This is a genomic window from Sphingopyxis sp. (genome assembly GCF_025869345.1).
Taxonomy (GTDB): domain Bacteria; phylum Pseudomonadota; class Alphaproteobacteria; order Sphingomonadales; family Sphingomonadaceae; genus Sphingopyxis.
Genome location: NZ_JAOZVW010000138.1, coordinates 1 through 57,671, shown reverse-complemented (window position 1 = coordinate 57,671; position 57,671 = coordinate 1). Strand labels below are relative to the sequence as shown.

General features: G+C 65.3%; 48 protein-coding genes and 1 tRNA gene. 28 read left to right on the top strand and 21 right to left on the bottom strand.

Features of this window, described 5'->3' with window-relative positions; all coding sequences use genetic code 11:
- Window positions 1-245: 245 nt before the first annotated feature.
- The gene (locus OJI97_RS14925; RefSeq protein ID WP_297664755.1) at window positions 246-1,295 is read right to left on the bottom strand and encodes a prolyl oligopeptidase family serine peptidase; all 1,050 of its coding nucleotides are present in this window, start codon (window positions 1,293-1,295) and stop codon (window positions 246-248) included.
- 81 nt (window positions 1,296-1,376) lie between these two features.
- Window positions 1,377-2,075, bottom strand: coding sequence for a Crp/Fnr family transcriptional regulator (locus OJI97_RS14920; RefSeq protein WP_297664752.1), 699 nt, complete (start codon window positions 2,073-2,075; stop codon window positions 1,377-1,379).
- 112 nt (window positions 2,076-2,187) lie between these two features.
- Between OJI97_RS14920 and OJI97_RS14915 the strand changes: the two genes are divergently transcribed.
- The 3 genes from OJI97_RS14915 to OJI97_RS14905 are packed head-to-tail and all read left to right on the top strand — an operon-like array spanning window position 2,188 to window position 7,081.
- Window positions 2,188-5,136 carry a TonB-dependent receptor gene (locus tag OJI97_RS14915; RefSeq protein ID WP_297664750.1) on the top strand — a complete coding sequence of 983 codons (2,949 nt, stop codon included), beginning with the start codon at window positions 2,188-2,190 and terminating at the stop codon, window positions 5,134-5,136.
- The gene (locus OJI97_RS14910) at window positions 5,136-6,098 is read left to right on the top strand and encodes an alpha/beta hydrolase (RefSeq protein WP_297664748.1); all 963 of its coding nucleotides are present in this window, start codon (window positions 5,136-5,138) and stop codon (window positions 6,096-6,098) included. The genes OJI97_RS14915 and OJI97_RS14910 overlap by 1 nt, the downstream gene beginning before the upstream one ends.
- Complete coding sequence (locus OJI97_RS14905; RefSeq protein WP_297664746.1) at window positions 6,095-7,081, top strand: hypothetical protein; 987 nt, start codon at window positions 6,095-6,097, stop codon at window positions 7,079-7,081. The genes OJI97_RS14910 and OJI97_RS14905 overlap by 4 nt, the downstream gene beginning before the upstream one ends.
- A gap of 66 nt (window positions 7,082-7,147) precedes the next feature.
- On the opposite strand, the gene OJI97_RS14900 is transcribed toward OJI97_RS14905, so the two are convergent.
- Window positions 7,148-9,463: a TonB-dependent receptor gene (locus OJI97_RS14900; RefSeq protein WP_297664744.1), complete on the bottom strand. Its 2,316-nt coding sequence runs from the start codon at window positions 9,461-9,463 to the stop codon at window positions 7,148-7,150.
- 337 nt (window positions 9,464-9,800) lie between these two features.
- Between OJI97_RS14900 and OJI97_RS14895 the strand changes: the two genes are divergently transcribed.
- From OJI97_RS14895 to OJI97_RS14855, 9 genes are all read left to right on the top strand, one after another.
- Window positions 9,801-10,340 carry a TetR/AcrR family transcriptional regulator gene (locus OJI97_RS14895; RefSeq protein WP_297664742.1) on the top strand — a complete coding sequence of 180 codons (540 nt, stop codon included), beginning with the start codon at window positions 9,801-9,803 and terminating at the stop codon, window positions 10,338-10,340.
- Between the two features lie 118 nt (window positions 10,341-10,458).
- Window positions 10,459-11,253 carry an enoyl-CoA hydratase/isomerase family protein gene (locus tag OJI97_RS14890; protein WP_297664740.1) on the top strand — a complete coding sequence of 265 codons (795 nt, stop codon included), beginning with the start codon at window positions 10,459-10,461 and terminating at the stop codon, window positions 11,251-11,253.
- On the top strand, window positions 11,250-12,413 hold the full coding sequence (locus OJI97_RS14885; protein WP_297664738.1) for an acyl-CoA dehydrogenase family protein: 1,164 nt from the start codon (window positions 11,250-11,252) through the stop codon (window positions 12,411-12,413). Before OJI97_RS14890 ends, OJI97_RS14885 begins: the two co-directional genes overlap by 4 nt.
- 30 nt (window positions 12,414-12,443) lie before the next feature.
- Window positions 12,444-13,211: an enoyl-CoA hydratase/isomerase family protein gene (locus tag OJI97_RS14880; RefSeq protein ID WP_297664735.1), complete on the top strand. Its 768-nt coding sequence runs from the start codon at window positions 12,444-12,446 to the stop codon at window positions 13,209-13,211.
- Window positions 13,212-13,221: 10 nt separating this feature from the next.
- Window positions 13,222-14,079 carry an SDR family NAD(P)-dependent oxidoreductase gene (locus OJI97_RS14875; RefSeq protein ID WP_297664733.1) on the top strand — a complete coding sequence of 286 codons (858 nt, stop codon included), beginning with the start codon at window positions 13,222-13,224 and terminating at the stop codon, window positions 14,077-14,079.
- Window positions 14,080-15,894, top strand: a complete 1,815-nt coding sequence (locus OJI97_RS14870; RefSeq protein ID WP_297664731.1) for an AMP-binding protein — start codon at window positions 14,080-14,082, stop codon at window positions 15,892-15,894.
- A complete protein-coding gene (locus OJI97_RS14865) occupies window positions 15,894-16,328 on the top strand; it encodes a PaaI family thioesterase (protein ID WP_297664729.1) in 435 nt (144 codons plus the stop codon). The genes OJI97_RS14870 and OJI97_RS14865 overlap by 1 nt, the downstream gene beginning before the upstream one ends.
- Before the next feature lie 19 nt (window positions 16,329-16,347).
- Complete coding sequence (locus OJI97_RS14860) at window positions 16,348-16,896, top strand: nuclear transport factor 2 family protein (RefSeq protein WP_297664727.1); 549 nt, start codon at window positions 16,348-16,350, stop codon at window positions 16,894-16,896.
- Window positions 16,897-16,957: 61 nt separating this feature from the next.
- Entirely contained in the window at window positions 16,958-17,932 is a 975-nt protein-coding gene (locus OJI97_RS14855) for a nitronate monooxygenase family protein (RefSeq protein WP_297664725.1), read from the top strand.
- A gap of 233 nt (window positions 17,933-18,165) precedes the next feature.
- Here OJI97_RS14855 and OJI97_RS14850 read toward each other — a convergent pair whose 3' ends face one another.
- Window positions 18,166-20,505: a TonB-dependent receptor gene (locus OJI97_RS14850; RefSeq protein ID WP_297664723.1), complete on the bottom strand. Its 2,340-nt coding sequence runs from the start codon at window positions 20,503-20,505 to the stop codon at window positions 18,166-18,168.
- A 108-nt stretch (window positions 20,506-20,613) separates the two neighbouring features.
- Window positions 20,614-21,087 carry a MarR family winged helix-turn-helix transcriptional regulator gene (locus OJI97_RS14845; protein ID WP_297664721.1) on the bottom strand — a complete coding sequence of 158 codons (474 nt, stop codon included), beginning with the start codon at window positions 21,085-21,087 and terminating at the stop codon, window positions 20,614-20,616.
- 103 nt (window positions 21,088-21,190) lie between these two features.
- Here OJI97_RS14845 and OJI97_RS14840 point away from each other — a divergent pair, with 103 nt between their 5' ends.
- Together OJI97_RS14840 and OJI97_RS14835 are read left to right on the top strand one after the other, a co-directional pair.
- Window positions 21,191-22,690, top strand: coding sequence for a carotenoid oxygenase family protein (locus OJI97_RS14840; protein WP_297664719.1), 1,500 nt, complete (start codon window positions 21,191-21,193; stop codon window positions 22,688-22,690).
- Window positions 22,687-23,376 carry an alpha/beta fold hydrolase gene (locus OJI97_RS14835; RefSeq protein ID WP_297664718.1) on the top strand — a complete coding sequence of 230 codons (690 nt, stop codon included), beginning with the start codon at window positions 22,687-22,689 and terminating at the stop codon, window positions 23,374-23,376. Before OJI97_RS14840 ends, OJI97_RS14835 begins: the two co-directional genes overlap by 4 nt.
- A 45-nt stretch (window positions 23,377-23,421) precedes the next feature.
- Here the strand turns inward: OJI97_RS14835 and OJI97_RS14830 are convergent, their stop codons facing one another.
- Complete coding sequence (locus tag OJI97_RS14830; RefSeq protein ID WP_297664717.1) at window positions 23,422-24,456, bottom strand: nitronate monooxygenase; 1,035 nt, start codon at window positions 24,454-24,456, stop codon at window positions 23,422-23,424.
- An 86-nt stretch (window positions 24,457-24,542) separates the two neighbouring features.
- Between OJI97_RS14830 and OJI97_RS14825 the strand changes: the two genes are divergently transcribed.
- Genes OJI97_RS14825 through OJI97_RS14815 form a run of 3 tightly spaced genes read left to right on the top strand, consistent with a single transcriptional unit; the run spans window position 24,543 to window position 27,861 of the window.
- On the top strand, window positions 24,543-25,727 hold the full coding sequence (locus OJI97_RS14825) for a CaiB/BaiF CoA-transferase family protein (RefSeq protein WP_297664716.1): 1,185 nt from the start codon (window positions 24,543-24,545) through the stop codon (window positions 25,725-25,727).
- The gene (locus tag OJI97_RS14820) at window positions 25,724-27,076 is read left to right on the top strand and encodes an MFS transporter (protein ID WP_297664715.1); all 1,353 of its coding nucleotides are present in this window, start codon (window positions 25,724-25,726) and stop codon (window positions 27,074-27,076) included. Before OJI97_RS14825 ends, OJI97_RS14820 begins: the two co-directional genes overlap by 4 nt.
- Window positions 27,073-27,861 (top strand): alpha/beta fold hydrolase, encoded by a 789-nt coding sequence (locus OJI97_RS14815; protein WP_297664714.1) that lies wholly within the window; start codon window positions 27,073-27,075, stop codon window positions 27,859-27,861. The genes OJI97_RS14820 and OJI97_RS14815 overlap by 4 nt, the downstream gene beginning before the upstream one ends.
- Before the next feature lie 108 nt (window positions 27,862-27,969).
- On the opposite strand, the gene OJI97_RS14810 is transcribed toward OJI97_RS14815, so the two are convergent.
- A complete protein-coding gene (locus OJI97_RS14810) occupies window positions 27,970-28,449 on the bottom strand; it encodes a helix-turn-helix domain-containing protein (RefSeq protein WP_297664712.1) in 480 nt (159 codons plus the stop codon).
- Window positions 28,450-28,716: 267 nt separating this feature from the next.
- Between OJI97_RS14810 and ectA the strand changes: the two genes are divergently transcribed.
- The 7 genes from ectA to OJI97_RS14775 are packed head-to-tail and all read left to right on the top strand — an operon-like array spanning window position 28,717 to window position 35,971.
- Complete coding sequence (ectA, locus tag OJI97_RS14805) at window positions 28,717-29,220, top strand: diaminobutyrate acetyltransferase (protein ID WP_297664710.1); 504 nt, start codon at window positions 28,717-28,719, stop codon at window positions 29,218-29,220.
- A gap of 3 nt (window positions 29,221-29,223) precedes the next feature.
- A complete protein-coding gene (ectB, locus tag OJI97_RS14800; protein WP_297664708.1) occupies window positions 29,224-30,528 on the top strand; it encodes a diaminobutyrate--2-oxoglutarate transaminase in 1,305 nt (434 codons plus the stop codon).
- A gap of 14 nt (window positions 30,529-30,542) precedes the next feature.
- Window positions 30,543-30,956: an ectoine synthase gene (locus OJI97_RS14795; protein ID WP_297664706.1), complete on the top strand. Its 414-nt coding sequence runs from the start codon at window positions 30,543-30,545 to the stop codon at window positions 30,954-30,956.
- A gap of 32 nt (window positions 30,957-30,988) precedes the next feature.
- Window positions 30,989-31,909 (top strand): ectoine hydroxylase, encoded by a 921-nt coding sequence (gene thpD, locus OJI97_RS14790; protein ID WP_297664704.1) that lies wholly within the window; start codon window positions 30,989-30,991, stop codon window positions 31,907-31,909.
- A complete protein-coding gene (locus OJI97_RS14785; RefSeq protein WP_297664702.1) occupies window positions 31,906-33,366 on the top strand; it encodes an aspartate kinase in 1,461 nt (486 codons plus the stop codon). Before thpD ends, OJI97_RS14785 begins: the two co-directional genes overlap by 4 nt.
- Before the next feature lie 11 nt (window positions 33,367-33,377).
- Window positions 33,378-34,628 (top strand): MFS transporter, encoded by a 1,251-nt coding sequence (locus OJI97_RS14780; RefSeq protein WP_297664700.1) that lies wholly within the window; start codon window positions 33,378-33,380, stop codon window positions 34,626-34,628.
- Window positions 34,625-35,971 carry an MFS transporter gene (locus OJI97_RS14775; RefSeq protein ID WP_297664698.1) on the top strand — a complete coding sequence of 449 codons (1,347 nt, stop codon included), beginning with the start codon at window positions 34,625-34,627 and terminating at the stop codon, window positions 35,969-35,971. The genes OJI97_RS14780 and OJI97_RS14775 overlap by 4 nt, the downstream gene beginning before the upstream one ends.
- Before the next feature lie 132 nt (window positions 35,972-36,103).
- On the opposite strand, the gene OJI97_RS14770 is transcribed toward OJI97_RS14775, so the two are convergent.
- On the bottom strand, window positions 36,104-36,796 hold the full coding sequence (locus OJI97_RS14770; RefSeq protein ID WP_297664696.1) for a response regulator transcription factor: 693 nt from the start codon (window positions 36,794-36,796) through the stop codon (window positions 36,104-36,106).
- Entirely contained in the window at window positions 36,793-38,238 is a 1,446-nt protein-coding gene (locus OJI97_RS14765) for a HAMP domain-containing sensor histidine kinase (protein WP_297664694.1), read from the bottom strand. The genes OJI97_RS14770 and OJI97_RS14765 overlap by 4 nt, the downstream gene beginning before the upstream one ends.
- Window positions 38,239-38,423: 185 nt before the next feature.
- On the opposite strand from OJI97_RS14765, the gene OJI97_RS14760 reads away from it, so the two are divergent.
- Window positions 38,424-41,162, top strand: coding sequence for a YadA family autotransporter adhesin (locus tag OJI97_RS14760; protein WP_297664692.1), 2,739 nt, complete (start codon window positions 38,424-38,426; stop codon window positions 41,160-41,162).
- A gap of 759 nt (window positions 41,163-41,921) precedes the next feature.
- Here the strand turns inward: OJI97_RS14760 and OJI97_RS14755 are convergent.
- From OJI97_RS14755 to OJI97_RS14745, 3 genes are all read right to left on the bottom strand, one after another.
- Window positions 41,922-41,997, bottom strand: a tRNA-Ile gene (locus OJI97_RS14755).
- A 70-nt stretch (window positions 41,998-42,067) separates the two neighbouring features.
- On the bottom strand, window positions 42,068-43,093 hold the full coding sequence (locus OJI97_RS14750; RefSeq protein ID WP_297664691.1) for a polysaccharide deacetylase family protein: 1,026 nt from the start codon (window positions 43,091-43,093) through the stop codon (window positions 42,068-42,070).
- Between the two features lie 57 nt (window positions 43,094-43,150).
- A complete protein-coding gene (locus OJI97_RS14745) occupies window positions 43,151-44,776 on the bottom strand; it encodes a histidine kinase dimerization/phospho-acceptor domain-containing protein (protein ID WP_297664690.1) in 1,626 nt (541 codons plus the stop codon).
- A 168-nt stretch (window positions 44,777-44,944) separates the two neighbouring features.
- Here OJI97_RS14745 and OJI97_RS14740 point away from each other — a divergent pair, with 168 nt between their 5' ends.
- A complete protein-coding gene (locus OJI97_RS14740; protein WP_297664689.1) occupies window positions 44,945-45,418 on the top strand; it encodes an Lrp/AsnC family transcriptional regulator in 474 nt (157 codons plus the stop codon).
- A gap of 74 nt (window positions 45,419-45,492) precedes the next feature.
- Here OJI97_RS14740 and OJI97_RS14735 read toward each other — a convergent pair whose 3' ends face one another.
- Window positions 45,493-46,776: a tetratricopeptide repeat protein gene (locus tag OJI97_RS14735; protein ID WP_297664687.1), complete on the bottom strand. Its 1,284-nt coding sequence runs from the start codon at window positions 46,774-46,776 to the stop codon at window positions 45,493-45,495.
- 168 nt (window positions 46,777-46,944) lie between these two features.
- Window positions 46,945-47,241, bottom strand: coding sequence for an Hpt domain-containing protein (locus OJI97_RS14730; protein ID WP_297664685.1), 297 nt, complete (start codon window positions 47,239-47,241; stop codon window positions 46,945-46,947).
- Between the two features lie 68 nt (window positions 47,242-47,309).
- On the opposite strand from OJI97_RS14730, the gene OJI97_RS14725 reads away from it, so the two are divergent.
- Entirely contained in the window at window positions 47,310-49,685 is a 2,376-nt protein-coding gene (locus tag OJI97_RS14725; protein ID WP_297664683.1) for a hypothetical protein, read from the top strand.
- 19 nt (window positions 49,686-49,704) lie between these two features.
- Complete coding sequence (locus OJI97_RS14720; RefSeq protein WP_297664881.1) at window positions 49,705-50,133, top strand: GNAT family N-acetyltransferase; 429 nt, start codon at window positions 49,705-49,707, stop codon at window positions 50,131-50,133.
- 137 nt (window positions 50,134-50,270) lie between these two features.
- Here the strand turns inward: OJI97_RS14720 and OJI97_RS14715 are convergent, their stop codons facing one another.
- The 7 genes from OJI97_RS14715 to OJI97_RS14685 all read right to left on the bottom strand — a co-directional run.
- Window positions 50,271-50,531 carry a DUF1467 family protein gene (locus OJI97_RS14715; RefSeq protein WP_297664681.1) on the bottom strand — a complete coding sequence of 87 codons (261 nt, stop codon included), beginning with the start codon at window positions 50,529-50,531 and terminating at the stop codon, window positions 50,271-50,273.
- A gap of 3 nt (window positions 50,532-50,534) precedes the next feature.
- On the bottom strand, window positions 50,535-52,169 hold the full coding sequence (locus OJI97_RS14710; protein ID WP_297664679.1) for a ribonuclease J: 1,635 nt from the start codon (window positions 52,167-52,169) through the stop codon (window positions 50,535-50,537).
- Window positions 52,166-52,951: a type III pantothenate kinase gene (locus OJI97_RS14705; protein ID WP_297664677.1), complete on the bottom strand. Its 786-nt coding sequence runs from the start codon at window positions 52,949-52,951 to the stop codon at window positions 52,166-52,168. Before OJI97_RS14705 ends, OJI97_RS14710 begins: the two co-directional genes overlap by 4 nt.
- A gap of 1 nt (window position 52,952) precedes the next feature.
- Window positions 52,953-53,753, bottom strand: a complete 801-nt coding sequence (locus OJI97_RS14700; RefSeq protein WP_297664675.1) for a biotin--[acetyl-CoA-carboxylase] ligase — start codon at window positions 53,751-53,753, stop codon at window positions 52,953-52,955.
- Entirely contained in the window at window positions 53,675-55,114 is a 1,440-nt protein-coding gene (nuoN, locus tag OJI97_RS14695; RefSeq protein ID WP_297664674.1) for an NADH-quinone oxidoreductase subunit NuoN, read from the bottom strand. Before nuoN ends, OJI97_RS14700 begins: the two co-directional genes overlap by 79 nt.
- Entirely contained in the window at window positions 55,111-56,667 is a 1,557-nt protein-coding gene (locus OJI97_RS14690) for an NADH-quinone oxidoreductase subunit M (RefSeq protein ID WP_297664673.1), read from the bottom strand. Before OJI97_RS14690 ends, nuoN begins: the two co-directional genes overlap by 4 nt.
- A partial coding sequence (locus OJI97_RS14685) for a proton-conducting transporter membrane subunit (RefSeq protein WP_297664671.1) occupies window positions 56,664-57,671 on the bottom strand: 1,008 nt, incomplete at its 5' end. The genes OJI97_RS14690 and OJI97_RS14685, both read right to left, overlap by 4 nt.

Sequence of the window (57,671 nt, the reverse complement as noted above, 5' to 3'; positions counted from 1 at the left end):
CCGCGATTGGCGGGGCTGGATTTGAGCACCATTGTCCGTCCGCCATTGACCCGCACGATCGCCCCCTCTCCGACATAGTCGACCTACAATCGCGTTCCCCGATTGCATTCATAGCTTGTACCAGTGTTACGCGGTACCGAGGAGCAAGCAGCCAGAGAGAGAGCCCCGGTTCCCGTAATGAAAATCGCATATGCTGTTTTCATGTCGTTCTCCTTTCACTATTCTTGCCGACCCTGGACATCCGGTCAGTCGAGCGCCGTCGCAAGAAAATCGGTCATATCCTTCACAAACCGGTCGGCGTCGCCCGGCCGGCTGCCGATCGTCACGCCCTTGCGGAGGAAGCCACCCGACACGACGTAGCCGGTGAAATCCTCGGGCCGCAGCGCCGGGTTCGGCTGGCCGGTGGCGAGGTCGAAATAGACCCCTGCATCATCCATGTAGACGGTGGGAAAGATCGTCGACGTCACCGCATCCGGAATGCGCGTCGGCGATGGCACGTCGGCGCGGTCGAACGCGTGGCCGGCGCCGGCGACGATCCGCATCGTTGCGTCCTGCCCTGCCACGATCATCGCATGTATGGCATCCTGACATTGCTGAACCGACACCCAGTCGTCGCGGTCGCCTTGCAGCAGGAGCAGCGACGCACCCTCGGCCAGCCGCGCGCTGCGGAATTGCGTTCCGCACCAGGGATAACCCGCGACGACGGCGCGAAGGCCCTTGCCCTTGCCGAGGATCGCATCCGAAAAGGGCGCCGCCGCCGCCATCATCACTGCCGTCCCGCCGCGGCTGCCGCCCAGCGCGCCGATCCGCGCGGGATCGACATCGGCGCGGGTGCGCAGATATCGGGCGGCCGCCAGCACGTCATAGGCGCTCGCCGGCCAGGTGAGCCGCCCCTGGTCCGCGATCGTGTCGGTGATGCCCCGCCCGCGAAACGGGTCGATCAGCAGCACCGCGAGACCCTTTGAGACCAGCGCCGACGCCTCCGCCAGATGATGGGTGCCGAGGTTTCCGCTGCCCGGCGTCATGATCACGGCCGCGACGCGTCCCTTTTTTGCGGCCGGCCGGAAAAATTGGGCGTTGAGACGCACCGCCGGGCCGGCGTCGCCGTGCATCGCGGGCCCCCAGTCGGCGGGCGAGCGACTCTCGAACGTCACCAGCTCGCCGCGCGCGCCGTTGGCGAGGACGGTCGGTGTGGCAGCGAAATCGGCGCTGCTGACGGCTGGCAATGGCGCCGCGGGGCTTGCCGTGGCGGGCGTCGCGAGCAGGATTGTTGCAAGGACGGCTGCTTTGATCATGGCGTGGGACTCCTCTCATCCGATCGCGCATCGATAGCAGCGAAGCCCGGCCGATCCTGTCCTCCGGGGAACAATTGCCGCTCAGCCGTCGCGCGCGAAGCGGTCGAGCGCGACGGGGTCGATCACGGTGATCCGGCCATAGCCGAGCTCGATCAGGCCTTTGGCCGCGAAGTCGCGCAATATTTCGTTGATCCGGGGACGGGTCGCGGCGACCGACATCGCCAGTTCCTCCTGGCTGATGTTGCGGAGCGGCGCGATCGGCCCCACCGGATAATCATAGGGCGAGCGGCCGAGATCGCCGAGCCGCGCGGCGACGCGCTGCGCCAGCGGCAGCACGACATCGTCGACGATATAGCGCCCGAGCTTGCGCCGGATCGCGAGGTCGGGCGCGATCAGCAGGCGAAAGGTCGGAACGTTGCGTTCGAAGATCCGGATCACGTCGCGCGGACGGATCGAAAGGACGCGCGTCTCCTCGCGCGCGATCCCCGAATAGGCGTGCGGCAGGCCGTCGATGCAGCCGAGAAAGCCCGTCCAGTCGCCGGGCCGGATAATCCCCAGCGTGACCGCATTGCCGTCGGGTGACAGGCCGATCACGTGCAGGCTGCCGGAAATGACGCCGTGAAGGCCGCTCGGCTCCTCCTCTTCTTCGTAGAGATATTGGCCGGCTGCGATGGTGCGGAGGGTGCCGGCGGCGAGCATGTCTGCGCGGATATCGGCCGGAAGCGCGCCGAACCAGGCTCCATTCTCCAGCACTGCTTCGAGGTCCCGATGCACGCTCATTCCCAAATGTCTCCCCGAGAACAGTCACCCGGTGACCGCCATGCCAGAGCGCACCATGGAAAATCAACGAAGCCGGCACAAGCGAACCGCCGGCGCATGGGAGGGAAGACATATGCGTCCATTCGGCCGATTCGCCCTGATTCTGGCGACCGGAGCCTCATCGCTCGCCATCACGCACGCAGCGCACGCGCAGCAGGGCGAAGCGCCCGCCGCTGAGGACGCCACGACCGGCGACATCGTGGTGACCGCGCAGCGCCGGTCCGAAAGTCTTCAGAATGTCCCGATCGCGATCACCGCCTTCGACGCCGACTCGCTCGAAAAGCAGCAGATCCGGTCGACGTCCGATCTGCAACTCTCGATTCCCAGCGTCACCTTCACCAAGAGCAATTTCGCGAGCTCCAATTTCACGATCCGCGGCGTCGGCGACGCAGCGGTCGCGACGAGCGGCGATACCTCGATAGGCATCGCGGTCAACGAAATGCCGCTGGTGACGACGCGCCTGTTCGAAACCGACTATTTCGACCTCGAACGCGTCGAGGTGCTGCGCGGGCCGCAGGGCACGCTGTTCGGCCGCAACGCGACCGGCGGCGTGATCAACTTCGTCACCGCCAAGCCAAACCTGTCGGATTTCGGCGCCTCGGCGACGCTGCAATATGGCAATTACGATACGCGCCGCGCTGAAGGGATGGTCAACGTGCCGCTGACCGACACGCTCGGCATCCGCGTCGCGGGCACGTGGCTCAAGCGCGATGGCTATACGCGCAACCTCTATACCGGCAACCGGATCGACGGGCGCGACCAATATGCGATGCGCGGCTCGCTGCGCTGGCAGCCCACCGACGCCACGACGCTCGACCTGATGGGCTATTATTTCCGCGAGAATTCGAACCGCTCGCGCATCCAGAAACAGCTTTGCCACCGCGACCCGACCGGCGTACTCGGCTGCCTGCCCGACCGTCTCGCCAACGAGACGGTGAACAATAATGCGACGCTCGGCACCACGCTCTCGTCGAGCGAGTTCTTCCGCATCATCAGCGGCAGCGCGGCGGTCGCCTCGGTTGGTCTTGGCAGCGTCTATGGCACCGACAGCTTCTCGGGCGCGGTCAATCCCGCCGATCTGCGCACCGTCAACAGCGATTATGAGCCGACCTATCGCGCCGACGAGCTGCAACTGATGGGCAAGCTCGCGCATGAGTTCGGGGCGGTGACGCTGAACCTGACCGGCGGCTATACGCGCAACAAGGTCACCTCGCGCACCGACTATAATCTGGCGGTCCAGAACCCGCTCGCGACCGGGCCGGGTTCGGGCATTTTCGCGATGCGCAATTTCCCGACCCCGCTGTTCGCCAACGCCGTGTCGCATCTGTTTCAGGGCGACAATCTCTGTGTGTCGGAGGTGGGTCGCAACTACACCGGCTATATCGACGGCAACATCAACCGCTGCTCGCCGCAGGGCGCCGAATATGACGAATCACGCGCCAAGAACCGCCAATATTCGATCGAGGCGCATCTCGATTCCGACTTCGACGGTCCGTTCAATTTCCTGCTCGGCGGCATCTATGTCGACAACAAGGCCGACGGCGATTATTTCGTCGCCTCGTCGGGGCTCGACTATGGCACTGCGGTGGTCGGCGCGATCCAGACTGGCGGCGCGGGGGCGACGGCATCGCCCTTCGCCAATGTCGAAACCAATCTCTACCGTCTGAAATCCTGGGGCGCGTTCGGCGAAGCCTATTTCGATCTTTCCGACACGCTGAAGCTGACCGGCGGGCTGCGCTATTCGCACGACAGGAAATTCGTCCGCGACCGGTCGATGCTGTTCAACTTCACCATCCCATATGGAACGGAGGATGCGTTCGCGGCGCCGAATGCCGCGAATTTCGACGCCGATTCGAGCCTCGCCGGAAATCAGCCCTATCGCGAGAGCGAAGCGACCTTCGGCAAGCTTACCGGCCGCGTCGTGCTCGACTGGAATCCGGTGCTGAGCTTCACCGACAAGACGCTCGTCTACGCCTCCTTCTCGCGCGGTTATAAATCGGGCGGGATCAATCCGGCGTTCAACCCCAGCATCGTCTCGGCGCCCGCAGTCTATCACCCCGAGGTGCTGAACGCGTTCGAAATCGGCACCAAGAACAGCTTCCTTGGCGGCCATTTCCGCGCCAATCTTTCGGCCTTCTACTACGACTATAAGGGCCTGCAGATCAGCCGGATCATCGCGCGGACCGCCTTCAACGACAATGTCGATGCCAAGGTCTATGGCGTCGAGGGCGAGTTCGTGCTCGCGCCGACGCGCTCGCTGCAATTCAACCTCAACGCCAGCTATCTGCACACCAAGGTTGGCAGGCTGCAATTGATCGATCCGCGCGATCCCAGCGGCGGGCGGTCCGACGCGGTGATCGTCAAGGATCTGGCGGGCGGCGCCAATTGCGTCGTTGCCCCGGCCGCGGCGGGCAATGGCGCGCTTGCCAACGCCTTCGTCACGGCGGTCAACGCCGGGCTCGGGCTGAAGGCGCCGGTGGTGGTCCCCGGCACCGCGGCGACGGGCGCCTTCTCGATGTGCAGCGCGCTCGCTGCGGCGGCGGCCAACCCGTCGGCGGGACTCAGCGCGCTGCTCGGAGTGGGGCCGGGGCCGCTGCCGATCCAGCTCGATCCCAATGTCGCGACGGCGAAGCTGATCGACGGCATTCCCGTCGATGTCAGCGGCAACCAGCTTCCCAACTCGCCCAAATACAAGGTCTCGCTCGGCGCGCAGTACACGGCCGACATCGGCAGCAGCGGGATGAACGCGGTGTTCCGCGTCGATTATTCGTTGACCGGCGACGCCTATTCGCGCGTCTTCAACCGCCCGATCGACCGGGTGCGGAGCTATGATGTCCTCAACGCGCAGGTGCAGCTCAACGGCCCCGACGATCGCTGGTTCGCCCGCGCCTTCGTCCAGAACCTGCTCGATAATGACGCGATCACCGGCCAATATGTGACCGACGCCTCGTCGGGATTGTTCACCAACATCTTCACGCTCGAACCGCGTCGGTACGGCATCGCTCTGGGGTTCCGTTATTGATGATTGGGCCGCCCAATACGGTGTCGGCGTCGTGGCAGGTCTATTATGCCGCGGCGCCCGACCCGGCGCGGACGCCCGAAACACCCGCGCCGGACGACCTCGCCGGCTGGGCGCAGCGGCAGCAGCTGGTCGATGCGCCGATGCTGCAAGCCACGGCCGACGCGCTCCGGGATTTTCCCGGGCGCGTCTTCGAAGGCATGATTGCGGGGGTGCCGGTGATCGAGGTGCATCCGGCAACCGCGAGGCCGGCGCGCGGCGCGATCGTCTATGTGCATGGCGGCGCCTATACGCTCTATAGCGCGAAGGCGCGGCTGACGTCGGTGCTGCCGATCGTCCGGCGCACCAATATGCCGGCGATCGCGATCGATTATGCGCTGGCCCCGGCGGCGCGCTGGCCGGTTGCGCTCGATCAGGTGGTCGCGGTGCTGCGCGACTTGGGGGAAACCGGGCGCGGACCGGTCGCGCTTTATGGCGATTCGGCGGGCGGCGCGCTCGCCGTCGCCGCGACGCTCAAACTGCGCTACCTCGGGCTGGCCTTGCCCGAAGCGCTCGTCCTCTGGTCCCCCTGGTCGGACATCGGCGCCGTGGGAGACAGCTATGCGACGCTGGCGGCGGCCGATGTCAGCTTCCGCTACGACCGGCACCTCACCAACGCCGCGCTCGCCTATGCCGACGCCGCCGAGCATCGCAATCCGCTCGTCTCGCCCGTCTATGCCGATTTCGCGCGCGGCTTTCCGCCGACGCTGATCCAGGGCGGCACGCGCGAGATTTTCCTCAGCAATTTCGTGCGCCTCCACCGCGCGCTCGCCGATGCGGGGCAGCACGCGATCCTCGACCTTTACGAAGGGATGCCGCACGCCTTTCAAGCCTATCCGGCGCAGATGGCCAGCCCCGAAAGCCGCACGGCACTCGACACGACGGCGGCGTTTCTTTTGCGCCATCTCGAAAGGAACCGCCCATGACTGCCTCACCGCCATCTCCCTTCCCCGAAACCGCGATCTCGGAGGGGGAAAGCCTCAGCGGGCCGTGGCGCGCGCCGCGCCAGATGCTCGCCGACCAATCCTATGATCATCACAGCTCGATCCACGATGACGCGACCGCGCAGAGGCTGGGCTTCAAGGGCGGCACGATCGAAGGGCCGACCCATTTCAGCCAATTCGCGCCGCTCGCGGTCGCCGCATGGGGGCCACGGTGGCTCGATGTGGGCTGCATCTCGGCCCATTATCGCGCCCCGGTCTATGAAGGCGAAGAGGTGCGCGCGCATATGGCGCGAGTCGTTCCCGGTCAGAGGATCGCCGAAATCTGGATGGAGAAGGCGGACGGCACCGAAGTGCTGCGCGGCACCTGTTCGGTCGGACCGGACCATCCCGAAAGCGCGCTCGACCGGCGGCTTGCAGAGCTTCCCGCGCTTGAGCAGCCGGTGATCCTCGAAGACGTCGTGATCGGCACGAAAACGCCGCGCCGCCGGGTCGCGGTGGGCTTCGACCAGCATATGGGCGACCTCTATCCCTTCACACTGCGCCAGAAACTCGGCGTCATAACCGAAGCCTCGCCTTATTATGCCGAGGAAAGCGCAGGCGCGTCGCCGCACAGCCGAGCGATCATCCCGGTAGAGATGATCAGCGTCCTCCTCAACCACGCCTGGGGCGGCGAATCCTTCTATCGTCGCGGGCCGGTCGTCGGCCTGTTCGCCGATCAGGAGATACGACTCCACGACGGCCCTCTGTTCGTTGGCGAATCCTATGAGATCGAGCGCGAGGCGATTGCGCTGACCGGTAGCCGTCGGACTGAAAGCCTGTGGATCAGAACCCGCGTCTATCGCCCTGGCGAGGACCGGCTGCTGGCGACGATGCTGCTCAACCAGGCGATCATGAAGGACAGCTTCGCAGGTTATGAGGAAGAACATGCGCGATTGTACCGCGTTGACGGACGGGATGCACTTTAGGCAATTCTGGCCGAAAGCGGATAGTCCGCTCTCGGCCACCATTTAGCGAAAGTTGCCGTACGAGGCCTATCTGAACTTGAAAGCCACGTTCAGGCCATAGGTTACCGGCATGCCGGTGAAGCGGATCACCGCATCGCCGCGCCGCGCCGCGGTGTTCCAGTAATATTCGTTGGTGACGTTCTGCGCATAGAGGCTCGCTGTCCACTTCCCGTCAACATGCCCAATGCCCGCGCGCAGGTCGAGCAGACCATAGTCGTCGATGGCGAGACGCGTATCGGGCTTGAAATCGCCATAGGTCGAACTGCGGTACGTATAGTTCGCGCCGACGAAGGCTTCCTTCGACCCGCCGACATCCCAGCGATATTCCAGATCTGCGTTGAGCTGCCATTTCGGCGTGTAGGGGAAGCGGAAACCGTTGAAGTCGGTGACTGCCCCGAACGCCGTATAGTTGGAGAAGGAGCGCGTTACCTTGCTATCGATATAGGTCGCGCCGAGGTTGGCACGCAGCCCGTCGACCGGCGTGACGATAAGCTGCAGCTCGGCGCCCTTGATCCGCGATTTGGGCACATTGACCAGCGCCTCGAGCGGACCGAAGACCGGAACGATCGTGCGCCCCTTCAACTGCTTGTCGAGATAGTCGTAATAGAATAGCGCACCGTTGAGCTGCACCCGGCGATCGAGCAGCGCCGACTTGAAGCCGATTTCATAGGCCGTGACCTGTTCCTGCCGGACGGGCTTGTACTGAGCGAAGCGATTGCCCGCGAGCGTCGCGAACGAGCCGCTCTTGTAGCCCCGGCTGACGCTGGCATAGACGAGCTGGCCGTTCGCCGGTTTCCACTGCAGCACGCCGCGCCACGACACATTGTCCTCCGGCAGGCTTCCCGTGAATTTGCCCGGACGTCCGGCGTCGTCGAAGGTGACGCAGCCGCCCAGCGGAATCGTCCCCGACGGCAAACCGAAGATCAGCTCGAAACCGCGCGCGTAGGTGCCATTTCCGGCGCTCAGCGTGCATCCCCCGAAATCGACCTTGGTGTCGGTGTAGCGGATGCCGCCGATGAGCGTCAGCGTGTCGACGATCGGCACGCTGACGTCGGCAAAGGCCGCATAGCTGCGATATTTCGTGTCGCCGAGCTGCGGCACCAGGTCGATCGACGGAAAGCCGAAGCGGTCGAACACATGCGCCGAAGACTGGTCGTTGAGCCGCTGAGTCAGAAGCTCGTGCGTCTTGCCCCATTCATAATTGCCGCCGACGATCCATGTGCCGTCGCCCAGCAGCGAGCCGGCCAGTCGCAGTTCCTGGCTGAACGACTTGATGTCGCCTTCGAGGAACACGTCGGTCAGCCGCAGCGTCGTGCCGTCGGACTCCTGGCCATAGGCTTCCTTGAAGCGCGTATAGGCCGAAATCGAGGTGAGCGTGATGTCGTCGCTGAGGTCGACTTCGCCGCGCAGCGCCGCCTGCACCTGCCAATTGTCCTTTTTCAGCGGATAGCTGGTGCCCCAGTCGGCGGCACGATTGTCCTCCGGCGCGACCGGATAGGTCGGCAGGCGCGGGTCGAAGAAGCCTGCCGATTGCTGGAAGGGTGCAATGAACTGCGGCGCCTGCGTGTCGCCATGGTCCTGATAGGCATTGACCATCAGGTTCAGGCGCACCGTATCGACGGGCCGGAAGGCGAGCTGGACGCGCCCCTGCGTGAAGGCCCGCTGGCCGAGGCTCGCGTCGCGGGTATAGCTTTTCTGCCAGTCGCCGCCGCCTTCGTGGCGCAGCGAGATGCGCGCGGCGAGCGTCTCCGACAGCGGCCCGCTGGCATAGCCTTCGGCACTGAAGCGGTTGAAGCGGCCAAAGGAGAGCGCCAGCCCCGCCTCCGGCGACCAGGTCGGCTTGGCGGCGATATAGTTGATCGCGCCGCCGGTGGCGTTCGACCCGAACAAGGTGCCCTGTGGCCCCTTCAGCACCTCGACGCGTTCCAAATCGAAAGAGGCGCCCGCGGTCATCACCGAATAGGGGATCGGCACTTCGTCGGTGTAGACGGTCACTGTGGGCTTCGCAGCAAGGCTGCTGTCGAAGAAGCCGATGCCGCGCAGGAAATAGACGGGCGTGCCGAAACCGCTGTTGATCGCGTTGAAGCCGGGAGTCACTTTCGCCAGCCCTGCGACGTCGGTCACGCCCTGCGCCTGCAGGTCGTCGCCCGACACCGCGGTGATCGACAGCGGCACGCTGTTGATGCCTTCGCTGCGCTTCTGCGCGGTGACGATGATCTCGTTCGTGCCGGCGGCTTCGCCCTCCTCCGCCGAGACCGCATCCTGCGCCGCCGCCTGATTCGCAACCAGCGCGAACAGCAGGGCCGCGACCGACGACGAGCTACGCATCTTTGAAAGCGCCATAATTTCCCTCCCGATGACCATCTGTAACGCCCGGTTCAGATCCGGAAAGAGCGTTCAAATCTTTTGTTACCGTCCGGTCGGTAATATTGCTTCCGATCATTGTCAAATCGGCAATGATGGCGGCAACTATTGACCAGTGGGTCGCGACGGACCTATGCCTCGCGTTCAGGGGCAGCCGGAAGCACCGCAGCAAGCGGATATCCGGCGCATGGTGAAAGCAATGGCGGAAGCATCGAGAAAGACACGGGCATCGGCGACGCCCGCCCAAACACGAACAGGCCCCGCCGCGGCGGCAAGGCCAGGTCGCAAGCGCGGCAGCGTCAACAAGGAGGTGATCATGGCGATCGCTTCGACGATGTTCCGCGAGCGCGGCTATGATCGCACCAGCCTCGACGACATCGCCGCAGGCCTGTCGATCACCAAGCCCAGCCTCTATTATCATTTCGCGAGCAAGGAGGAAATCCTGCTCGAATGCATCGCGCGCGGCTACATCCTGTTCCAGCAAAAAATAGCCGATCGCGACGATATCCGCCTGCCCGGCCGCGAACGCGTCCGCATCTTCATCGAATGCTATGTCGACCTGTTGCAGGATAATGTCCTGTCGATGATCGTCGCCGACGAGCGTGTGATGAGCGATGCCGGCAAGGCCAAGTCACGCAACTACAAGCGGATGCTGAACCGCGACCTGCTCGACCGGCTCGAGGTCGGGCGCAAGGACGGATCACTCGCCTTCGACGACGCGCGCATCATTTCCTTCGGCATCTTCGGCATGGTCAACTGGATGACGCACTGGCAGTCGGGCGCACTGCAGATCGCGCCGGGCGCGGTATCCGACCAGTTCGTCGCGATGATTCTCGACGGCATCGGCAAGCCCTGACCTGATCCCGGACATCGCGATCCCGCACGCCTCGCGGCCTTTCCCGCCGCGAGTTGACAGCCCCTGTCGCCGCGCATATGACAATGTTACCGACCAGTAGGTAATAATAGGATTAGCGATGACCGACTTCCGTTATCTGAACACCAGCGTCGAGGACGGCGTCGGCATTCTTCAGCTCGACCACCCCGAGGTGCGCAACGCGCTCGGCTGGGAATTGCACGAGGACATCATCGCCGCGCTGCGCGCCTGGGAAGACGATGACGCCGTGTCGTGCGTGCTATTCATCGGCAACGAGGACTATTTCTGCGCCGGCTGGCGCGTCGACATCCTCAATACGGCGGGCGACGACGACCGCCGCCGCTTCAACGACCTCGCGCTCGCGCTGATGAAGGCGATCTATGATTTCGGCAAACCGTCGGTCGCGGCGGTCGCGGGGGTCGCCCCCGGTTACGGCATGGATGTCGCCAATATGTGCGACATCACCGTCGCGTCGGAAAACGCGCTCTTCGGATCGACGCAGGTCAAATATGCGATGAACGGCTTTTATCACGGCATCATGTCGCGCGTCGGCAAGCAGCATGCCCGCCGCCTCTATTATACCGGCGACCCGATTGACGCGCAGGAAGCTCTGCGGATCGGCCTCGTCAGCGAAGTGACGCCGGTCGGTGAACTTCGGTCGCGGTCGCTGACGCTCGCAAAGCAGATTGCCGAAATGGGCCCCGAACTGGCCAAGATCTTCAAAGGCGTCGCGCTGCGCGCCTCGAACATGGATCATCTCGGTGCGCTGCAATATGAGCTGACGGTCACGCACGACCTGCTCCAGCGCGGCATCTTCCGCGAGCGCATTTCACGCGGCTTCAACCGGTTGAAGTCCGGTGACCCGGTTGCAATCGAACGCGCCGGAAAGCCATGACCCTCGACGTCGTCGCCTCCGACATTTTCGTAGCCGAGGAGTGCGAGCAGTTCGCGCGTTCGGTCGACGGCTTCCTTGCCGCGCACGCCGCGCCCGAGGCGATCGACCGGTGGCGCGACGCCAAATGCGTCGACCGCGCCACATGGACCGCGGCAGCCGAAGCTGGCCTGCTCGGCATCTCGGTTGGCGAAGCCTATGGCGGCGCGGGTGCCGATTTCCGGTTCGAAGCGATCATCACCAAGGCGATCGGGCATCGCGGCGCCGACGCGCTGACAATCAGCCTGCACAACGCGGTGATCCTCCCCTATTTCTCCAGCTTCGGCACTGAGGTGCAGAAGCGCCGCTGGCTGCCGAAATTCTGCTCGGGGGAATGCCTCACCGCGATCGCGATGACCGAGCCGGCCGCCGGGTCGGACCTGCAGGGCATGAAGATGACCGCGCGCAAATGCGACGGCGGCTGGCGCCTCAGCGGGCAAAAGACCTTCATCTCGAACGGCCAGATCGCCGATGTCATCCTTGTCGCGGCCAAGACCGATCCTGCGGGGGGCAGCCGGTCGATCTCGCTGTTCATCGTCGATGCCCGCGGCGATCCGCAGGGTTTCCGCCGCGGGCGCAATCTCGACAAAGTCGGTCAGGAGGGACAGGACACGTCCGAGCTCTTCTTCGACGATCTGTTCGTTCCCGACGGTGCGCTGCTCGGCGGCACCGTGGGCCGCGGGCTGCCGCAGCTCATGGAAAAACTGCCGCAGGAACGGCTGATCATCGCCTGGCAGGCGATGGCAATGATCGAGCGCGCGCTCGACGAGACGATCCGCTACACGCGCGAACGCCCGATGTTCGGCCAGACGCTCGCCGATTTCCAGAACACCCAGTTCAAGCTCGCCGAATACAAGACGCAGGCGGTTGTCTGCCGCGTCTTCGTCGATCATTGCACTGACCTGCTCGTGCGCGGCGAACTCACCGCCGAGCTCGCCTCGATGGCCAAATATTGGGCATCGGAGGAGCTGACGAAGATCGTCGACGGCTGCCTCCAGCTCTTCGGCGGCTATGGTTATATGCTCGAATATCCGATCGCGCGCATGTTCCGCGATAGCCGCATCCACCGCATCTACGGCGGCGCGAGCGAGGTGATGAAATTGCTCATCGCCCGAAATCTCTGATCCGAAATCCCGAAACCCAGGAGTGAATATATGGCAAAGCACGGCACGATGCGCAGCGAGGTAAAGGGCGGCGTCGCCACCATCTTCCTCGACCGCCCCGACAAGAAGAATGCACTCAGCACCGAATTGTTCGAAGACCTCGTCGAAACGCTCCAGCAATGGCGGCGTGACGACAGCGTCGCGGCGGTCGTCATCACCGGAACCGAGGAATATTTCTCCGCCGGGCTCGATCTCGACACCATGAACTGGAAAAGCGAAGATGAGCGGCTGCGCTGGTATGATGCGACCTATTACGGCTATCTCGAACTGCTCGAATATCCCAAGCCGACGATCGCCGCGGTCGCGGGGCCGACCTTCGGCGGCGGCTGCGACATCGCGGTCTTCTGCGACATCCGCATTTCGAGCCCCAACGCCAAATTCGGCTTTCCGCAGATCCGCTTCGGCCTGACCCCCTTCGTCGATCCGCTGCAGCGCATCGTCGGGCAGAGCCAGGCGAAGCTGCTCGTGCTCACCGGGCGTCGTATCGATGCGCAGGAAGCGCTGCGCATCGGCCTGATCGACGAGATCGCGCCCGAAGGCAAACTGCTCGCGACGGCGCAAGCGATGGCCGGCGAGATCGCCTCGACGACCGTGCCGACCGTCGTACGCACAACCGAAATGCTGCGCCGTAGCTGGGCGATGGATCCGATGGCGGCCTATGTCTACGGCCACGTCCAGTATCGCGACGTCCACTGGAATCCGGAAATTTCGGACCGCATGCTGGCCGCACGCGCCAAGGTCGGATCGGGAACACGCTGATACGCGACCGATGACGGGCTCTCCTTCCTTCGCCTCCGCCGGTCTCGAAGGATCGGTCGTCGTGATCGTCGGCGCAAGCCGCGGGCTCGGGCGGCAATATGCCGCTGACCTCGCCCGCGCCGGCGCACGGCTTGTCCTGACCGGACGCGGCGAAGACGTCGCAACCGCTGCCGAAACGATCCGGCGGGAGGGAGGCATTGCGATCGCGATCCGGTGCGACATCCGCGATCCCGCACCCTTCGTCGAAGCCGCGCTCGCCGAATATGGTTCGATCGACGGGCTGGTGATCAACGCGGGCGTGGTCCGCGACCGCAGCTTCGCAAAGATGACGGCAGAGGAATGGTCGGAGGTGATCGACGTCCATCTCGGCGGCAGCTTCGCCTGCGCCAAGGCGGTATGGGAACCGATGACGACACAAGGGCGCGGCTCGATCGTGTTCACCACTTCAGGTGCGGGGATGCACGGCGCCTTCGGGCAGGCCAATTATGCGGCGGCGAAAAGCGGTATCATTGGCCTGATGAAGACGCTGGCCATCGAAGGGGAACGGCTCGGCATCCGCGCCAACGCCATCGCCCCGATGGCGCTGACCGAAATGACCGACGGCGTCTTTTCCGACCGTATGAAGCATTGCTTGCGTCCCGAACAGATTTCGCCCTTTCTGATGGCACTGCTCGACCCTGGATCGACGCGGACCGGCGAGATCGTCGAGTGCGGCGGCGGCTGGGGCGCGCAGATGCGCTGGCAGCGATCGGCAGGCGACCGGATGACAGCGGCGCCATTCGGTTCCGAATTCGATCTGCCGGAAACGACCGCCGATTCGCTGGGCGCCGCGCTTGGCGATCCGCGGACAATGTACAGGATGGCCTGAATGGAGTTTGCGAGTCCCCCTGCCCCCAGCGTGACGCTCGACCGCCGCGACGACGGCAGCATCATCCTGCGTTCCGGCCTGCCGCTCGGCCCGGTCCCCAAATCGCTCGCGCACGTCTTCGACGAACAGGCCGAGCGCGCGCCCGACGCACCCTTCATGCGCCAGCGCGAAGCGAGCAGCGCATGGCGAAGCATATCTTATGGTGAGGCACGCCGCGCCGCCGATGGTCTGGCGCAATGGCTGATCGACCAGGGGATTGGCGTCGGCGACGTCGTCTCCTTCCTGTCCGAACCGTCGATCGAGCATGGCATCGCCGCCATTGGCGTCCAGCGCAGCGGCGCAGCGATCGCGCCCGTCAGCGTCGCCTATTCGCTGATGTCGAAAGATCATGCCCAGCTCCGCCAATGCGTCTCGGTAGTCGGCGCGAAGGTCGTCGTCGTCGACGATGCAGCGCGCTATGCCGCAGCACTGCGCGCGCTCGCACCACTCGGGGTAACGATCGTCGCGGTATCGGGCACGGTCGACGGGCTCGCCATCACATCCTGGGCCGAGGTTATTGCAACACCGCCCCGTCATGACGTGACCGAGCGGATGGAGGCGATCCTCCCCGGCGATATCGCGCGGATCATCTACACATCAGGATCGACCGGGTCGCCGAAGGCGACACCACAGCCGCACGCCAATCTCAACATCACCATCGCGCAGAACCGGGCCCTCGGCCTGCTCGACTTCGGCGACGATCCGCCGCAGATCCTCGAAGCTATGCCGTTCAGCCACATCATGGCGGGCAACTTCAACTTCAACAACACGATCGCCGCCGGGGGCACAGTGTGGATCGACGACGGCAAGCCGACCCCCGGGCTGTTTGCAAAGACGCTCGAAAATCTGCGCGACGTCGCGCCATCCTATTTCATTACCGTACCGCTGGGCTACACGATGCTGTGCCAAGCGCTCGAGGTCGATGCCGAGCTCAGCCGCCATTTCTTCTCGCGCCTCAAATTCCTCGGCTTCGGCGGTGCGGTGCTCGCCGAAGATGTCCGCGACCGGCTGGTCGCGCTGTCGATCACCGCGCGCGGCAAGGCTGTGCCGATCTTCTCCTTCTATGGCGCGACCGAATATCTGTTCGGGACGCTGAAATACTGGACCGAAGGCGGGACCGACGTGATCGGGCTTCCCCTGCCCGCCACCGACCTCAAGCTCGTTCCGTTCGATGGGCGATACGAGATGCGGGTCAAGGGACCGACGATGATGCCACGAAGCGGCTACGTCGGCGCGCCCGAAGCCTCGGCGTCGCTGTTCGACGACGAAGGATATTTCCATACCGGCGACGCCGTCCGCTTCGCCGCCCCCGACGACCCGCGCGCCGGGCTCGTCTTCGCGGGCCGCCTTTCGGAAGATTTCAAGCTTGATTCCGGCACCTATGTTACCGTTGAGGCGCTGCGGCTGGCGCTGTTGGCGGCATGCGGCGAGCATGTATCCGATGCGGTCATTTGCGGTCTCAACCGGCCATATCCGTCGGCCTTGCTCTGGCTCCGCACACCGGACAAGGCGCCCAAACTGCGCGCGCGGATCGAACAGGCAATCACGGCGTTCAACGCGGCCCAGAGCGGCGCTGCGCGTCGGATCGGCGCGGCGCTGATCCTCGATGAGCCGGCGTCGTTCGAAACCGGCGAGGTGACCGTAAAGGGCAATGTGGCGCAGCGCGTAGTGCGCGAAAGGCGCACCGCCGACGTCGAGCGCCTCTATGCGGACCGCCCTGACGCTGCCGTGATGTCGTTCCGGCAAGCCGCCAGCAATCTGGTGGAGTCCGGATGATGCGACAGCGAACAGCCGGCGATTGGAGTCCGCTGAATTTCAGCGATCCCTTTTGCGAGCATGTCGGCGGCATGCAGATGCTCTATACGGGCAACGCCGAAGAGCCGGTCCGCTTCGGGATGGAGGTGCAGGCGCACCAGTGCAACCGCCTCGGCTTCTGCCATGGCGGCCTGCTGTCGACCTTTCTCGATATCGCGCTCGGCGTCTGTGCGATCGAGATTTGCGGTCACGACTGGGGCGGCCCGACGATCAATCTCAGCATCGACTTTCTTCAGGGCGCGCCGCAGGGCGACTGGATCGAAAGCCGCGTTACGCTCGAGCACACGACGCGCAGCCTGATGTTTGTGACCGGATCGGTCGTGGGATCGCCCGGTCGGATCGCCCGGGCCACCGCCTTGTTCAAACAGCCACGGCCGGCGCCGATCGCCCCCTGACCGCCACGGAGAAGAGCCTATGCCTGCACACGACACCGCCGATGCGATCGGCCAGACCTATGTCGGATTGCCCACCGCCGACATCGTCACCGCCGAATTTTTCCGCGATTTCGGTAGCCGCTGGGAAGCCGCTTGGAATTCGCACGACACCGATGAGGTCATGGCGCTGATCCACCCCGACATCCGCTGGAACGACACGATATTCTGGCCAGAGATCATCCACGGCCATGACGCGATGCGCGCCTATGTCGACAAGATCTGGGCAGTTATGCCCGACGTGCATTTCCGCGAAGTGCAGTTCTTCAGCGCGCCCGATGCCGGGCGCGCGCTCTACCTGTTCGAACAGACGGCCACCGCGCCGCCCGCCTCGGGCAAGGGTACCAAGGCAACGACCTACGGCTGCGACATCTTTCTCGGCTTTCGCGACGGGCGGTTGTCCGATTACATGGCGCAATATGAGATTACAGAGATGATGCGTCAGTTCGATATGTTGCCGGCGCGAAACGGCCACATTGGGGGAGCCTATCTGCTGTCTCTCATGGGCAAAGCGAAACCCGCATCGGCTTAATCGCAAATGGCGCGAAGCTGCGTTCCGGTACAGTACAGAATGAAGAAGGGAAATAGCGGCAATGGCCATAAAGACGCGCATTACCGAGAAGTTCGGCATCGATACCCCGATCATCATGGGCGGGATGACCGGCGTGGGCTATGGTCCGCTGGTCGCCGCGGTCGCCAATGCGGGGGCGCTCGGCTTCATCACCGCGCATATGTATCCGACCGGCCAAGCGCTGTTCGACGAGATCGAGGCGACGCGCAAGCTGACCGACAAGCCCTTTGGCGTGAACCTCACCCTGCTGCCATCGATCAACCCTATCCCCTATGACGAATATCGCGAGGCGATCATCGCCAGCGGGATCAAGATCGTCGAGACCGCGGGCCGTGCGCCGACCGATCATCTGCCGCGCTTCAAGGAAGCCGACGTCACCGTCATCCACAAATGCACCTCGGTGCGCCACTCGGTGTCGGCGGTGAAGAAGGGCGTCGACATGATCAGCATCGACGGCTTCGAATGCGCGGGTCACCCCGGCGAGGACGATGTCGGGCTCGTCGTGCTGCTGCCCGCGACGGTCGATGCGCTTCCCGATGTGCCGATCATTGCGTCGGGTGGCATGGCCGATGGGCGCAGCTTGGTCGCCGCGCTCGCGCTCGGCGCCGATGCGGTCAATATGGGCACGCGCTTCTGCGCCACCGTCGAAGCGACAATCCACCAGAATGTGAAGCAGCGCATCGTCGATGCGAGCGAACTCGACACCGTCCTCGTGGGCCGCAGCTTGCGCAACACCGCGCGCGTTGCGAAGAACGCGGTGTCGGACGAGGTCGCGGCGATCCAGCGTGATCCGACCAAGACCTTCGACGATGTCCGTCACCTGATGGCGGGCGTCCGCGGGCGCGAAAATGTGCTGCGCGACGGCGACGTCGACGGCGGCATCTGGACAAGCGGCCAGAGCCAGGCGCTGATCCACGACATCCCGACCTGCGCCGAACTGGTCAAGAATATCATGGCGCAGGCCGAAGCCGTGCGGAATAGACTGGGCTCAACCTAAAGTCGACGCCATGCTCCACAGGCGGTGACGTGGTCGCTCGTGGCCGGAAGCGGACAGGCGGCTTCCGAGCCCAAAATGTTGAAAGCTGACACTCACCAGACGAGCAAGATAACCGAGTAAACTTCGTGGTTAAATGGAATCGGCGAAGCCATCCAGAATTTGCCTTCGCCGCGGTTTATGACAATCCGCAACTCGAACGAATGGGACGCCCGGTCCAGCCCGTCAAAAAGCATTCAGAACGAATAGCGCAGTTGTAGACCATAGGTGCGAGGGTCGCCGTAGAAGGATGTCGCCAGCGAAAAGACCGAAGCACTGTTCGACATCCCGACACGATAGCGCGTATCGCCGACGTTCTTCACGAACAGCGCAGCATCGACCGGCGTATCGGCAACACGCTTCCATTCCGCGCGGAGGTCGACCACGTTGAATGCGGGTTCCATGTTATACTGGTTGGGAAGCCCTTGAGTCGTCGAAATCAAGGTCCGCGACCGGCGATAGAGATTCACCGACAGGCCGATCCGATCCCCCAATCCCGCCGGCAAATCGATGTCGTAACGACCATTGAGATTGAGCGTGTATTTCGGCGTATTGAACTGGTAGCTGAGCAGATCGCCCGCCGGGAAGCCCGGCGGTCCGTCGAATTTGTCGAACCGCCCCTTGAAACGTTCATAGTTGGCGGTGAAGGTCAGGCCGCGGACGGGGGTTATCGCCAACTCGGCCTCGAAACCTTCGGTGTGTGCCTTGGCCGCGTTAGCGACGATCGACGAGTTCAGCGTCCCGCCGCCGGGCAGCGGCAGCGCGGCCACGGCGGAGGCCTGGAAATCGGAGATGTTCGCCCGGAAATAGGAAAAGTTGAAGCGACCGGTCATGCCGCCGACGCGCCAGTCGGACTTGATCCCGCCTTCATAGTCGGTGACGGTTTCGGGCGCATAGCTTCCCTGAATCAGGTTGGCGGGGACGTTGGTATTGACGCCGCCGCCACGGAAACCACGACGATGCGCGGCATAGAGCAGAACGCGATCGGCGACATGATAATCCAGCGACAGCGTATATCCCGGCGCGTTGAAGCGAGTCTTGCGTTCGATCCCGGCGCATTGATCGGGACCCACCGACTGCGTTTGCTGAATGGCACAGAAGCTGCGGTTGTCCCATGTGTGGCGATAGCCTCCGGTCAGGTTCAACCCCTCCAGCGCGCCTCGGAAATGCCAGGTTGCCTGCGCGAACAGCGCCTTGCTCTTGTCGCGGATATAGGCGTTTTGAACGACCGGCGCCGGTGATCCGGCATGAAAGAATTGCAGCGCCTGGCTGCCCGATTCGCCCGTCGGCCCCTCATTGAGATAGAAAGCCCCGACGACGAATTCGAGCTGCTTGTCCAAGAGACCGCCCAGAATCTGGAACTCGTTGGTGACGGCGTCCACCGCGACCTGTGGAAAGGCGCCATAGCCGTTAATGCGGTCGTTGATGCTGGCGGGCAGCCCGTCGACGTCGAACTGGTTGAAGACCTTGGCATTGCGATAGCCGAAGATATTCTTGAGCGTGATGTCGCCAAGGTCGAGCCTCGTCGTGTTGACGACCCCCCAGCTTCGGGCGCGATAGCTGCCCTGCACGCCCGGATCGGCCGCCAGAATGCCGCCAAGCGCCCGAACGCGCTCCAGTTGCAGGCGCACATCGTTCGCCAGCGTTCCGCCGAAGAAGAAGGGATAGTTGCCGGCCGCCGCCGCCCTGCCCTCGGGATTGCCCGCGGCATCGGTGAAAACGCCGGTCGGAACGATCGCGGGGCCCGTCTCGTCGGTCCGCGAGATATCGACGATCAGCAGATTTTCGAATGTTTCGGTCGGGGTCGCGAGAACCGACAGACGCGCCGAATCGCTGTGCTTGCTGCCCAGCGCCGGCCCGCCGCCGATATCCTTGACGAAGCCGTCCCGCCGGACGAAGTCGTTGACGACGCGCACCGCCAGCTTGTCGGTGATCAACGGAACATTGGCCGCCAGCGTCAGCGATCGCGCGTCATAATTGCCGATGCTCGCCTCGACATAGCCTTCCGCTTGGGTCGTTTTGGGCCGGGTCGGCGTCAGCAGGATCGCCCCGCCGGTCGTGTTGCGGCCGAACAGCGTGCCCTGCGGCCCCTTCAGCACCTGCACCGACTGAAGATCGTAAAGCGACACGATGCTCCCATCCTGGGGCAATGGAACGTCGGCGAAATAGGTGACGACGGCGGGCAGCGCGCCCTGGAACAGGCCGCGCCCCTGCCCCCGGATCACGAAGCTGGGGGTGGCGGGACTGATCTGTGGCGAGATGCGCAGCGCCGGCACCGCGAACTGAAGATCGTCGCTACGCACGATGCCGCGAGCCTGCAAGGCGCCACCCGACAACGCCGTCACCGCGACGGGAACGTCCTGCGCATTTTCTTCGCGGCGCCGGGCGGTCACGACGATCGCATCGCCCGCATCGGTATCGGCGGCAGCAGGCGCGGGGTCGGCGGCAGCCGTCGCTGCCCCGTCCTCGGCGTTGGCGGATGCAGCCGACAGGGCACAGACACTTGCCCCCAAGGTGAACAAAAACTTGCTGCGCATGAACGAAACCTCCCCATTTATCCCGGCTGTTGCCGATTCGACCGACCTATCATTGATCAATCAATAATATGGAGAGGAAACCCTGTCAATTCCCGCGAACCGAAATGCCTATCGCGCCGCGCCGAGATTGGTTTCCAGATCGCCGAGAAGCCGTTCGAGCAGGATGATTTCGGCATCGCTGAATCCGGCCAGCGCCTGTTGCAGAAACTGTTCGCGCTTCACCGCCGTTTCCATCACCAGTTGCTCGCCCGCCGGAGTCAGTTCGACGATCATCTGGCGGCTGTCCTGCGCCGACGGTTTGCGGCGGATGAGCTGCTGACGTTCCATATCCGCCAGAATCCGCGTAACCGCGGCGGGAGCCATCGTCGTCGACCGCGACAGGTCGTTCTGCGACGAACTGCCCCGCCGGGCGAGATTGAAGAGCAGGCGCCAGCGCGCCATGTGGATGCCGCAGAGCTTTTCAAAGGCATTGATCAGATTGTTGTGCGCGCGGATCAGCCGCGGGATGAAATCGCGCGGTTCGGGCAGGTCGAGCGAGCGCAGCCCCTTTTCTTCGCCTTTTTTTCCACTTTGCTTCGGCATGGCATCACATCCCATTTATTTGATTGATCAACGATCTTGACTCTTGCCTTCTATGCACGGATAGTAGCGGCCAGTCGAGAGAAGAGCATAAAGGGAAAAGGCGATGCTGCACCATAATGACGACGTCACGCTGACCGTCGCGCCCGACAACGACAATCCGTTCCTGAAAGGCCCCTTCCGCCCCACGTCGCGGCAATGGACATCCGATTACGGCGACCTGAAGGTCGTCGGGGAGATTCCGCGCGACCTGAACGGCGTTTTCATTCGCAATGCACATAATCAGGTGCATGAGCCGCTTGGGCTTTATCACCCCTTCGATGGCGACGGCATGCTGGCATCTGTGCAGTTCGACGACGGACGCGCCCGCTTTCGCAACCGGTTCGTGCAGACGACCGGCTTCCTTGCCGAGCAGGCGGCGGGCCGCTCGCTCTGGCCGGGCCTGCTCGAGCCGGCGAAGGCGTCGCGCCGCGGGTGGGGGGCGATCGGAGCGATGAAGGATAATGCCGGCACCGACGTGATCGCGCACAACGGCAAGCTGCTCGCCTGCATGGGCCAGGGCAGCGAGGCATGGCGCCTCGACCCCGAGACGCTGGAAACGCTGGGCGCCGATCCCGACTGGTCGCGCCTCGTCCGCGACGGCGTTGGCCCGCATTTCAAGGTCGATACGGCCACCGGCGACATGATGTTCTTCAACTTCCCCGAACATCCCCCCTATATGAATTACGGGGTGATCGACCGGAACAACCGGCTGGTTAACTTCACGCCGATCGAACTGCCCGGCGCGCGCTGGCCCCACGACATGGGGATCACCGCCAACTATTCGATCCTGCATGACCTGCCCCTGTTCTTCGAGCCCGAGGGCCTCAAACGCGGCGAGCACAAGCTGCAGTTCAACCGCGACCTGCCGGCGCGTTTCGGTATCATCCCGCGCTTCGGCAAGGGAACCGACATTCGCTGGTTCGAAGGATCGAGTTGCTACATCTTGCATCTCTCCAATTGCTATGAGGACGGTGACGAGGTGGTGATGGATGGCTGCATCATGCCTGATTACAAGATGATCCCTGTGGGCGAGCATCAGGGCGGACGCGAAGCAGTTTATGAACGTATCCGCGCGAACCTCGACAAGCATAACAACAAGACGCTGATGCACCGCTGGCGCTTCAATCTGAAGACCGGCCAGACACGCGAGCAATATATCGACGACGAGGTCAGCGAGTTCCCGGTAGTCAGCAACGATTATGCCGCGGCGCGCTATCGCTACAGCTATAATGTCCTGTATGTTCCGGGCCATTGGCTGTTCGGCGGACTCAAGAAATACGACCTCGAAACCGGGGCGCAGCAGCGGTTCGAATATGGTCCGGGCCGGTTCGGCAGCGAGCCGCAGATGGCCCGCCGCGAGGGCGCGGTCGACGAGGACGACGGTTATCTGCTGTCGATGGTCGCCGACATGGATGCCGACCGGTCGGAACTGCTGGTCTTCGATGCAAAGCAGATCGACAAGGGGCCGATCGCGACGGTGATCCTTCCCGAACGCCTGTCGGTCGGCACGCACGCCTGCTGGGTCGAGGCCGATCGGCTGGCTGGAGAGCGCCCGGCCGCATGACCCGGCCGCTCCTCCTCCTGCCCGGCCTCAACAATACGGGCGCGGTCTTCGCGGATGTCGTCGCAGCGATCGATCCGCGCATCGACGCGCGCGCGCCGACGCTGCCGGCGCTCGACCGGGTCGACGCGCTGGCGGATCATCTGCTCGCGGGCCTGCCCGGACGCTTCCACCTCTGCGGCTTCTCCTTCGGCGGCTATGTCGCGCTGGCGATGCTGGCACGCGCGCCAGACCGCATTGCCGGCCTCGCGCTGGCCGGATCGCTGCCGGGTGCGGACGGCGATGCGGGGCGCGACAACCGCGAACGGGCGATCGCGACCGCGCGCAGCGGCGGATATGAAGCGATGGTGCAGGCGAACGCCACCGCCGCCTTTCACCCCGACAGTATTGCGAACGCCGATCTGATGGCCCGCCGCGCGGCGATGGTGGCGGATTATGGCGCCGGCCGCTTCATCGCCCATAGCGCTGCGGCGATGGCGCGCCCCGACCGCACAGACCGGCTGGCGAGTTTCGACGGCCCGCTCATCTTGATGGCGGGCGAAGCCGACCCGCTGACGCCGCGCGCGCGGATGGAGGAACTGGTCGGCAGCGCACGCACCCATGTCGTCGCCGGTGCGGGCCACCTGCTGCCGATGGAGCGGCCGCGGGCGATGGCCGACCTGCTGTCGCACTGGATGCTCGACAACTGATCCGGGGCAGCCTCGCGGGACGCGAACGCCGTCGCACCGCATCGGTCATGGCGAGATGGCTGCGGCGCCCAGATCGACCTCGGCATCCGCAACGAGCGCCGGCGCCTCCCACGCCTTGCCCAGGCCGGCGAAGCGATCACGCGCCTGGCGATATTCGGCGTCGAGTTCCGCGACGACCTCGTCCACCGACTGTTCGACGCGCGACCGCCCGATGCCCTGTCCGGCGGCGAAGATTTCCTTCCATCGTTTCTTTTCGCCTCCCTTTGCCGAGTCATAGTCCTTCGCGGTGCTTCCGGGCTTCAGGGCGTCGGGGTCGATGCCTGCGGCCCGAAGGCTGGCCTTGATCCACGATGCCGGCGCGCCGCTGATCGCGTCGCTGACGATCAGCCCGTCGATCGCTTCGGAAATCACATAGCCTTTATGCAGAGGGTCGGCCCCGCTCTCGAACGCCGGGATGAAGCGGGTGCCGACATAGGCGATGTCCGCACCCGCCGCGATCGCGCCCGCGACGCCCCATCCGTCGGCGATGCCGCCGCCCGCGACGATCAACCCGTCGAACTCGGCGCGCACGGCGGAAATGAAGGCAAAGGGCGACAGGCTGCCCGTGTGGCCGCCGGCGCCCGCGCAGACGCAGACCAGGCCATCGACCCCCGCGGCGATCGCCTTTCGCGCCAGCGCCAGCGACGTGACGTCGGCGAGCACCAGCCCACCATAGCCATGTACCGTATCGAGCGCGCGCTTGGGGCTGCCGAGCGCGGTGATGACCACCGGCGGCCGATGGTGCGCGATCAGCGCCAGATCATCCGGCAGGCGGGCATTGGTCGAATGGGTGACGAGGTTGGCGGCCCATGGCGGCGCGCGCCCCGTCTCCGCCTCGATCGCCGCAACGCCCGCGCCGATACGCTCCAACCAGTTCGCCAGATCGTCGATGCTACGCGCATTGGGGGTAGGAAAGGCGCCGAGTACGCCCGCGCGGCAGGCGGCAAGCACCAGTTCGGGGCCTGAGACGAGAAACATCGGCGCGGCGCAAACGGGCAGTTTCAGCGTCGCGACAAGCGTTTCGGATGGATTTACGGCCATGGTGTTTCCTTTTGCTCTCGACATTATTGATTGATCAATTAAAAAGATCGTCAAGGCAAGCCGATTTTGCAAAAAGGGAGATAGGCATGGGGACGAAAATGGCGCTGGAAGGAATCCGCGTCTTCGACGCCAGCGCCGGGGTCGCCGGCCCCTATGCCGCCCATCTCCTCGCCCTGGCGGGAGCCGAGGTGATCAAGGTCGAACCGCTGCAGGGCGACTGGGGACGGATGATCGGGCGCAAGGCGGGGACGGTCGGCCTGCCCTTCCTGACCTTCAACCGCGGCAAGAAATCGCTCGCGATCGATCTTAAGCAACCCGCCGGACTAGCCCTGGCGCGCGATGTGGCGCGACAATGCGACATCGTCGTCGAAAGCTTTCGCCCCGGCGTCATGGATCGGCTCGGCCTGGGTTATGACAGGCTGCGCGGCGACCGGCCGGATATCGTCTATCTTGCGATCTCGGGCTTTGGCGCGCGCGGTCCGCACGCCGGCCGGCCGGCGCTCGACACGGTGATCCAGGCGCAGGCCGGCTGGCTCGACATGACGCGCGACGCACAGGGCGCGCCGGTGCTGATGGACTATATTCCAGTCGATGTGCTCACCGGCCTCTATGCCGCGCAGGCGGCGACGACCGCGCTGCTCGCGCGCTTCCGCTTCGGCACGGGGCGGCGCATCGACATCAGCCTGCTGGAGGCGGCCGCGGCCTTTCTGGCGCCCAAACTGGCCGAAGCAGCGATGCTGCCGCCGGCGACCGGCGGTTCGGCGGGCGTTCCAACCGGGATTTTCCCCGCCGCGGAAGGACTCGTCGCCCTCGCCATCAAGGACGACCGTGAATTCGCCCTGCTCGCCCAGACGCTCGGCCATCCCGAATGGTCCGCCGATGCGCGCTTTACCACACGCGCCGCGCGCGCCGGGCATCGGGCCGCCTGCGAAGCGGCGATCATCGCCGCGCTCGCCGAGCGCGAGGCGGAGGCGTGGGATGCGGATTTCGCCCGCGCGGGCATCGTCGGGGCAAAGGTCAACAGCCTTCGCGACCTGCTCGACGATCCGCATTTTCAGGCGCTTTCGCGGATATGCCGCGATCCCCAGCCCGGGCTGGGCGACACGCCGCGCGTCCAGGTGCCGGGGCAGGAGGTCGGCATGCTCGCCCATGCCCCGGCGATCGGCGAACATGGCCCGGCGGTTCTGGCCGACTTCGGTATCGCCGCCGAGCGCATTGCCGCCGCGATCGAAGACGGCATCATCCCCGCCTCCGAAGGAGCCCCGGCATGACCGTCCGGCCCTGGGCAACCGCGCCGCAGCGCCGCAGGCCGAGCGCCCGCTTCGTGCTGCTGATGCTGATGGCCGCCTACATGCTGAATTTCATCGACCGAACGATCATCGGCTCGCTCGCCGAACCGATCAAGACCGAGTTGGAACTCAGCGATGCCCAGGTCGGGCTGATGAGTGGACTGGCTTTTTCGATCTTCTATTGCACGCTCGGCATCCCGATCGCCCGGCTTGCCGAAACCCGCGACCGTGTGACGATCATCTCGGTCGCGATCGCCGTCTGGTCGGCGATGACCGCCTTATGCGGACTTGCGCAGAATTTTGCGCAGCTTTTCCTGGCGCGGGTCGGCGTAGGGGTCGGCGAAGCAGGCTGCACGCCGCCCGCCCATTCGCTGATCGCCGACTATTTCCCACCCGAACGTCGCGCCACGGCCTATGGCATCTATTCGCTGGGCATCCCGCTCGGCGCGCTGTTCGGCGCGGTCGCAGGGGGCTGGATCGCGCATCATTTTGGCTGGCGCGCGGCGTTCATGATCGTCGGCCTTCCCGGCATCCTGCTGGCACTGCTCATCCGCCTGACGATCGCGGACCCCGGGCGCGCCGCGCCGGAACGGCAAGCGCCGTCGCTCGCCGCGGTCGTTGGACATTTCTGGGGCACCCGGCGGCTGCGCTATATCCTGATCGCCAACACGATCAGCGGCTTCGTCGGCTTCGGCATGGTCGTGTTCGCTATCCCCTTCCTGTTGCGCGGCACCGACCTCAACCTGTTTCAGGCCGCGCTCGGCTATGGGGTGATCTATGGCCTCGCGTCTTTCGCGGGAACCAGTCTGGGCGGAGTCGTGACCGACCGGATAGCGGCGAGGACCGGGCGCGACCGCCTGATCGTGCCGGGATTCGGGATGTTGGCCGCCGCGCCGCTTTATATCGCCGCCGTCTATTCCGCCTCGCTACCCACGGTCGCGATGCTGGTCGTCGCGGCGACCATCCTGCGCGACCTGCACATCGGTCCGGCGCTGGGAGCGGTGCAGAACGGCTTTCCCGCGCGGATGCGCGCCCGCGCCGCGGCGGTGCTGCTGTTGGCGATGAACCTGATCGGGCTGGGGCTCGGCCCGCTGCTGATCGGCTGGGCAAGCGACCATTTCGCCGCCCGCTCCCTGGGCGCGGGCTTCGCCCGCTGCGCCGCCGGGGCGGAGGGGCACGGCGCCCCGATCGCCGACGCCGCGTGCCGCGCCGCGTCCTTCACTGGGCTCCAGCTCGCCTTCGCGATCGCCTTTGCCCTCTACGCCGTGGCCGGCCTGTTCTTCCTGCTCGCCACCCGCGAGCCCGCTTCCGACAACGAGGAGACCGAATGATGCGCATGCCCGACTATATGAAGATCGGCGATGGTCCGATCACCATCTTCCTGCTCCACGGCGGCTATGGTTCCAAGGATTACTGGGTTCATGAGATTTCAGCGCTGGTCGGTCGGGGCTATCGCGTCGTCGCCTGGGACGCGCCGGGATATGGCCTGTCGCCGCTGCCCGCCGATTACAGCATCGAGATGGTCGCGGAAAGCGCGACGCATCTGATCGCCGAGCTCGGCACCGAAAAGAATATCATCATCGGCCATTCGATGGGCGGCATCGTCGGGCCGAAGGTCGCGCAATTGATCCCGGACCGGATTCATGCCGTCGTCATTTCCGCTTCGATCGCCGCGCTGGCGCAGGGCGGCGAAGACTTCGCCCGCGACTTCATCGAAAAGCGCATTCCGCCGCTGCGGCAGGTCAGAACACTCGCCGAGGCGGCCATGCCGCTGCTCAAATCGATGTTCGCGCCCACATCGAGCGGTCCGGCCGTCGATCTGGTGCTCGACATTGCCGGCAAGACGCCGAGCGAAACCTTCATCCAGGCAATGCTCGCAATCCAGCGCTATGAAGGCGTGCCGGTCGTCCAGGCACTGGAAGTGCCAGTACTCTGTGTCGGCGGACGTCACGACCCGGTGGCGCAGCCGCATCTCGTCGAACAGACGGCGGCGCTGATCCCCGGCGCCAAGGTCCGAATATTTGAAAATGCCGGCCACTATCCCTTCGCCGAAGTCGCCGATGCGTTCAATGCGGCGCTCTTCGACTTTCTGGACCGAAACGGCCTCGCTCCATGAATGGCGACACGCTCCTTAGGGTCGGGACCCATTAATTCACCAGCTGGATAAAATGTCGCGGTGGAAGCCGCCCGCAGAAGACGTTGGCCATCTGCTAAATGTCCGGGGTCAGGTTCGATCTATTGCGCCCGCGTCGAGCAAGGGCGCCGCATCCATATCCCCCGCACCCAATATGTCGGCCAATCGCTCCGTGCCTGCCAGGATCATCGCCTGCTCCCACGCAGGAAGCGCCGAGAAACGGACGCCGAATATTTCCTGCAGCATATCGGGCGCCTCCACCAGGCGGCGCCTTCCTTCCGAAGTCGTCTCCAACAGCATCCGCCGTTTATCCCGATCGCTGCGTGCGCGGGTCACGAGGTGCAGAGCGACGAGACGATCCACGATCGCCGTGATCGTCGCATGACTGAATTGCAGGCGCTGGGCGACGACGCCCGGGGTCACGTCTTCACCGCCGTCGATCTCGCGCAGCACCAGCAATTGCGAAGGCGTAAGCCCCGTCGTCGCGGCCAGGCGACGGGTGCCGCCTTCAGCAGCGCGCAAGACGCGCCGCAGAGCCTTCAACGTCGCATTCGCTATCTCCGATTCCATGGATATTCGTTAGCGTCGTCGCACACCCGGTGCAAAGCCGTTCTGGCTTGGGAGAATCGAATAATATTTCATATTATGAAAGATAAATATTGACCGAGGGTTGAGATAACATCGAAATTCCTTATATTTCCTTCGAATCATGACCCGGCTTGCTCCGGGCAAGCAGAAAATCTTTTCAGGAGATGAAAGATATTTGATCGGCAAAAAGACGCAGAGTCATTGCCTCCAGGGAAAGATCGGGATGAACCGCCAGCCACGGCGGACGATGTGCGATTTCGCAAACCGCTTGCAGCCGACGGGCCGGCCATAACGGCGTTGATCGCCGCCTGCCCGCCGCTCGATCGCAACAGCCGCTATTGCAACCTTCTGCAGTGCGAGCATTTCGCCGATCATTGCATCGTCGCCGAAAAGGCGGGCCGCATCGTCGGCTGGGTGTCCGGCTACCGCCCGCCCTCCGAGCCCGAGGCCTTTTTCGTGTGGCAGGTCGCCGTAGCGACGGAAGGACGCGGAAAGCAGCTCGCCAGCCGCATGATCTCCGCCCTGCTGGCGAGACCGGCGCAGCGCGATGCGACGCATCTCCTCACGACGATCACCGAGGATAATCAGGCCTCGTGGGGCCTCTTTCGCGGTCTCGCGCGTGACTGGAACGCCCCGCTCCGCCGCAGCGCTCTTTTCGAGCGCGAAACCCATTTCGCCGGTGCCCACGCCACCGAATTCCTGGCCCGCATCGGGCCGATCGATCGCAAGACTATCCACGAAAAACGGGGATGAACCATGATGATGACACCTGAACCGTCCGGCGCGATTCCGGACAGGGCTATCTATGACCGCCGCGAATCGGCGGTGCGCAGCTACGCCCGATCGATGCCGCGTCAGTTCGGCCGCGCCGAGGGCGTATGGATGCACGACGACCAGGGCGGCCGCTATCTCGATTTCCTGTCGGGTTGTTCGACGCTCAACTATGGGCACAACCACCCGATATTGAAGCAGGCGCTGCTCGATTATATCGACGCCGACGGTATCGCCCACGGGCTCGATCTCCACACCGATGCCAAGCGGGATTTCCTGAGCGCTTTCGAGACGCTGATCCTGAAGCCGCGCGCGCTCGACTATCGCGTCATGTTCACCGGCCCGACCGGCACCAATGCGGTCGAGGCGGCGATCAAGCTCGCACGCAAGGTCACCGGGCGCGAGATGGTGATCGCCTTCACCAACGGCTTTCACGGCATGACCCTGGGCGCCCTCGCCTGCACGGGCAATGCCGCGAAACGCGGCGGGGCGGGCGTGCCGCTCGCCCATGTCGCCCACGAACCTTATGACGGCTATTACGGCCCCGGCGTCGATACCGCCGACCTGCTCGAACAGCGTCTCGCCGATCCGTCGAGCGGCCTCGATGCGCCCGCCGCCATTCTGGTCGAAACCGTGCAGGGCGAAGGCGGCCTCAACGCCGCGTCGCCCGCATGGCTGCGCCGGATCGCCGCGATCGCGAAGGCGCATGGCGCGCTGCTGATCGTCGACGACATTCAGGCCGGCTGCGGACGGACAGGCCGCTTCTTCAGCTTCGAGGAGATGGGATTCACGCCCGATATCGTGACGCTGGCGAAATCGCTGTCGGGCATGGGCCTGCCTTTTGCCCTGACGCTCCTTCGCCCCGAACTCGACCAATGGTCGCCGGGGGAGCACAACGGCACCTTCCGCGGCAACAATCATGCCTTCGTCACCGCGACGGCCGCGCTGCGGCATTTCTGGAGCGACGATGCCTTCCAGCGCGACATTCGCCGGCGCGGCGACCTGCTCGAAGCACGGCTCGCCCGGATCGCCGCCGAGCACGGCTTCGAGGTGCGCGGCCGCGGCATGATGCGCGGCGTCAATGTCGGGTCGGGCGAACTCGCCGCCGCCGTGACCACCGCCTGTTTCGACGCCGGACTGATCATCGAGACCAGCGGCGCGCGTGACGAGGTGATCAAGGTGTTGGCGCCGCTCGTCATCGACGATGCGATTCTCGCCGCCGGCCTCGACATCCTCGAAACCAGGATCCGCGACGCGATGGCCGCCGATTACGCCGTCGCCGCCGAATAGCAGGAGATATTCACATGATCGTTCGCAAACTGGCCGACGTCCGCAAGACCGGCCGCAATGTCCGTTCGAACGGCTGGGCCAGCGCCCGCATGCTGCTGAAGGACGACGGCATGGGCTTTTCCTTCCACATCACCACCATGTTCGCGGGCACCGAGCTCAAGATGCACTATCAGAATCATCTGGAAGCGGTGTTCATCCTCAAGGGGACCGGAACCATCGAAGACCTGGGAACGGGCGAAATCCACCGGCTCGAACCCGGCGTGATCTATGCGCTCAATGCGCATGACCGCCACATCGTGCGGCCCGAAACCGATATCCTGACCGCCTGCGCCTTCAACCCGCCGGTCACCGGCAAGGAGGTGCATGACGAGACCGGGGCCTATCCCGCCGACCCCGATCCGGCGCGCGAGCCAGCGCCCGCCGACTGACAGCCATTTGACACGAGAAAGGGAGACGTCCGATGCAAGACCTCTACCCATCACGCCGCGCGGCCGAAGCGGAGATGCGCCCGCGCCTCGATCCGGTCGTTCATAGCGACTGGAGCAATGACGCGCCGATCACCGCGCGGCAGGCCGCCGCGTTCGATCGCGACGGCTATATGCTGCTGGAGAATATCTTTTCGGACGAAGAGGTTGCCTTCCTCCAGCGCGCCGCCGGCAGCCTGCTTGCCGATCCGGCAGCGCTCGACAGCGATACCATCGTGACCGAGCCGCAGAGCGACGAGATACGTTCGGTCTTCGAGATCCACCGGCAGAGCCCGGTCATGGCGCGGCTTGCGGCCGATTCCCGGCTCGCCGGCGTCGCGCGCTTCCTGCTCGGCGACGAGGTCTATATCCATCAGTCGCGCCTGAACTACAAACCCGGCTTCAAGGGCCGCGAATTCTATTGGCACAGCGATTTCGAGACCTGGCATGTCGAGGACGGCATGCCGCGGATGCGCGCGCTGTCGATGTCGGTCCTGCTGGCCGAGAACACGCCGCACAACGGGCCGCTGATGGTCCTTCCGGGGTCGCACCGCACCTATCTGACCTGCGTCGGCGAAACGCCCGACAATCATTATCTGCGTTCGCTGAAGAAACAGGAATATGGCGTCCCCGACGAGGACAGCCTGGCCGAACTCGCGCACAGGCACGGCATCGTCGCGCCGACCGGCAAGCCCGGCACCGTCATCCTGTTCGACTGCAACCTGATGCACGGATCGAACGGCAACATCACGCCCTTTCCGCGCGCCAATGCCTTCCTCGTCTATAACGCGGTCCGGAATCGCCTCGAAAAACCCTTCGGGGTGGACAAGCCGCGGCCATGGTTCCTCGCCCATCGCGGCGACCCCGAGCCGTTGACGGTCGAGCGCGGGGTCCTTTTCGAAGGCGTGCCGGCATGACGGGGCGTCACAGCGTCGAAAAGATCGGCGGCACCTCGATGGCCGCGACGGCGACCTTGTTCGACAATGTCCTGATCGCAGGGCGGTCGGGCGCCAATCTCTATCACCGCATCTTCGTCGTCTCGGCCTATGGCGGCATGACCGACCTGCTGCTCGAGAACAAGAAGAGCGACGCGCCCGGCGTTTACGGCCGTTTCGTCGCCCAGGAGGATGATGGCGGTTGGCGCGAGGCGATCGAAATCGTCCGCAGCGCCATGCACGAACGCAATGCGGCGATGTTCGCGCGCCCCGAAAGCCGCGCCGAAGCCGATGCGTTCGTCGATCAGCGGATCGCGGCGGTCGCCGCCTGTCTCGACGATCTCGCCCGGCTCCGCAGCCATGGCCGCTTCTGCGTCAAGGAGCAGCTGACGACCGCGCGCGAACTGCTGGCCGGTATCGGCGAGGCGCATAGCGCACACAGCACCAGCCTGCTGCTTCGCGACCGCGACGTGAACGCGCGCTTCGTCGACCTGACCTTATGGAATCAGGACGATCTCGGCAGTCTCGACGCGCGGATCGAACAGGCGTTCGCCGCCATCGACCTTTCCACCGCCCTGCCCGTCGTCACCGGCTATGCCGGCTGCGAGGGCGGCATGGTGCGGCGCTATGCGCGCGGCTATACCGAAATGACCTTCTCGCGCATCGCGGTCCTGACCGGCGCACGCGAGGCGATCATCCACAAGGAATTCCACCTGTCGAGCGCCGATCCCAAGCTGGTCGGCGAAGGCAAGGCGCGAAAGATCGGCCGCACCAATTACGACGTCGCCGACCAGCTCGCCAATCTGGGCATGGAGGCGATCCACCCGGGCGCCGGGCGCGGCCTTCGCCAGTCGGGCATTCCGCTGCGCGTGCGCAACACGTTCGATCGCGAGGATGCGGGAACGCTCGTCACCGGCGACTATGTCTCCGACGTCCCGCGGGTCGAGATCGTCACCGGCCTGCGGCAGATGCAGGCGTTGCAATTCTTCGAACAGGATATGGTCGGGGTGAAGGGCTATGACGCCGCGATCCTCGATGCGCTGACCCGCCACAAACTGTGGATCGTCAGCAAATCGTCGAACGCCAACACGATCACCCATTATCTCTCGGCAAGCGCCGCCGCGGTGAACGCGGCTGTCGCCGAGTTGCAGGACCGCTATCCCGACGCATCGATCACCGCGCAGCCGGTCGCGATGGTATCGGTGATCGGCAGCGACATCGCGCGCCCCGGCCTGGTCCCCGATGCGCTGCGCGCGCTGGACGAAGCCGGTGTGCCGATGATCGCGATGCAGCACCAGATCCGCAACGTCGACGTGCAGTTCCTCGTCGCGCCGCGCGATTTCGAGGTGGCGGTGCGCGCGCTGCACAAGGCGCTCGTCGAGGACGGGGCGCTGGTCGAGGACGGGGCGATCTCCGCGGAGGACCGGCGCGCCGCCTGACGCCGCCACTTATGCTCGCCTCGCTCCGCCCGGTCCAAAGCCTGCTGATCGCCATCTTCGTGATGATGGCGGGCAGCGGCTTCCTATCGACCCTGATCGGCCTTCGGCTCGAACGCGCGGGCAGCGGCACGATGGTCATCGGCCTCGTCGCGACCGCCTATTTCGTCGGCCTCGTCATCGGCGCGCTGCACGCCGGGAAGGTGGTGCGGCGGGTCGGGCATATCCGGGCCTTCGCGGCCTTCGTCGCGCTGCTCTCCGCCAGCACCCTCACCTATGCGCTGGTCCGCCACCCGGTGCCCTGGGGCGCGCTGCGCCTGATCGATGGCGTCTGCGTCGCGGGGGTATTCGTCTGCCTCGAAAGCTGGCTGGGCGACCGTGCCGAGGCAGGCACGCGCGGGACGATCCTCGCCTCCTATATGATCGCCCTCTATTCGGGGCAGGCGATCGGCCAGTTGCTGCTACGCTCGGGCGGCGGCGCCGCGCCGCACGTGCCGTTCGAGCTTGCCTCGATCCTCATCTCGCTCGCGATCCTTCCGGTCTGCCTGACGCGCAGCGCCGCGCCGGCATTCGCGGAGGCCGCCTCGCTGCCGCTGCGCCGCCTGTTCGCCGCCTCGCCGCTCGGTGTCGCCGGAGCGGGGATCACTGGGCTGCTGCTCGGCGCCTTTTACGGCCTCGCCGCCATTTACGCACGGCGACTTGGGCTCAGCCTTGTGGAAACCGCGACCTTCATGACGGTGGTGATCGTCGGCGGGGTGGCCCTGCAATGGCCGCTCGGCCACCTGTCCGACCGCTACGACCGCCGCCACGTCATCGTTAGCGGCTTCGCGCTGACGCTCGGGGTCAGCATCGCGCTTGCGACGGAACCCACGGGCGCGCTGCTGCTCGCGCTTGGCTTCGCCTTCGGCGGGCTCAGCTTCGCGCTCTATCCGCTCAGCGTCGCGCACGCCAACGACCGGCTGCTGCCGTCGGAGCGCGTGACCGCGAGCGGGCAGCTCGTCCTTCTCTATTCCGCCGGCGCGGCGCTTGGCCCGATCGGCGCGGCGGCGGCGATGACGCGCGCGGGCGCAGGTGGCCTGTTCCTCTTCATCGCGCTCGCGGCCGGCGCGATGCTCGGCTTTGGCCTCTGGCGCCTCGCGGCGACCGACGCGGTGCCGGGCGAGGCGCAGCAGGATTTCCAGATTCTGCCGCGCACGACGCCGACCGCGGCGCTGCTCGACCCCGCTGGCGACCCCGACGATTCCCAGCAACAGGTGACGACATGACCCCGCAAACCGCTTTGCCCCCCGATACCGCGCCGGCCTGCGCGCCCGCCGATCCTTCGACGTTGCGCCGCGCGATTGCCGCATCGGCGCTCGGCAATGCGACCGAATGGTTCGACTATGGCATTTATGCCTATGGCGTGACCTATATCTCGGCGGCGCTGTTTCCGGGCGATACCGACGAAGCGGTGCTGTTCGCGCTCGCGACCTTCGCCATCTCCTTTCTGGTCCGGCCGCTGGGCGGCCTGTTCTGGGGGCCGCTCGGCGACCGCATCGGGCGCAAATCGGTGCTCGCGCTGACCATATTGCTGATGGCGGGCGCGACCTTCGGCGTCGGACTCATCCCCTCCTATGCCCATATCGGCTTCTGGGCGCCGACCTTGCTGATCCTGCTGCGCATGGTGCAGGGCTTTTCGACCGGCGGCGAATATGGCGGCGCCGCCACCTTCATGGCCGAATATGCGCCCGACGACCGCCGCGGCTTCTTCGGCAGCTTCCTCGAATTCGGGACGCTTGCCGGCTTCTCGCTCGGCGCGGCGCTGATGCTCCTTTTCTCGCTGACCCTCGGCGATGCGGCGATGCACGACTGGGGATGGCGCATCCCCTTCCTGATCGCCGCGCCGATGGGGCTGATCGGCACCTATCTGCGCTCGCGGATGGAGGACACGCCGATCTTCCTCGAGGAATGCGTGGTCGCCGAAGCGCGCCGCTCGCCCCGGATCGGCGCGCTGATGCGCGATCATTGGCGTCCGCTGCTCGTCGTCGGCGGGCTGGTCGTGGCGCTCAATGTCGTCAACTATACGCTGCTCAGTTACATGCCGACCTATCTTCAGCGTCGCATCGGCCTGTCGCCCGACCAGGCGCTGATCGTGCCGATCGTCGGCATGGTCTTCATGATGCTGTTCCTGCCTTTCGCCGGTGCGCTCTCGGACCGCGTCGGACGGCGGCCGATGTGGCGCGTCTCGCTGTTCGGGCTGCTGGTCGCGGTCGTGCCGCTCTATATGCTGATGGGCACGGGCCTCGCGGGCGCGACCGTCGCCTTCGTCCTGCTCGGCCTCCTCTATGTGCCGCAGCTTGCCACCATCTCGGCGACCTTTCCGGCACTGTTTCCGACCCCGGTGCGCTTTGCGGGCTTCGCGATCGCCTACAATGTCTCGACCTCGATTTTCGGGGGCACCGCGCCGGTGATCGGCAGCGCCCTGATCGACTGGACGGGCGACCAGCTCATGCCCGCCTATTATATGATGATCGCCTGCGTCATCGGTCTCGTCGCGCTGCACCACATGCCCGAAACCGCGCGCAGGTCGCTGCGCGAGAATCCCTTCGCCGCGAGAGCCGATCGCTGAACTCGCCCCGCCCCCTAACGCCAACGACAGGAGAACAGGCCCGCTTTGCAGCCGCCGCATCAAACCCTGGCGGCCCGTCGTCCCGGACATGCGGACAGTGGTGGCGTCGATACCGCCTACGCCCGCCGACGCTCATTTCACGGCGATGTCTGCGGTGAAGGTATAGCCGACGCCGTAGACCACCTTGATCGCGGACGAGAGATTTGCGGCTCTTGCGAACTTGCGGCGCAGTCGGCTCACGACCGCGTCAAGATGACGATTATCGAAATGCCCTCCGGGCCGGGCGAGCGCTTTCACGATCTCGTCGCGCGCGCAAATCTCTCCCGGGCGTTTGCACAACAGGCTCAGGAACGCGAACTCGGTTGCCGTCAGCTTCAGCGCCGTCCCGTCTGGCGCGATCGCCGCCCAATCGGCTTTGTCCAGGACCCACCCCTTGCCGCCATCCGCCGGCCCCGACAGACTTCCGGTGCGCCGCAGCAGGCTGCGGATCGCAGCTTCGATCTCCCGCAATGTGCTGTGCTTGACGAGATAAATGTCGGCGCCGCTGTCATACCCTCGAACACGATCGGCACTGTCGCCAAAGGCGGTCAACATGATGATCCTGCAATCCTGACTTTGGCGGATTTCCATAGCCAGGTCGAAGCCATTTCCGTCGGGCAATCCGACGTCGAGGATTATCACGGCCGGTGGAGGACCGTCCGCAAGCGCCGCGCGCATGTCCTGCGCCGTGGCAGCCGTCGTGACATCAAACCCGCGCAACTCGAGAAAATCGCCGAGATCCTGGCGCAAGCGGGGCTCATCCTCGACGATCAGGATATGGGTCATGCCGTCACATGCTCACCGACAGGGCCGGGCACGCAGTCGGCGGGCAGCGGAAACCGTACGACGGCTGCGGTGCCGCATTCGCCTTGGGGTTCGAAATCCACCGCTGCGCCATGATAGGCAAGCAGCCGGCGAGCCGAATAGATGCCCAGGCCGGTGCCTGCGGTCGTCGCAGCATTGGAGGCCCGAAAGAAACGGCGCCCGACCTTGCCCCGCTGCCCTTCGGGAATGCCCATTCCCCGATCGCGCACGTCGATTATGAGGCAGGCGGGCTCTTCCCGAACCGCAAGGCTGACCGGGCAATGGCCAGGCGAATATTTCAGCGCATTGTCCACAAGATTGATGAGGACCGTCATGATCATCTCGGCGTCGGCGAGGATTATGATATCCTTCTCGGCAGCAACCTCCAGGCGATCACCCGAACCCATCCGCGCAAAATGCCTTTTCACGTCGTCGAGGACCGAGCCGAGCCGGATCGGCTCGGGCCGATAGACGCGTTCGCGGTCTTCGGCGATGAATCGATCGATCAGGGTGAACAGGCGATCGAGCGCCTCATCGATCCCCGAGAGTCGCTCGCGCGTCGCTTCGGGCGATTTATCGCCGACGAGACCGATCATTTCCGCAGCATTGCGAATGATGACCAGCGGTGTGCGGAATTCGTGGCTGACGATCCGCATGAGGTCGGTCTGCTCTTCACGCAACGCGCGCTCGGTCTCCAGGCTCACGCTCAAATCGCTTTCGAGCCGCCGCCGTTCCTGCACTTCGCGAGAGAGGCTGTCGTTCTTCTCGCGCAGATCCAGGGACAGCCGCCAGCTCACCATGAAAAGCAGGCATGCGAAAAGCGCCAACAGAAACAGCGTACCCTGTAGCAGATACCAGGCATTGCGGTCGGCCAGCACCGGCGCGCTCCGAAAACCGGCGGGCAAGCCAATCTCCAGGACGCTCTGGACGATACTCGCCAGCATATATTCGGCGAGTACGGCGATCGTGGTCCAGCGCAGCGCCGCCGGTTGCATGCGGTCGCGCGCGAGTCCCAGGCACATCACCGACATGATGGTGACGGTAAAGATCGTCGAGGTGTGAATGCGGGCCGCGATGTTGCCCGGATCTACCGCCACGATAAAGCTCCAGGCTGCGGCATGGGCGATCAGCAGGGACATGCCGATCCAGCTATAACGCGGCTGCCCGAGAAAGCGGGCCAGCCCCTCGGCCAACAGGACCAGCCCGAGCTTGATGGTGAGGTTCGGGATGATGATCGCTCCCCCCGTCGGGTCGCCGCCGCGCAGGAGCATCAGCGACACGCCCGCCGCCATCGCGACGAAACCGGCGGCGAGAAACTTGAGTTCATAGAGATGCCGCCAGGCACGCCAGGCGAAAATCCAGACCGTCGCCTGAAGGCATGCCGTCGCCAAGGTGACGATCAGGATCGTCTTCAGATCAAGCATGTCGTTCGCGCGCCCATAAAATAGCTATCCGATATTTTCTGGCCTGGTTCAATGGTTTGCGTCGGATTCACCACACTAAACCGCACCGGCATCGTCAGAATCGGTCAGAATTCATCGGAATTGATCGGTAGAATCGCCGGCCCTCGCGCCCCTAGTCTGACCGGACGACATGACCCGGCGTCGGCGTGTCCGAGGAGCAGATCCGCAGCATCCGCGCGGAGACTTCGCTCTTCGGGCCGGATGGCGGCGTGTTACCACGAATCAGGGGAAATCTCATGCGTCTCACGCGCGTAAAACTGCTTGCCGCCAGCCCCTTCGCCGTCACCGCTGCGCTGATGCTGTCTACGGCCGCCCGCGCCGACCCGACGCCGGAGTGCAACAATGGCACCGGCGCGAATTCCACCGAATGCGGCCAGGATAGCGAGGCCAGCGGGCTCAACAGCACCGCCATCGGCCGGGACAGCACCGCAAGCAGCACCGCGACCACCGCGACGGGGCACGGCAGCACCGCCAGCGGCTTTGCCGCAACCGCCACCGGCAGAGGAAGCGAGGCCAGCGGCATTCGCAGCACAGCGACGGGTGCGAACAGTATCGCAAGCAGCGATTTCAGTACCGCAACCGGTGCGAACAGCGTCGCAAGCGGCTATTATACAACAGCCACCGGTACCGATAGTGTCGCGTCCGGCGACGGCAGCACGGTGACGGGCGTGGCCAGTTTCGCGTCGGGCGAACACAGCACAGCGACGGGGTTCCAGGCCAAGGCCGGCGGAACGTCGGCGAACGGCTTCATCAATTCCGGGACCACCGCGCTGGGTGCGCTGGCGCAGGCGGGCACGACCGCCGCCGGCCAAAACAATGCGACCGCCGTGGGAGCGAACGCCAGGGCCAATGCCATCGACGCCTCCGCTTTCGGACAGGAGGCGCAGGCGATGGGCGACTATAGCACCGCGATCGGCACGCTAAGCCAGACCTTCGACGTCAATGGCACCGCGATCGGCCAGCGCAGCATCGCCTATAGCGCGAACGGCACGGTGGTGGGCCAGGCCGCCACCGCTATGGGCATCAACAGTACTGCGATCGGCCAAAGCGCCGGTGTCATTGGCGCCAACAGCACCACCACGGGCCAGGGCAGCTTTGTCGATGGCGATTACAGTACTGCGAACGGCGCACGGAGTCTTGCGGTCGGTCCATCGAGCACCGCTATCGGCCATTCCGCTCAGGCCGGCAGCACCTGGAACGGCCAGATCTATTTCAATGCCCGCTCGACGGCGATCGGCGCCAATGCGGAGGCGGGCGGGGCCGCCGCCGGACAAACCGACGCGACAGCGGTGGGCGAGAACGCCAAGGCCCATGCCCTCGGCGCCTCTGCCTTCGGCCAGGGCGCGAGCGCTACCGGCGAGAGCGCCGTCGCGCTGGGACAGGGATCGGTCGCGGATCAGGCGAACACCGTCTCGGTCGGCGCTGCGGGCGCCGAGCGCCGAATCGTCAACGTCGCCGATGGCAGCGTCGCGGCGGGATCCGCCGACGCCGTGACAGGCGGGCAGCTTCATACGACCAATCAGGCGGTCGCGACGGCTCAGGCAACCGCGGACAGCGCGCTTGCCAGCGCCACAACTGCGCAAGCAACGGCGACCACCGCACTGAACAACGCTGCCGCGGCACAAGGTACGGCCGACACGGCGCTCGCCAATGCGGCCACAGCGCAGAGCACCGCGAATACGGCGCTGGCGAACGCAGCCACGGCCCAGAATACCGCCAATACCGCGCTCGCGAACGCCGCCACCGCGCAGGCGACCGCAAACAATGCAGCAAGCGAGGCCGCGATTGCCCGCACGGAGGCCGCGACCGCACAGACGCGTGCGGACGAGGCCCACAACCTCGCCAGCGAAGCCATCGCCAGCGGCGCGGTGACGCGCCAGACGGCGGAACTGGCACTCGCCAACGCGAACAATGCCCAGACCGCGGCCGACGCTGCCGCGGTGAAGGCCGAAGATGCGGAGACGGTCGCGGTCGCCGCGCAGACCAACGCCAATCTTGCCCGCTCGATCGCCGAAAGCGCCTCGGCCAACGCCCAGATCGCCAGGGCGAGCGCCGATGAGGCACTGGCCCGGACCGACTATATGGCGATCAACGGCAGCGGTGCCCGGCCAACCGCAACCGGCACGAACGCCATCGCGATGGGTTCTGGAGCGAATGCCGGCAGCGACGATGCGGTCGCCATCGGCACCGGTGCGCAGGCGACCGACGGCGCCGCGGTGGCGATCGGTCTCGGCAATGTTGCGTCAGGCGATGGAGCCGTCGCGATCGGCGACCCCAATCACGCGACGGGGCGCGGTGCAGTCGCTATCGGTGCGGACAACCGCGCGACCGGGCTCGCGGCCGTGGCCATCGGCGCCGACAGCGTGGCAGAAGGACAATCGGCGATTGCGCTCGGCAGCAATGCCCAGGCGATGGCGGCGGGAGCGGTGGCAATCGGCGAGAATGCCGTCGCGAGCCGCACGGGCCAGGTGTCGCTCGGATCGAGCGCCTCGACCTATACGCTCGCCGGGATCGGATCGGCGGCGAGCCGCGCTGCCCAGTCGGGTCCGGTCAGCTATGTGACGTCGGACGCAGCAGGCAATCTCGCGCTCGCCGATTTCGGGCCGGGCGATCTGGCAGAGATCCGCTTCGACCTCGACCGCGTCCGGCGCGACGCACGCTCCGGCACCGCTGCAGCGATGGCAATGGGCTACGCTCCGATGCCGTCGGCACCCGGACGGACGAGCTATTCCCTCAACGGAGCGACCTTCCGCGAGGCGCAGGCGATCGGCGGCGCGATCTCGCACCGGCTGGACACCGAGAACCCCTTCGCCCTCACAGCGGGTTTCGCCTACGCGGGACACGGCAACAACGCTGTCCGCGTTGGCGTGGCGGGAGAATTTTAGCCGACCTCGCGCCGAGCGATTCACGAGCGATTCAAATGAGCCTTTGAAGAGCGGGACCTGCACGCCGGAAGAGCCCCGCTTGCACAGTCGGAGCCCTTCTTGGAAACATGAAGACGCGCGCCGCCTCGATCGAACGCATTGCCCCCGATCAGCTTTATCGTGGTTTTCGCGTCACAGCTGGCGGAGACAGTTGCCGGGGCGACTGTCCTTGCTCGTTTCAGGATGGGCACGAACAGCCACGATCCGCTGTAGGTGCGGCCATCGTCCTGATTTACGGTCCGTACAACTTTCGCACCGTCGATGCGAGAGTGGTCCGTCGGAGAAACAGGCTTGCTTGCGGTCGGCCAATACTGTGACCGCTGATTGGTCCGTGCTGCGCGTCTGAACGAACGACAATTCCCGCAGATCGAGCTGATGAATCCGGACAGCCTTCAAGGTCCGCAAACACTGCATCTGCTTTCGGACTCGCCGAGCAGCCCATGGAACGGCCGACATGAGGCGCAAAGCCGTCGCGCACCGGACGGACCGCCGATGCCTTCATCTTATAGATTTATGGAAATCGCACGGCGCTCTCGGAACTCCATCGTTCTACCGCATCAGGGGCTTTCTCGATATCGCCGTGACACCCCCAAATGACCTCAGCAGTACCAGAAAGACTCACCTATAGTGTTGAAAACAAAAATTAAAATTTTTCAGCTTAACCTTGCTCGATCCATTCAAATCATCACAAGTTGTTGATTTTACTTCGTTATTTTCGAATGGTGGGCCCGGCAGGACTCGAACCCGCAACCTAGCCGTTATGAGCGGCCAGCTCTAACCATTGAGCTACAGGCCCCCATTTGCAACACCCGGCGGGGGTATGCGGGCGATAGCGGAGCGCGGCGGCGATTGGCAAGCGGCTTGGATCAAACAGCCGGCGCTTTCCGTTCGGCCGTCGCTAGGATCGCGGCCGCATCGGTCGCCTCGACCCCGCGCAGCGCGAGATGGTCCAGCACATTGTCCCACCAGCGGTAAAAAAGATCGAGATCGGCATCGCTTCGGACATAAGGCGTATTTCCGGGCTGTAGCGACGGCGAATGGAAAGAGAAATTGAGCACCGGCAACCCCCGGTCCAGCGCGATGTCGATCGCGCGGCACGCCCGCTCCGCGGGAATGCCCTCGGGCGTCAGCGCAATCCGTTCGACCAGTCCGAGCCGCGCCAACGCCGCCCGTATACGCGTGCCGTCGCGGGTGATGCGATGATAGAGCCGCTTGCCCTTCAGCCCCATAAGGCCGCCGAACACGGTCGTCACCGGCACCTCCAGCACCGCGCCATGCGCCGTCGGCACCCACCAGGGTTTGAGCGGCGCGGCACGATAATCCGGACCGTGCCCGCCGCGATAGTCGAACCCGGCCCGCACCGACGTGTCGCACCGAAAGCCGAGCTCGGCGAGCATCGTGGCGGTTTCGGGGCCCAGGCCATAGCGCCCGGCCCGATAGACCGTGGGGGCCACCCCGAACCGGTCGCGGATCGCATCGCGCAGCGCCGTCATCTTGGCGCGCTGCAAAGCCGGCGGCAGATTGCCGGTATAGCTGTTGCGCTCGTTCACCGGCTCATCGTGGGGCGGCGTGACCCAGGGGTGGAGCTGCGCGCCGATCTCGCACCCCCCCCGCGCCTGCGCATCGCCCAATATGGCGGCCGCGCGATCGTCTTCGACGATCGGCCAGTCGACCAGATAGATGGGCTTCACCCCCGCGCGCTCGAAATAGCTTTGGCATTCGGCGAGCGCGGGGACCGAATCGAGCCGGTATCCGGTGCGCGCGAACGGCGCCGACCAGTCGAAATCCTCCTCGGTGTCGCACGTCACCCAGAAGCGCGGTCGCTCGCCGTCTTCGAGGCCGATAAGCCCCGCATCCGCCGGATGCGTCAGGAAATTGCCCGCAGGCTGCACCTTTTTCCCTTCCGCCCCTGAGCCCGCGTGCGGGCCACCCCCAGCCCGCCGCGCGGGCTATTCGCCCTGCTGAACGCCGAGCTCGGTGCTTGGGTTGGCCGAGGGCAGGTGCAAGGTCAAGGCGTTATGCCCAATATCGAGACGTCCCCCTGCCCCCCGCGCGAGGCTGTCGACGAGGCGCAACGAAAAGCCGAGGCTCAGAATCGCCGCGCCGGGGGCTTCGCCTTCGGGGCTGAACCCGGGGTCGAGCAGGTCGGCGGCGGTCGCGAAACGGATCGCGAGCGGCCGGACGACACGCAGTTGCAGCGTATCGTCCTGCGCCGCTTCGGTCACGAGCTGCCCGACAAGCACCGAGCCGGGTTCCGAAATATCGACAAGCGCGGTCAGCAGCCGTCCGATCATGCGCCGCGAATTGGCGTCGCCGACCCGCGCGACGAACGGCCCGCCGACCCGCGAGATGCTGAGGTCGACCCGCTGGTCGGCAAGGATCGCGCCCAGATCCGTCTCGACCTGCGTCATCACTGCGCCAAGGTCCGCCGTTTCGCCCGGCGGCGGCGGCACCTGCGGCCCGGCGGCGCGGGTCGCGGTGTCGAGATCCTCGATGATCGCCTGGATCGCGGCCGCATCGGCGACGATCGCTTCTGCCATCGCGCGATAGGAAGCGCTGACCGGCCCGAACATCTGGCCCGAAATGATCTGGGCGAACCCCGAAATCGCGTTGAGCGGGCTGCGCAGTTCGTGGATCAACTGGCGGATCGAATCGCCCGATTCCTGGACTGCCGGACGTCCATAGGGCAATTCGCTCGGCTGCGGGCGACGTGCGCTGCCGCGATAGCCGCGGAACTGCCCGGTTGCCGAATCGAACCAGGGCACTGCCGAAAACCGCCACTCGCCGGCATCCGCCGCCGCACCTTCGAGCATCATGCGGGCGTTGACGATTTCCGCGCGCTGGCGAAAGGCGCCCGCCGCCGCGCCATCGGCGCCCGGCTCGCCGCCAAAGGCGGATTCGGCGATCGACAGGCCGATCGCCGCGCCGCGCGCGATCCCGTCGACCCAGCGAATCAGCCCATCCGGCCCAGCCTCGAACAGGAAGCCGGTGCTGGCCTTGCGCGCCGGGGGTTGCGCCCGCGCCGACTGGAAACGGTCGATGCGGCGGACAAGCTCGCTGATCTGGCTCGGCGCGCTGTCCGCAGCCGCCAGCGGCTCGCCGTCCCGCGGATCGGCGGCGGCCGAAGCCGCGGCTGGCTGCGGCAGCGCGACCGACCCCGCGCCCAGGCTTTCGAGCGCGCGCCGGACATCGCCGGGCAGGTCGTCGCGCCCGGCCAGGATCGAGCGCGCGGTTGCAGCGGTCGCGGGAAGCAGCGCGAGCCAGTCGGTCTCCGTCAGCCGCGCGCGCTGAAGCATCGCCGCCGACACGGCGGGCACATCGTTGGCATAGAAAGCGACGAGCGGCGCGAAGCGGCCGTGGCGCGCGATCGCCGCGGCGCAATCGCGGCGTATCTTTTCGGGCACCTGCGGCCGCAATATGGCGAGTGCGTGAAGGGCGCGCCGAGCGTCGTCATCGGACAGTTGATTACCGCGCTGCGCGAGAATATCGGAGATTTGGCGCCACGCCGCGATGCGCGCACGCGGATCGCGCGGCGCCTGGCGCAAGATGGTCGCGATCATCGAGTCAGCGGTCACGCGAAGCCGGCCCCACACCCTGTTCGTTGGTTAGCGTATGCTTAGCGGCTAGCGTGAATCACCCGGTCATGAAAGTGCCTTAACCATCCGCGTCACATTGTGGGACAATTGCAATCGGCTGAAATAATATTATGGTCGCCGCAGTTTTAGAAAGCGGATGTTTCAATGATGGCAAGCCAGAAATTCGATCAGATCGACTTGCAGATACTCGCCGAACTGCAGAAAAACGGGCGGATGACCAATGTCGAGCTGGCGCAGATGGTCGGGCTGACGGCGCCGCCCTGCCTGCGCCGGGTGCGCGCGCTGGAGGAGTCGGGCGTCATCCGCTCCTATCACGCCGACCTCGACGCCGCGAAGCTCGGCTATGGCATCACGGTCTTTGCGATGGTGAGCCTGCGCAGCCAGGCCGAGTCCGACCTCAAATCTTTCGAGGATTATGTCGGCCAGCTTCCCGAAGTGCGCGAATGCTATATGCTGAATGGCGAGATCGACTTCCTGCTCAAGGTCGTCGCGCGCGACCTGCAGAGCTTCCAGTCCTTCCTGACCGCGCACCTGACCTCGGCGCCCAATGTCACGAGCGTCAAGACCTCGCTGACGATCCGCACCGCCAAGCAGCTTTCGGGGATTCCCGTCGAAACCTGACCGCGATACGATCGGGCAGAAAAAAGGGCGCCTTCCCGTGGAAAGGCGCCCTTTTTCGTTAAATGACCGCGCGATCAGTTAGCGGGGGCGGGAGCCGCCGGTGCCGCGGGAGCCGCCTTGGGCTGGGTATGAACGGTCCACAGCCTGGCAAGGCGCGCCCGGTTTCCCTGCACCTTGGCGAAGCTCGCGGTCGCCGCATCCGACTGGCCGGCCAGCGCCTGCGCGACGCCAAGGCGATACTGCGCGACCGGATCGGCCGCCGCGATCGCTTCATAGATCGGAATCGCCTTCGCGACTTCGCCGATGCCGACAAGCGCGTCGGCGGTGCTGCGCGCGACCTTGGGATTGGAGGTCAGCCCCGGCTTGCCCGCGTCGGCGATCAGCCCCGCCCGGTCGGCGCTGGCGCGCTCGGTCTGCGACGCGAGGAGCGGGCCAAAGCGCGCGTCGGTTTTCGGGAACACATTCTTGGCCAGGCCCTCGTTGATCACCGCGACGACTTCGCCCGGAAAGCCGGCGTCGGTGGCGAGCGCCGTATATTCCAGATACTCGCCGCGGTCGGTCATCGCGCCCGTGGCGCGCATCAGGCGCAGAATGTCGAGGTTCAGGTCCTTGTCGCCGCCGACCTGCTGGAGCAGGATATAGAGCGTGTTGCGCCAGATCTCCGGCTGCGGATAGTCGCGCACGCGCAGCGTCAGCAGGTCGAGCAGGTCGTCGGTCCGTTTCGCGGCCTGCAGCGCCTTGGCCGGACGGACATAGAGGTCTTCGGCCGCGGGCCGGCCCGCGGCATGGGCGGCTTCGATTCCGGCCTTCGCGATGGCAAGCCCCTGATCGACCTGCCCGGCGTTCAAATAGCTGTCCATCAACAGAACGGGCAGCGATTCCTCCGCCGATCCAGCCGCCTTGGCCGCTTCGAAACGCTGGATCGCCTTCGGATAATCCTTTTTCACATAGGCGAAACGCCCCGAATAGAAATTATAGAGGCCCGCGTCGGTGGCCGGGACGAAGCCCGAATCGAGCGCCATGTCGAGCCCCTGCGCCTGCAAGGCTTCATCCTTGTTCAGGATGCCGAGCTGGAGCGTGTAGAAGCCGAGGAAATATTTGTCGTCGTTGCTGCTCGCGACGCTCTGCGCTTCGGTCACGGCCGCCTGGAGCGCCGCCGCATCCTTCTTCTTGGCGGCGTCTTCCATCTTCTTGCCGGCGGGCGCAAAAGCCTTGCTCGGGCTGAGCGACGGCCCCTTCGCCGCCTCTTCCTTCTTCGGCTTTTCCTTCGCCGCCGCGGGGACGGTCAGCGCCATCATCGAGCAGCCGAGAATAGCCGCCATCGCCGTTGCGGACATCGGGCGGAAACGGTTGAACATCAAAATCTCTCCTCAGAAACGGCCGGCTTGCCTTAAGACAAGCGGGGGCCAGCCGCAGTTCAGAACGCGGCTAGACCCGTAGCGTTGCCAAGGCAAGACGGCCGGGATCGATATTTCCATTGGCGGCGGGCGGCTGAACGGGAATTGAACCCGCCGATGCAGGCGCGCTTATGCGATGCGCTCGATCGCCGCGTTGATATCGCGCAGAACGGCGGGATCGCCGGGCACGCCGTCCATTGCCGTTTCGGCAAGCTGAATCAACGGGATGATGCCGAATGTCGCGGCCAGGCTTTTCAGGCGTTCGGCGGCGGCATGCCAGTTCGCGTCGCAGCGCGACCGGCGCATCAGGTCGGCAAGCTCGCGCGCGCCCGCGGCGAAGCTTGCGCGCAACTCGCGTGCCGCGGCCGGATCGTCGCCGACCGCCGCGCTGATATACCGGTCGAGGGGCCCGCTATCGAACGACATTCCACAGCCTTGCCAGATCGTGGTTAAGTTTCCGTTCCATGGACGGCATTTGGTGCTAAGATGGCAGGATGACGGGGGAAAAGAAGATCGTCGGATTGTGGCGGGATGCCGCGGCAAAACCGGAATCGAACGGCACGGACGAAGCTGCCCCGGCAGACGTCGCGGCGCCCGAATCCGTGCCTGAGCCCGAAGCCGCCGCATCGGTGGAGCGGGATTGGCTCGATATGTCGGCGCTCGCCGAAACCGAAGAGGATGAGGTTTCCGGCGCGGCGGAAGCGCCCTCGGCCTTCCGTGACCGCGTCGCCCCCATCCTGCTGCTGATCGCCGGTCTGGGCTGGACGATCTTCGCACTCACCGCCGCGACGGCTGGTTTTTCGCGCGCCCCCGCGCTGACCGACTGGCCCGCGCTCGTCGCGACGGTCGCGATGCCGCTGACCCTGCTCGCGGTGCTGTGGATGGCGCTGCTGCGCTCGGGCCGATCCGAACAGGCGCGGTTCGCACGCGCAGCCAAGGCGCTTCGCGACGAAAATCACGCGCTCAACGATTCGATGCGCGCGCTGGCGGCGCATCTCGCCGACGCGCAGCGGCAACTCGCCGAACAGGCGCGCAGCGTGCAGCAGCTCGGGCTCGATACGGTGACCCGGCTCAGCGAGAGCAGCGACAAGCTCGCGACCAATGCGTCGGTCATCGCCAATGCGCACGACCAGCTCGCGCGGTCGGGCGATGTCGCGATGCAGCGGATGGACGGGCTGCTCGCTGGGCTGCCGCGAATCGACGACGTCGCGCAGCGGCTCGCGGTCAATTTTCGCGAGGCGGGACTGGTCGCGCACCAGCAGGGCGCCAATCTCGAAGCCCGGCTCGCCGCGCTGTCCGAGGAAGCCGTCAAGGCCAGGGATGCCGGCGCGGCATCGGCCGCCAGCCTGCACGAGGCGATCGGCGCGTTGCAGCAACAGGCGAAGGATGCCGAGGCCGGACTGGTCGAGGCGTCCGCGCACGTCACCGAAGCCCATGACGTCGCCTTCGCCCGCATGACGCAGGCGGCCGCGACCGCGCGCGACGATCTCCAATCGACGATCGCCACGGTGACCGCCCGAATGGACGATAGCTGGCGCCAGTTCCGCGACGGCGTCGATACCGCCGCGTCCCAGCTCGACGCGCGCCTCGCCGCCGCCCGCGCCGCGGGCGACGCGATCGGGGCGGATCTGACCGCACATGGCGAAGCAAGCGAAGCGCTCGCCGCGCGGATCAAGACGCATGTCGCCGATGTCGGCCAGCAGCTCGAGCTTCTCGACGTCAGCGTTTCGGCGAGCACCGGCGTGATCGGCCGCGCGATCGACGGCACCAAGGACCAGCTCGCTGCCTTTATGGCGGAAGTGCAGACCGGCAACGGCTCGGCGCACCAGCTCATCACCCAGGCCGAATCGCTGCTGCTCGCGCTCGACGCGGTGACGCGCGAACTCGACGAAACGCTCCCGCGCTCGCTTGATCGCATGGCCTCGCACGGCAAGACGACGCAGACGACGCTCGCCGAACTCAAACCCATGCTCGAAGCGTCGGAGCTGGTGGCGCAGTCGGCGCTGTCGCACGTCAGCGCGGTCAAATCGACCTTGCAGGCGAGCGAAGACAAGATGGCGGCGCACGCCGAAAGCCAGCAGGCGCTCGCCGATCGCGTCAATGCATCGCTCGCCGAGGCCGACGCCGCGCTCGCGCGGCTGCGCAGCGGTGCCGACGACTTCGCCGAACAGGGCGGCGCGCGGATGATCGCCACACTCGGCGAGGTGCGCACGACCGCCGATGCGGCGGCCGAGGAAGCGCGCCGGACACTGGAAAATCTCGTCGCCGGCGCGCGCGAGGCGATGCAAGCGACCGCGACCGAAGCGATCGACGCCGCCTTCAAGTCGGAGATCATGGCGCAGCTCACCGCGATCGAGGACGCCTCGCAGCGCGCGGTCGAGGCCGCGAACGGCGCCGCCGACCGGCTGATGCGCCAGCTCATCACCATCATGGACACCAGCGCCAGCGTCGAGCAGCGCGCGATCGAGGCCGAACAGGCGATCGCCGCATCGGACCGCGATTCGCTCGCGAAGCAGGTCGGGGTGCTGACCGAAGCGCTCAAATCGACCGCAATCGACATGACCAAAATCCTGTCGAGCGAAGTCAGCGACACCGCCTGGGACGCCTATCTGAAGGGCGACCGCGGCGTCTTCTCACGCCGCGCGGTCAAGCTGGTCGAGAATAGCGAGGCCAAGGAAATCCTGCGCCTCTATCAGAATGACGATGGCTTCCACGCGTCGGTGAACCAGTTCATCCACGATTTCGAGGCGATGCTGCGCCTGCTGATCGGCGCGCGCGACGGCTCGGCGATCAGCGTCACCCTGCTGTCGTCGGACATCGGCAAGCTCTATGTCGCGCTCGCGCAGGCGATCGACCGGCTGCGGAACTGACCAAGCCGGCTTGAACGGCGTGAACGGCGTAACGATCCAAACAACTACACGGCCCAGTGAGGTCGAATGTGCTGCGGTGCTGGAAGCGCTACGGATGTTTACGCGGGAAGCCGTGCCTTCGCTGGATAACCACGACTTTGCTGCATTGGTGACCGGAATCGATGATGGTCAGGTGATTGGCGGGCTGATCGGATCGTCGCGCTGGGGCGGTTTTCATATCGAGATGATCGCTCTGCCGGAAGCTTTGCGCGGCAAGGGCATCGGGGCAAAGTTGCTCGATCTGGCGGAGCAGGAAGCGCGTCGCCGCAACTGCAACCATATGCTTCTCGACACCTATGCCTTCCAGGCCAAGCCGTTTTATGAGCGTCATGGCTTCGAGGTGTTTGGCGAGATCGGAGGCCCCGCGCCTTACTATCCTCGCTTCTTCATGAAAAAGATGCTCATCTGAAGCAGGAAGAATCGTCATTGAGGAGCGAAGCGACGCGGCAATCCAGCGTGCACGTTAACCGCTCTGGATTGCTTCGCTGTGCTCGCAATGACGCATTCGGATCAATCCAAGGTCATCACGCTCCTGCCGGGATGTTTCTACGCCCGCCCGCTCAGCACGTCGGGATCGGCCCAGCCCTGCACATAGCCGATGTAGAAGATGACGAAGCCGATCGTCGCGACGACCGTCATCTGCAGCAGGATGCGCCCCGGGCGGAAGCGCGCGGGGGCACCCGGTTCCTGTCCTTTGACCAGCGGCACCGCATCGTCTTCCGTCCGGCGGCCATGGAAGGGCAGCACGAAGAAGGCGCTGAACGCCCAGAAGAGCGTGTAGATCGCGAGGGCCGAGGTCCATTTCATCGCTCAGATATCCATGATCAGCACGTCGGTGATCGGCTTCTTGCCGGTCCAGTCGGTCGCGACGCGGCGGACGCCGAGGCGGATTGCTTCCTTCAGCGCATCGCGGTCGCGCGCCTTTCCGGTCGCGGCCTGTTCGGCGGCCTCGTTCAGCTCCTCGATGAAGGTCTCACGGTCGTCCTCGACCGGCACGCCGCGATAGTGGATCGCGCTCTCGACGAACTTGCCACCCGACAGCACCACCGCGACCGACATCTGGCCGTTCAGCGCCAGTTTGCGCCGCTCGTTGATCGTCTCGCCATCGGCGGGGAGGATGACGTCGCCGTCGAGGAGCAGCCGTCCCGATCGCACCCGCTCGACGATGCGCGCCGGGCCGGGCGCGAGGCGGACGAGATCGCCGTTTTCCTGCACCAGCGCGTCGGGCACGCCCTTTTCGAGCGCGAAGCGCGCCTGCTCGTGCATATGGCGGATCTCGCCGTGCACCGGCACGATCAGTTTCGGCCGCAGCCAACCATAGAGCGCGGCGAGTTCGGGCTGCCCCGGATGGCCGCTGACGTGGATATGCGCCTGCTTCTCGGTGACGGTCAGCACGTCCTTCGCGGCGAGCTGGTTCATGATCCGCCCGATCGCGACCTCGTTCCCCGGAATCTGCTTCGAGGAGAAGACGACGGTGTCGCCCGCCTCGAGCTTGATCTGGTGGACGTCGCCCGCCATGCGCGCAAGCGCCGCGCGCGGTTCGCCCTGCCCGCCGGTCGCGATTACCATCAGCTTGTCGCGCGGCAGCCGCATCGCCTCGTCGAAATCGACCGTCGGCGGGAAATCGTTCAGATATCCGACCGACCGCGCGACGCCGAGGATACGGTCGAGCGAACGCCCGGCAACGCACAGCGTGCGCTCCGTCGCCTTCGCTACCGCGCCCAAGGTTGCGAGCCGCGCGGCGTTGGAAGCGAAAGTGGTGACGACCACCCTGCCCTTCGCCGCACCGACCGCGTGCATCAGCCCGTCGCGGACGCTGCCTTCGCTTCCCGACGCCTCGGCGTTGAAGGCGTTGGTCGAATCGCAGACGAGAACATCGACGCCCTCGTCGCCGACCGCGGTCAGCGCCGCCGCGGTCGCGGGGGCGCCGAGGATCGGCTCCTCGTCGAGTTTCCAGTCGCCGGTGTGGAACACCCGGCCATAGGGCGTGTCGATCACCGCCGCGCTCATCTCCAGGATCGAATGCGCGAGCGGAACCAGACGGATGCCGAAGGGCCCGATCTCGAACTGCGCGTCGATGTCGACGACCCTGATCTCGACCTCCTTCTCCAGCCCCTCTTCAGCGAGCTTGTGCGCGATCAGACCCGCGGTGAAGCGGTTGGCGTAGAGCGGCACGCCAAGGTCGGCGGCGAGATAGGGGATGGCGCCGATATGATCCTCGTGCCCGTGGGTCAGCACGATGCCGAGCAGATCCTTCTTGCGGTCCTCGATAAATTCAAGGTCGGGCATGACGATGTCGATGCCGGGATAATCGGCGCTGCCGAAAGTCACGCCCAAGTCGAGCATGATCCATTTGCCGTCGCAGCCATAGAGATTGGCGTTCATGCCGATCTCGCCCGACCCGCCGAGCGCGAGGAAAAGCAGCTCCTTGCCGGGGGTGGTCATGCGCTCATATTCCTTTGATGATAGAGGTGCATCAGCCCGTTCAGCGTCAGGTCGGGCTCGATACGGTCGAACAGATGCGCCTGCTCCTGAAACAGGGTCGCGAGGCCGCCGGTCGCGATGACGGTCAGCGGCGTGCCGATCTCGGCCTTCATGCGCGCGATCAGCCCTTCCATCATCGCCACATAGCCCCAATAGACGCCGATCAGCATCTGGCTTTCGGTGGTGCGGCCGATGACACTAGCTGTCGGCGGCGCTTCGATCGCGATGCGCGGCAGCTTGGCCGCGGCGGCGACGAGCGCTTCGAGCGACAGATTGACCCCCGGCGCGATGATCCCGCCCAGATAGGCGCCCTCGGGCCCGATATGATCGAGCGTCGTCGCGGTGCCGAAGCTGATGACGAGCTTGTCCTTGCCGGGCGCGACCGCCTGCGCCGAAATCGCATTGACCGCACGGTCGGCGCCGACCGACTGCGGCTCGTCGACCTTGAGCGCGATCCCCCAGCTCACCGGCTCCCGCCCGGCAACGAGCGCGTCGACGCCGAAATATTTGACGGCGAGCAGTTGCAGATTGTGCAGCGCGCGCGGCACCACGGTCGAGATGATCACGGCATCGACCTCGGCACGGTCATGCCCCTCGATGCGCATGAGCTGGTCGAGCCAGACCATATATTCGTCGGCGGTACGGCGGTCGTCGGTCGCGATGCGCCAGCGCGCGAGCAGCTCGGTTTCCCGGAACAGCGCGAATTTGGCGTTGGTGTTGCCGACATCGATCGCGAGCAGCATCTCAGTTCCCCTTCACGGGCCGTTGCAGTTCGACGTCGCCCGCGTGGATCAGCATGACCTCCCCGTCGGCGCGGCGCAAGCGCAGCGCACCATCGGGCGCGAGCCCATCGAACGTCCCGTCGATGCCCTGTTCGGACACGCGGAGCGGCGTCCCCACCGGGTGGCCGAGCGGCAGCCACGCGCGCACGATGCTTTCGACGCCCTCCTGCCGCCAGCTCCACAGCGCATCGACCAGCGCGACCGCCAGCGCCTCGGCAAAGCGGTCGCGGTCGATCGCGATGCCGGCCCCGGCGAAGGAGAAGGTCGCGCGGTCGGGCAGCTCGGGCGCCGAGGCAAGATTGACCCCTACCCCGATCACCACGGCATTGCCGCTGCGTTCGAGCAATATGCCCGAACATTTCGCGCCATCCACCAACAGGTCGTTCGGCCATTTGAGCTGAAGCGGAACCGCGGGCGCGAAGATCGTCACCACCTTCGCCAGCGCGACCGCGACGACCAATGCCAGCGTCGCGGGCGACGGATCGCCCGCGGTAAGCTGCACGACGGTCGAGCCCATGAAATTGCCCTGCCCATCATCCCACGGACGCCCGAGGCGACCGCGCCCAGCGGTCTGACGGTCTGCGACGAGCCAATGCCCCTCGCCGACATGCTCACCGCCTGCCAGCCGCGCCAGCAGGTCGGCATTGGTCGAACCTGTCTGCGCGATCCGCTCGATCGGCGGTATCAGAACAGCACCGAAGCAGCGCTCGCCGCGGCCGCCGCCAGCATCGGGATGAAGAGATAGCCGATCACCGACAACCACAGCGCGCTGACGCCGATCACCGCGCCCTCGACCCGCGATCCGCCGTTCCGGATCACCGTCTCGGGCTCCTCGTCGAAGTACATCGTCTTGATGATCGCGATATAATAGAAAGCGCCGATCACCGACACGACCACCCCGGCAACTGCCAGCGGCACGAGCCCCGCGTTCACCGCGGCCTCGAACACCAGATACTTCGGCCAGAAGCCGAACAGCGGCGGGATCGCGGCGAGGCTGAACAGGAATACCGCCATCGCCGCGGCGAGCCCCGGCTGGCGCTTCGACAGGCCGGCATAGGCGGGAATGCTCTCGACCATCCGACCATCGGCATCGCGGAGCTGCATGACGAACAGGAAAGCGCCGATCGTCGTGACGACATAGACGAGCAGATAGGTCAGCACCGCCTCGACCCCCTGCTGCGTTCCCGCAGCGAGACCGATCAGCATGAAACCGACATTGTTGATCGACGAATAGGCGAGCAGGCGCTTGATGTTCTTCTGCCCGATCGCGCCGACCGCGCCGAGGATGATCGAGGCGAGCGACAGGAAGATGATGATCTGCTGCCATGCCGCGAGTGCCGGGCCCGCCGGGCCCATCGCATCGATCAGGACGCGCGTCAGCAGCGTCATCGCCGCGACCTTGGGCGCGCTGGCGAAGAAGGTCGTCACCGGGGTCGGCGCGCCTTCATAGACGTCGGGGGTCCACATATGGAACGGCACCGCGCTGATCTTGAACGCCAGCCCCGCGACGACGAAGACGATGCCGAACAGCAGGCCGATATTGACCCCGCCCGCCATCGCCGTGGCGACCCCGGCGAAATCGGTGGTACCCGAAAAGCCGTAGAGCAGCGAGATGCCGAACAGGAGGATGCCCGAAGCGAGCGCACCGAGGACGAAATATTTGAGCCCCGCCTCGCTCGACCGATCATCATTACGCATGAAGCTGGCGAGCACATAGGAGGCAAGGCTGTTGAGCTCGAGCCCGACATAGAGCGTCATCAGGTCGCGCGACGAGGCCATGATGCCCATGCCGAGCGCCGCGAAGACGATCAGCGCCGAATATTCGGCGCGCATCGCCTCGCCGAAATAGCGCGGCGCGATCGCGATGCAGACGAAGCTCGCGGCATAGATGAGCAGCTTGGCGAACCCGCCGAAGCCGTCGACCGCGAGCGTGCCCGAAAAGACCGAAGCCTCGGTGCCGAACAGCGCCGCGACCGCGACCGCCGCGGCGGCGAGCGTCAGCAGCGCCGCGAGCTGATAGAGCCCGACCTGCCGGTCGCCCGCGAAGGCGCCAAGCATCAGCGTGATCAGCCCGCCGATCGTCAGGATCAGCTCGGGCCAGACGAGCGCGAGATCAGCGGTCATTGGACGCCTCCCGCATGATGCGCTTCGCCCTTGGCGTCTCCGTGCGCCGGAGCGGCCGCCTTGGGCTTGCCCGCCGTGACATGCGCGTCGCCCGCGGGCTTCGCCGGGGCGAGCCGCGCGACCACCGTGGTCACGTCGCCGCGCATCGGCGCGAGGAAGCTCTCGGGATAGACGCCCATCCACAGCGCGACCGCGGCGAGCGGCACGAAGATCGCCCATTCGCGGGGATTGAGGTCGGGCATGGCCTTCACATCGTCCTTGGTCAATTCGCCGAACACGACGCGGCGATAGAGATACAGCATGTAAGCGGCGCCGAGGATGATGCCGGTGGTGCAGACGAACGCCGCCCAGCTCGACGCCTCATAGATGCCGGCGAGGCTCAGGAATTCGCCGACGAAGCCGCTGGTGCCCGGCAGGCCGATCGACGCCATGGTGAACAGCATGAAGAACAGCGCATAGGCCGGCATGTTCACTGCAAGCCCGCCGTAGCGGCTGATCTCGCGCGTGTGCAGCCGGTCGTAGATCACGCCGACGCAGAAGAAGAGCGCGGCCGAGACGACGCCATGGCTGAGCATGATGATCAGCGCGCCCTCGATCCCCTGCTGGTTGAAGGCATAGAGGCCCGCGGTGACGATCGCCATATGCGCGACCGACGAATAAGCGATCAGCTTCTTCATGTCGCTCTGCACCAGCGCAACGAGGCTGGTATAGACGACCGCGACCATCGACAGCGCGAACACGAGCCACATGAATTGCGCCGAGGCGTCGGGGAACATCGGCATCATGAAGCGCAGGAAGCCGTAAGACCCCATCTTGAGCAGCACGCCCGCCAGGATCATCGAGCCCGCGGTCGGCGCCTGGACGTGCGCATCAGGAAGCCAGGTGTGGACCGGCCACATCGGCATCTTGACCGCCATGCTCGCGAAGAAGGCGAGCCACAGCCAGGTCTGCATCTCCGGCGGGAAATTATAGTTCAACAGGACCGGAATCTCGGTCGTCCCCGCCTCGCGGATCATCGCGATCATCGCGACGAGCATCAGCACCGATCCGAGCAGCGTATAGAGGAAGAATTTGAACGCCGCATAGATGCGGTTCTGGCCGCCCCAGATGCCGATGATCAGATACATCGGGATCAGCACGCCCTCGAAGAAGATGTAGAAGAGCAGCAGATCCTGCGCCGCGAAGACGCCGATCATGATGACTTCCATGACGAGGAACATCGCCATGTAGAGGCCGACGCGCTGCTTGATCGATTCCCAGCTCGCGAGGATGCAGAGCGGCATCAGGAAGGTGCTGAGCACGATCAGCATCATCGCGACGCCGTCGACGCCGAGTGCCCACTGGAAACGGCCGAACAGGTCGGCGCGCTCGGTGAACTGCCATTGCGCGCCGCCGATGTCGAAATTCGCCCACAGCATGATGCCGAGCGCGAAATCGACCAGCGTCGCGCCGAGCGCGATCATGCGCGCGGGCTTCGCCTCGACGAACAGGCAGGCGATGGCGGCGATCGCGGGGATCGCCAGCATCAGCGACAGGATGGGAAGCCCGCTCACAGGAACTTCACCATGGCCCAGCTGGCGAGGCCGACGAGACCGAGCAGCATCACGAACGCATATCCATAAACATAACCCGATTGCAGCCGGACCGCGAGCCGGGTCCCCCCCTGGACGAGCGCCGCGACGCCATCGGGACCGAAGCGGTCGATGGTGCCTTCATCCCCGCGCTTCCAGAAGAAGCGGCCGATCGCGAAGGCGGGCTTCACGAACAGGATGTTGTAGAGCTCGTCGAAATACCATTTGTTGTACAGGAACTGGTGCAGCAGCCTGAACTGCGCCACGAATTTTGCCGGCAGGCTGGTGTCGCGGATATAATTGTTCCACGCAATCGCCAGACCGATCGCCATCGCGGTGAACGGCGCCCACTTAATCCACAGCGGCACTTCGTGCGCTGCGTGCATCAGATGCTCGTCGAAGAAGAGGCTGCCCTTCCAGAAGGCCATTCCGCCCTCGGGATCGATGAACGCATGGTGGAAGACGAAACCCGCGAACACCGCGCCGAGCGACAGCACCCCGAGCGGGATCAGCATCGAGAGCGGGCTTTCGTGCGGGTGATAGCCCGCGGTGCCGTCCCCGTGTGAGTCATGGTGATGCGCATGGGCATGGTCGTCATGGCCGTGCCCATGATCATCGTGCACCGCATGCTGGATATGCTCGCTCTGGTCCCAGCGCGGCTTGCCGTGGAAGGTCAGGAAGACGAGGCGCCACGAATAGAAGCTGGTGAGTAGCGCCGCGAAGGTGCCGACCCAGAAAGCGACCTGTCCGCCGCCGCCCGCGGCATAGGCCGCCTCGAGAATGCCGTCCTTCGAATAGAAGCCCGCGAAACCCGCGACGCCCGCGATGCCGACGCCGGTGATCGCCAGCGTCCCCGCCATCATCGCCCAGTAAGTGAGCGGGATGTGCTTACGCAGCGCGCCGTAATAGCGCATGTCCTGCTCATGGTGCATCGCATGGATCACCGAGCCCGCGCCGAGGAACAGCAGCGCCTTGAAGAAGGCGTG

What these genes read in the sequence shown, in the direction of transcription:
- OJI97_RS14925 (WP_297664755.1), bottom strand. Translation starts at nt 1,295, where the DNA reads ATGATCAAAGCAGCCGTCCTTGCAACAATCCTGCTCGCGACGCCCGCC.
- OJI97_RS14920 (WP_297664752.1), bottom strand. Translation starts at nt 2,075, where the DNA reads ATGAGCGTGCATCGGGACCTCGAAGCAGTGCTGGAGAATGGAGCCTGG.
- OJI97_RS14915 (WP_297664750.1), top strand. Translation starts at nt 2,188, where the DNA reads ATGCGTCCATTCGGCCGATTCGCCCTGATTCTGGCGACCGGAGCCTCA.
- OJI97_RS14910 (WP_297664748.1), top strand. Translation starts at nt 5,136, where the DNA reads ATGATTGGGCCGCCCAATACGGTGTCGGCGTCGTGGCAGGTCTATTAT.
- OJI97_RS14905 (WP_297664746.1), top strand. Translation starts at nt 6,095, where the DNA reads ATGACTGCCTCACCGCCATCTCCCTTCCCCGAAACCGCGATCTCGGAG.
- OJI97_RS14900 (WP_297664744.1), bottom strand. Translation starts at nt 9,463, where the DNA reads ATGGCGCTTTCAAAGATGCGTAGCTCGTCGTCGGTCGCGGCCCTGCTG.
- OJI97_RS14895 (WP_297664742.1), top strand. Translation starts at nt 9,801, where the DNA reads ATGGCGATCGCTTCGACGATGTTCCGCGAGCGCGGCTATGATCGCACC.
- OJI97_RS14890 (WP_297664740.1), top strand. Translation starts at nt 10,459, where the DNA reads ATGACCGACTTCCGTTATCTGAACACCAGCGTCGAGGACGGCGTCGGC.
- OJI97_RS14885 (WP_297664738.1), top strand. Translation starts at nt 11,250, where the DNA reads ATGACCCTCGACGTCGTCGCCTCCGACATTTTCGTAGCCGAGGAGTGC.
- OJI97_RS14880 (WP_297664735.1), top strand. Translation starts at nt 12,444, where the DNA reads ATGGCAAAGCACGGCACGATGCGCAGCGAGGTAAAGGGCGGCGTCGCC.
- OJI97_RS14875 (WP_297664733.1), top strand. Translation starts at nt 13,222, where the DNA reads ATGACGGGCTCTCCTTCCTTCGCCTCCGCCGGTCTCGAAGGATCGGTC.
- OJI97_RS14870 (WP_297664731.1), top strand. Translation starts at nt 14,080, where the DNA reads ATGGAGTTTGCGAGTCCCCCTGCCCCCAGCGTGACGCTCGACCGCCGC.
- OJI97_RS14865 (WP_297664729.1), top strand. Translation starts at nt 15,894, where the DNA reads ATGCGACAGCGAACAGCCGGCGATTGGAGTCCGCTGAATTTCAGCGAT.
- OJI97_RS14860 (WP_297664727.1), top strand. Translation starts at nt 16,348, where the DNA reads ATGCCTGCACACGACACCGCCGATGCGATCGGCCAGACCTATGTCGGA.
- OJI97_RS14855 (WP_297664725.1), top strand. Translation starts at nt 16,958, where the DNA reads ATGGCCATAAAGACGCGCATTACCGAGAAGTTCGGCATCGATACCCCG.
- OJI97_RS14850 (WP_297664723.1), bottom strand. Translation starts at nt 20,505, where the DNA reads ATGCGCAGCAAGTTTTTGTTCACCTTGGGGGCAAGTGTCTGTGCCCTG.
- OJI97_RS14845 (WP_297664721.1), bottom strand. Translation starts at nt 21,087, where the DNA reads ATGCCGAAGCAAAGTGGAAAAAAAGGCGAAGAAAAGGGGCTGCGCTCG.
- OJI97_RS14840 (WP_297664719.1), top strand. Translation starts at nt 21,191, where the DNA reads ATGCTGCACCATAATGACGACGTCACGCTGACCGTCGCGCCCGACAAC.
- OJI97_RS14835 (WP_297664718.1), top strand. Translation starts at nt 22,687, where the DNA reads ATGACCCGGCCGCTCCTCCTCCTGCCCGGCCTCAACAATACGGGCGCG.
- OJI97_RS14830 (WP_297664717.1), bottom strand. Translation starts at nt 24,456, where the DNA reads ATGGCCGTAAATCCATCCGAAACGCTTGTCGCGACGCTGAAACTGCCC.
- OJI97_RS14825 (WP_297664716.1), top strand. Translation starts at nt 24,543, where the DNA reads ATGGGGACGAAAATGGCGCTGGAAGGAATCCGCGTCTTCGACGCCAGC.
- OJI97_RS14820 (WP_297664715.1), top strand. Translation starts at nt 25,724, where the DNA reads ATGACCGTCCGGCCCTGGGCAACCGCGCCGCAGCGCCGCAGGCCGAGC.
- OJI97_RS14815 (WP_297664714.1), top strand. Translation starts at nt 27,073, where the DNA reads ATGATGCGCATGCCCGACTATATGAAGATCGGCGATGGTCCGATCACC.
- OJI97_RS14810 (WP_297664712.1), bottom strand. Translation starts at nt 28,449, where the DNA reads ATGGAATCGGAGATAGCGAATGCGACGTTGAAGGCTCTGCGGCGCGTC.
- ectB (WP_297664708.1), top strand. Translation starts at nt 29,224, where the DNA reads ATGATGATGACACCTGAACCGTCCGGCGCGATTCCGGACAGGGCTATC.
- OJI97_RS14795 (WP_297664706.1), top strand. Translation starts at nt 30,543, where the DNA reads ATGATCGTTCGCAAACTGGCCGACGTCCGCAAGACCGGCCGCAATGTC.
- thpD (WP_297664704.1), top strand. Translation starts at nt 30,989, where the DNA reads ATGCAAGACCTCTACCCATCACGCCGCGCGGCCGAAGCGGAGATGCGC.
- OJI97_RS14785 (WP_297664702.1), top strand. Translation starts at nt 31,906, where the DNA reads ATGACGGGGCGTCACAGCGTCGAAAAGATCGGCGGCACCTCGATGGCC.
- OJI97_RS14780 (WP_297664700.1), top strand. Translation starts at nt 33,378, where the DNA reads ATGCTCGCCTCGCTCCGCCCGGTCCAAAGCCTGCTGATCGCCATCTTC.
- OJI97_RS14775 (WP_297664698.1), top strand. Translation starts at nt 34,625, where the DNA reads ATGACCCCGCAAACCGCTTTGCCCCCCGATACCGCGCCGGCCTGCGCG.
- OJI97_RS14770 (WP_297664696.1), bottom strand. Translation starts at nt 36,796, where the DNA reads ATGACCCATATCCTGATCGTCGAGGATGAGCCCCGCTTGCGCCAGGAT.
- OJI97_RS14765 (WP_297664694.1), bottom strand. Translation starts at nt 38,238, where the DNA reads ATGCTTGATCTGAAGACGATCCTGATCGTCACCTTGGCGACGGCATGC.
- OJI97_RS14740 (WP_297664689.1), top strand. Translation starts at nt 44,945, where the DNA reads ATGGCAAGCCAGAAATTCGATCAGATCGACTTGCAGATACTCGCCGAA.
- OJI97_RS14735 (WP_297664687.1), bottom strand. Translation starts at nt 46,776, where the DNA reads ATGTTCAACCGTTTCCGCCCGATGTCCGCAACGGCGATGGCGGCTATT.
- OJI97_RS14730 (WP_297664685.1), bottom strand. Translation starts at nt 47,241, where the DNA reads ATGTCGTTCGATAGCGGGCCCCTCGACCGGTATATCAGCGCGGCGGTC.
- OJI97_RS14725 (WP_297664683.1), top strand. Translation starts at nt 47,310, where the DNA reads ATGACGGGGGAAAAGAAGATCGTCGGATTGTGGCGGGATGCCGCGGCA.
- OJI97_RS14715 (WP_297664681.1), bottom strand. Translation starts at nt 50,531, where the DNA reads ATGAAATGGACCTCGGCCCTCGCGATCTACACGCTCTTCTGGGCGTTC.
- OJI97_RS14710 (WP_297664679.1), bottom strand. Translation starts at nt 52,169, where the DNA reads ATGACCACCCCCGGCAAGGAGCTGCTTTTCCTCGCGCTCGGCGGGTCG.
- OJI97_RS14705 (WP_297664677.1), bottom strand. Translation starts at nt 52,951, where the DNA reads ATGCTGCTCGCGATCGATGTCGGCAACACCAACGCCAAATTCGCGCTG.
- nuoN (WP_297664674.1), bottom strand. Translation starts at nt 55,114, where the DNA reads ATGACCGCTGATCTCGCGCTCGTCTGGCCCGAGCTGATCCTGACGATC.